The sequence below is a fragment of the Stenotrophomonas sp. NPDC077461 genome, assembly GCF_049545475.1.
GTDB classification, from domain to species: Bacteria; Pseudomonadota; Gammaproteobacteria; order Xanthomonadales; family Xanthomonadaceae; genus Stenotrophomonas; species Stenotrophomonas nematodicola.
Window position 1 is genome coordinate 149,661 of sequence record NZ_JBMWDO010000008.1, and the last position, 55,842, is coordinate 205,502.

Annotated in this window: 52 protein-coding genes and 1 tRNA gene (2 of these 53 running past the window's edge); 22 read left to right on the plus strand and 31 right to left on the minus strand. The window is 68.2% G+C overall.

The window, feature by feature from the left end; genetic code table 11:
- Window positions 1-1,297, minus strand: the 5' portion of a protein-coding gene (hrpA, locus tag ACPEH8_RS14630; protein ID WP_313160028.1) for an ATP-dependent RNA helicase HrpA. 2,810 nt of this gene lie to the left of the window's left edge; the window shows 1,297 of its 4,107 coding nt (coding positions 1-1,297); it begins with the start codon at window positions 1,295-1,297; its stop codon lies off the left edge, out of view.
- 90 nt (window positions 1,298-1,387) lie between these two features.
- Here hrpA and ACPEH8_RS14635 point away from each other — a divergent pair, with 90 nt between their 5' ends.
- The 6 genes from ACPEH8_RS14635 to ACPEH8_RS14660 all read left to right on the plus strand — a co-directional run bounded on the left by ACPEH8_RS14635 (window position 1,388) and on the right by ACPEH8_RS14660 (window position 7,822).
- Window positions 1,388-1,939: a Dps family protein gene (locus ACPEH8_RS14635; protein WP_017356669.1), complete on the plus strand. Its 552-nt coding sequence runs from the start codon at window positions 1,388-1,390 to the stop codon at window positions 1,937-1,939.
- A gap of 134 nt (window positions 1,940-2,073) precedes the next feature.
- The gene (gene recQ, locus ACPEH8_RS14640; RefSeq protein WP_136003051.1) at window positions 2,074-3,879 is read left to right on the plus strand and encodes a DNA helicase RecQ; all 1,806 of its coding nucleotides are present in this window, start codon (window positions 2,074-2,076) and stop codon (window positions 3,877-3,879) included.
- A 94-nt stretch (window positions 3,880-3,973) separates the two neighbouring features.
- A complete protein-coding gene (locus tag ACPEH8_RS14645; protein ID WP_262071823.1) occupies window positions 3,974-4,363 on the plus strand; it encodes a CopL family metal-binding regulatory protein in 390 nt (129 codons plus the stop codon).
- Between the two features lie 104 nt (window positions 4,364-4,467).
- The gene (locus ACPEH8_RS14650) at window positions 4,468-6,246 is read left to right on the plus strand and encodes a copper resistance system multicopper oxidase (RefSeq protein ID WP_166473352.1); all 1,779 of its coding nucleotides are present in this window, start codon (window positions 4,468-4,470) and stop codon (window positions 6,244-6,246) included.
- The gene (locus ACPEH8_RS14655) at window positions 6,243-7,223 is read left to right on the plus strand and encodes a copper resistance protein B (RefSeq protein ID WP_313160030.1); all 981 of its coding nucleotides are present in this window, start codon (window positions 6,243-6,245) and stop codon (window positions 7,221-7,223) included. Before ACPEH8_RS14650 ends, ACPEH8_RS14655 begins: the two co-directional genes overlap by 4 nt.
- An 86-nt stretch (window positions 7,224-7,309) precedes the next feature.
- Window positions 7,310-7,822: a GNAT family N-acetyltransferase gene (locus ACPEH8_RS14660; protein WP_153164671.1), complete on the plus strand. Its 513-nt coding sequence runs from the start codon at window positions 7,310-7,312 to the stop codon at window positions 7,820-7,822.
- 21 nt (window positions 7,823-7,843) lie between these two features.
- On the opposite strand, the gene ACPEH8_RS14665 is transcribed toward ACPEH8_RS14660, so the two are convergent.
- Window positions 7,844-8,137: a zf-TFIIB domain-containing protein gene (locus ACPEH8_RS14665; protein ID WP_153164672.1), complete on the minus strand. Its 294-nt coding sequence runs from the start codon at window positions 8,135-8,137 to the stop codon at window positions 7,844-7,846.
- A gap of 152 nt (window positions 8,138-8,289) precedes the next feature.
- On the opposite strand from ACPEH8_RS14665, the gene ACPEH8_RS14670 reads away from it, so the two are divergent.
- The 3 genes from ACPEH8_RS14670 to ACPEH8_RS14680 all read left to right on the plus strand — a co-directional run bounded on the left by ACPEH8_RS14670 (window position 8,290) and on the right by ACPEH8_RS14680 (window position 10,277).
- Window positions 8,290-9,060 (plus strand): CPBP family intramembrane glutamic endopeptidase, encoded by a 771-nt coding sequence (locus ACPEH8_RS14670; RefSeq protein WP_017356997.1) that lies wholly within the window; start codon window positions 8,290-8,292, stop codon window positions 9,058-9,060.
- A 56-nt stretch (window positions 9,061-9,116) separates the two neighbouring features.
- Complete coding sequence (locus tag ACPEH8_RS14675) at window positions 9,117-9,518, plus strand: response regulator (protein ID WP_017356998.1); 402 nt, start codon at window positions 9,117-9,119, stop codon at window positions 9,516-9,518.
- Window positions 9,519-9,608: 90 nt separating this feature from the next.
- Window positions 9,609-10,277, plus strand: a complete 669-nt coding sequence (locus ACPEH8_RS14680; RefSeq protein ID WP_017356999.1) for a DUF3011 domain-containing protein — start codon at window positions 9,609-9,611, stop codon at window positions 10,275-10,277.
- 12 nt (window positions 10,278-10,289) lie between these two features.
- On the opposite strand, the gene ACPEH8_RS14685 is transcribed toward ACPEH8_RS14680, so the two are convergent.
- Window positions 10,290-10,955, minus strand: coding sequence for an MliC family protein (locus ACPEH8_RS14685; protein ID WP_313273327.1), 666 nt, complete (start codon window positions 10,953-10,955; stop codon window positions 10,290-10,292).
- A gap of 256 nt (window positions 10,956-11,211) precedes the next feature.
- On the opposite strand from ACPEH8_RS14685, the gene ACPEH8_RS14690 reads away from it, so the two are divergent.
- The gene (locus ACPEH8_RS14690) at window positions 11,212-11,535 is read left to right on the plus strand and encodes a hypothetical protein (protein ID WP_136003043.1); all 324 of its coding nucleotides are present in this window, start codon (window positions 11,212-11,214) and stop codon (window positions 11,533-11,535) included.
- Between the two features lie 116 nt (window positions 11,536-11,651).
- The gene (locus ACPEH8_RS14695) at window positions 11,652-11,807 is read left to right on the plus strand and encodes a hypothetical protein (protein ID WP_153164674.1); all 156 of its coding nucleotides are present in this window, start codon (window positions 11,652-11,654) and stop codon (window positions 11,805-11,807) included.
- Window positions 11,808-11,889: 82 nt separating this feature from the next.
- Here the strand turns inward: ACPEH8_RS14695 and ACPEH8_RS14700 are convergent, their stop codons facing one another.
- Window positions 11,890-12,138, minus strand: coding sequence for a hypothetical protein (locus ACPEH8_RS14700; RefSeq protein WP_017357003.1), 249 nt, complete (start codon window positions 12,136-12,138; stop codon window positions 11,890-11,892).
- A 68-nt stretch (window positions 12,139-12,206) separates the two neighbouring features.
- Window positions 12,207-12,677, minus strand: coding sequence for a PA2169 family four-helix-bundle protein (locus ACPEH8_RS14705; RefSeq protein ID WP_287250123.1), 471 nt, complete (start codon window positions 12,675-12,677; stop codon window positions 12,207-12,209).
- Between the two features lie 160 nt (window positions 12,678-12,837).
- Here ACPEH8_RS14705 and ACPEH8_RS14710 point away from each other — a divergent pair, with 160 nt between their 5' ends.
- The gene (locus tag ACPEH8_RS14710; protein ID WP_423667278.1) at window positions 12,838-14,316 is read left to right on the plus strand and encodes a S41 family peptidase; all 1,479 of its coding nucleotides are present in this window, start codon (window positions 12,838-12,840) and stop codon (window positions 14,314-14,316) included.
- A 73-nt stretch (window positions 14,317-14,389) separates the two neighbouring features.
- Here the strand turns inward: ACPEH8_RS14710 and ACPEH8_RS14715 are convergent, their stop codons facing one another.
- From ACPEH8_RS14715 to aspS, 20 genes are all read right to left on the minus strand, one after another.
- Window positions 14,390-15,034: a DUF922 domain-containing Zn-dependent protease gene (locus tag ACPEH8_RS14715; RefSeq protein WP_313241735.1), complete on the minus strand. Its 645-nt coding sequence runs from the start codon at window positions 15,032-15,034 to the stop codon at window positions 14,390-14,392.
- A 111-nt stretch (window positions 15,035-15,145) separates the two neighbouring features.
- Window positions 15,146-15,221: transfer RNA gene (locus ACPEH8_RS14720), tRNA-Lys, on the minus strand.
- 75 nt (window positions 15,222-15,296) lie between these two features.
- On the minus strand, window positions 15,297-15,962 hold the full coding sequence (gene queC, locus ACPEH8_RS14725; RefSeq protein ID WP_017357007.1) for a 7-cyano-7-deazaguanine synthase QueC: 666 nt from the start codon (window positions 15,960-15,962) through the stop codon (window positions 15,297-15,299).
- A 91-nt stretch (window positions 15,963-16,053) separates the two neighbouring features.
- The gene (gene queE / locus ACPEH8_RS14730; protein ID WP_136003038.1) at window positions 16,054-16,752 is read right to left on the minus strand and encodes a 7-carboxy-7-deazaguanine synthase QueE; all 699 of its coding nucleotides are present in this window, start codon (window positions 16,750-16,752) and stop codon (window positions 16,054-16,056) included.
- A 121-nt stretch (window positions 16,753-16,873) separates the two neighbouring features.
- Complete coding sequence (gene ybgF / locus ACPEH8_RS14735; protein WP_136003037.1) at window positions 16,874-17,677, minus strand: tol-pal system protein YbgF; 804 nt, start codon at window positions 17,675-17,677, stop codon at window positions 16,874-16,876.
- Window positions 17,678-17,680: 3 nt separating this feature from the next.
- Window positions 17,681-18,199 (minus strand): peptidoglycan-associated lipoprotein Pal, encoded by a 519-nt coding sequence (gene pal / locus ACPEH8_RS14740; RefSeq protein WP_017357010.1) that lies wholly within the window; start codon window positions 18,197-18,199, stop codon window positions 17,681-17,683.
- A 63-nt stretch (window positions 18,200-18,262) separates the two neighbouring features.
- Window positions 18,263-19,582 (minus strand): Tol-Pal system beta propeller repeat protein TolB, encoded by a 1,320-nt coding sequence (gene tolB / locus ACPEH8_RS14745; protein ID WP_017357011.1) that lies wholly within the window; start codon window positions 19,580-19,582, stop codon window positions 18,263-18,265.
- A 143-nt stretch (window positions 19,583-19,725) separates the two neighbouring features.
- Window positions 19,726-20,784 carry a cell envelope integrity protein TolA gene (tolA, locus tag ACPEH8_RS14750; RefSeq protein WP_423667281.1) on the minus strand — a complete coding sequence of 353 codons (1,059 nt, stop codon included), beginning with the start codon at window positions 20,782-20,784 and terminating at the stop codon, window positions 19,726-19,728.
- Entirely contained in the window at window positions 20,774-21,202 is a 429-nt protein-coding gene (tolR, locus tag ACPEH8_RS14755; protein ID WP_017354679.1) for a protein TolR, read from the minus strand. Before tolR ends, tolA begins: the two co-directional genes overlap by 11 nt.
- A 24-nt stretch (window positions 21,203-21,226) precedes the next feature.
- Complete coding sequence (gene tolQ, locus ACPEH8_RS14760) at window positions 21,227-22,006, minus strand: protein TolQ (RefSeq protein WP_017354678.1); 780 nt, start codon at window positions 22,004-22,006, stop codon at window positions 21,227-21,229.
- A gap of 10 nt (window positions 22,007-22,016) precedes the next feature.
- Entirely contained in the window at window positions 22,017-22,448 is a 432-nt protein-coding gene (gene ybgC, locus ACPEH8_RS14765; RefSeq protein ID WP_017354677.1) for a tol-pal system-associated acyl-CoA thioesterase, read from the minus strand.
- Entirely contained in the window at window positions 22,438-23,478 is a 1,041-nt protein-coding gene (ruvB, locus tag ACPEH8_RS14770) for a Holliday junction branch migration DNA helicase RuvB (protein WP_136003035.1), read from the minus strand. Before ruvB ends, ybgC begins: the two co-directional genes overlap by 11 nt.
- Window positions 23,479-23,589: 111 nt before the next feature.
- Window positions 23,590-25,509 (minus strand): potassium transporter Kup, encoded by a 1,920-nt coding sequence (locus ACPEH8_RS14775; protein ID WP_136003034.1) that lies wholly within the window; start codon window positions 25,507-25,509, stop codon window positions 23,590-23,592.
- Between the two features lie 52 nt (window positions 25,510-25,561).
- Window positions 25,562-26,152: a Holliday junction branch migration protein RuvA gene (ruvA, locus tag ACPEH8_RS14780; protein ID WP_017354674.1), complete on the minus strand. Its 591-nt coding sequence runs from the start codon at window positions 26,150-26,152 to the stop codon at window positions 25,562-25,564.
- Between the two features lie 10 nt (window positions 26,153-26,162).
- Window positions 26,163-26,684 (minus strand): crossover junction endodeoxyribonuclease RuvC, encoded by a 522-nt coding sequence (gene ruvC, locus ACPEH8_RS14785; protein WP_017354673.1) that lies wholly within the window; start codon window positions 26,682-26,684, stop codon window positions 26,163-26,165.
- A gap of 129 nt (window positions 26,685-26,813) precedes the next feature.
- Window positions 26,814-27,545, minus strand: coding sequence for a YebC/PmpR family DNA-binding transcriptional regulator (locus ACPEH8_RS14790; RefSeq protein ID WP_017354672.1), 732 nt, complete (start codon window positions 27,543-27,545; stop codon window positions 26,814-26,816).
- Window positions 27,546-27,639: 94 nt separating this feature from the next.
- A complete protein-coding gene (locus ACPEH8_RS14795; protein WP_017354671.1) occupies window positions 27,640-28,272 on the minus strand; it encodes an esterase/lipase family protein in 633 nt (210 codons plus the stop codon).
- A gap of 122 nt (window positions 28,273-28,394) precedes the next feature.
- The gene (locus tag ACPEH8_RS14800; RefSeq protein WP_153164681.1) at window positions 28,395-28,919 is read right to left on the minus strand and encodes a GNAT family N-acetyltransferase; all 525 of its coding nucleotides are present in this window, start codon (window positions 28,917-28,919) and stop codon (window positions 28,395-28,397) included.
- Between the two features lie 22 nt (window positions 28,920-28,941).
- The gene (locus tag ACPEH8_RS14805; RefSeq protein WP_153164682.1) at window positions 28,942-29,286 is read right to left on the minus strand and encodes a DNA primase; all 345 of its coding nucleotides are present in this window, start codon (window positions 29,284-29,286) and stop codon (window positions 28,942-28,944) included.
- Window positions 29,287-29,529: 243 nt separating this feature from the next.
- Window positions 29,530-31,281, minus strand: a complete 1,752-nt coding sequence (gene aspS / locus ACPEH8_RS14810) for an aspartate--tRNA ligase (protein WP_423667284.1) — start codon at window positions 31,279-31,281, stop codon at window positions 29,530-29,532.
- A 423-nt stretch (window positions 31,282-31,704) separates the two neighbouring features.
- Here aspS and ACPEH8_RS14815 point away from each other — a divergent pair, with 423 nt between their 5' ends.
- Window positions 31,705-32,391 carry a DUF3011 domain-containing protein gene (locus ACPEH8_RS14815; RefSeq protein WP_423667299.1) on the plus strand — a complete coding sequence of 229 codons (687 nt, stop codon included), beginning with the start codon at window positions 31,705-31,707 and terminating at the stop codon, window positions 32,389-32,391.
- A gap of 25 nt (window positions 32,392-32,416) precedes the next feature.
- Here the strand turns inward: ACPEH8_RS14815 and ACPEH8_RS14820 are convergent, their stop codons facing one another.
- Window positions 32,417-33,043 carry a hypothetical protein gene (locus ACPEH8_RS14820; protein ID WP_017354666.1) on the minus strand — a complete coding sequence of 209 codons (627 nt, stop codon included), beginning with the start codon at window positions 33,041-33,043 and terminating at the stop codon, window positions 32,417-32,419.
- A gap of 124 nt (window positions 33,044-33,167) precedes the next feature.
- Here ACPEH8_RS14820 and ACPEH8_RS14825 point away from each other — a divergent pair, with 124 nt between their 5' ends.
- Both ACPEH8_RS14825 and ggpS read left to right on the plus strand, forming a co-directional pair.
- Entirely contained in the window at window positions 33,168-34,433 is a 1,266-nt protein-coding gene (locus ACPEH8_RS14825) for an MFS transporter (RefSeq protein ID WP_423667287.1), read from the plus strand.
- A gap of 62 nt (window positions 34,434-34,495) precedes the next feature.
- On the plus strand, window positions 34,496-36,727 hold the full coding sequence (ggpS, locus tag ACPEH8_RS14830) for a glucosylglycerol-phosphate synthase (protein WP_026070546.1): 2,232 nt from the start codon (window positions 34,496-34,498) through the stop codon (window positions 36,725-36,727).
- A gap of 38 nt (window positions 36,728-36,765) precedes the next feature.
- Here the strand turns inward: ggpS and blaL2 are convergent, their stop codons facing one another.
- Window positions 36,766-37,668: a L2 family extended-spectrum class A beta-lactamase gene (blaL2, locus tag ACPEH8_RS14835; RefSeq protein ID WP_136003029.1), complete on the minus strand. Its 903-nt coding sequence runs from the start codon at window positions 37,666-37,668 to the stop codon at window positions 36,766-36,768.
- A 195-nt stretch (window positions 37,669-37,863) separates the two neighbouring features.
- Between blaL2 and ACPEH8_RS14840 the strand changes: the two genes are divergently transcribed.
- Window positions 37,864-38,739 carry a LysR family transcriptional regulator gene (locus ACPEH8_RS14840; protein WP_136003028.1) on the plus strand — a complete coding sequence of 292 codons (876 nt, stop codon included), beginning with the start codon at window positions 37,864-37,866 and terminating at the stop codon, window positions 38,737-38,739.
- Between the two features lie 37 nt (window positions 38,740-38,776).
- Here ACPEH8_RS14840 and ACPEH8_RS14845 read toward each other — a convergent pair whose 3' ends face one another.
- Window positions 38,777-40,633, minus strand: coding sequence for an ABC-F family ATP-binding cassette domain-containing protein (locus ACPEH8_RS14845; RefSeq protein WP_166473363.1), 1,857 nt, complete (start codon window positions 40,631-40,633; stop codon window positions 38,777-38,779).
- A 344-nt stretch (window positions 40,634-40,977) separates the two neighbouring features.
- On the opposite strand from ACPEH8_RS14845, the gene ACPEH8_RS14850 reads away from it, so the two are divergent.
- Both ACPEH8_RS14850 and ybaL read left to right on the plus strand, forming a co-directional pair.
- Complete coding sequence (locus ACPEH8_RS14850; RefSeq protein ID WP_423667290.1) at window positions 40,978-43,368, plus strand: TonB-dependent receptor plug domain-containing protein; 2,391 nt, start codon at window positions 40,978-40,980, stop codon at window positions 43,366-43,368.
- A gap of 243 nt (window positions 43,369-43,611) precedes the next feature.
- Complete coding sequence (gene ybaL / locus ACPEH8_RS14855; protein WP_136003026.1) at window positions 43,612-45,312, plus strand: YbaL family putative K(+) efflux transporter; 1,701 nt, start codon at window positions 43,612-43,614, stop codon at window positions 45,310-45,312.
- A 12-nt stretch (window positions 45,313-45,324) separates the two neighbouring features.
- Here ybaL and ACPEH8_RS14860 read toward each other — a convergent pair whose 3' ends face one another.
- From ACPEH8_RS14860 to clpB, 3 genes are all read right to left on the minus strand, one after another.
- Window positions 45,325-46,206 carry an AraC family transcriptional regulator gene (locus ACPEH8_RS14860; RefSeq protein WP_166473364.1) on the minus strand — a complete coding sequence of 294 codons (882 nt, stop codon included), beginning with the start codon at window positions 46,204-46,206 and terminating at the stop codon, window positions 45,325-45,327.
- Between the two features lie 186 nt (window positions 46,207-46,392).
- A complete protein-coding gene (locus ACPEH8_RS14865; protein ID WP_017357572.1) occupies window positions 46,393-47,694 on the minus strand; it encodes an O-acetylhomoserine aminocarboxypropyltransferase/cysteine synthase family protein in 1,302 nt (433 codons plus the stop codon).
- Window positions 47,695-47,877: 183 nt separating this feature from the next.
- Window positions 47,878-50,463, minus strand: a complete 2,586-nt coding sequence (gene clpB, locus ACPEH8_RS14870; protein WP_017357573.1) for an ATP-dependent chaperone ClpB — start codon at window positions 50,461-50,463, stop codon at window positions 47,878-47,880.
- A gap of 184 nt (window positions 50,464-50,647) precedes the next feature.
- Here clpB and ACPEH8_RS14875 point away from each other — a divergent pair, with 184 nt between their 5' ends.
- The 4 genes from ACPEH8_RS14875 to ACPEH8_RS14890 all read left to right on the plus strand — a co-directional run.
- A complete protein-coding gene (locus ACPEH8_RS14875; RefSeq protein WP_287250041.1) occupies window positions 50,648-51,142 on the plus strand; it encodes a sigma-70 family RNA polymerase sigma factor in 495 nt (164 codons plus the stop codon).
- Window positions 51,132-52,103, plus strand: coding sequence for a FecR domain-containing protein (locus ACPEH8_RS14880; protein ID WP_153164689.1), 972 nt, complete (start codon window positions 51,132-51,134; stop codon window positions 52,101-52,103). Before ACPEH8_RS14875 ends, ACPEH8_RS14880 begins: the two co-directional genes overlap by 11 nt.
- An 82-nt stretch (window positions 52,104-52,185) precedes the next feature.
- Window positions 52,186-54,948 carry a TonB-dependent receptor gene (locus tag ACPEH8_RS14885; protein ID WP_287250036.1) on the plus strand — a complete coding sequence of 921 codons (2,763 nt, stop codon included), beginning with the start codon at window positions 52,186-52,188 and terminating at the stop codon, window positions 54,946-54,948.
- 17 nt (window positions 54,949-54,965) lie between these two features.
- Window positions 54,966-55,842 carry the 5' portion of a cytochrome-c peroxidase gene (locus tag ACPEH8_RS14890; protein ID WP_287250033.1) on the plus strand. 245 nt of this gene lie beyond the right edge of the window, so only the first 877 of its 1,122 coding nucleotides appear in the window; its start codon is at window positions 54,966-54,968; its stop codon lies beyond the right edge, outside the window.

Below are 55,842 nucleotides of genomic sequence, written 5' to 3' on the forward strand. Positions count from 1 at the left end.
CGGTGAACTCGGCCCGCGACAGGAACTCCGCTTCCGAGTACAGGCGGTAGCAGATGCCCTCCGACACGCGTCCGCAACGGCCCTTGCGCTGGTTGGCGCTGGCCTGCGACACCGCTTCGATATGCAGGCGGTCCAGCTTCTGCCGCGGGCTGTAACGCTTGACCCGGGCCAGGCCAGGATCGACCACATAGCGGATGCGCGGCACGGTCAGCGAGGTTTCGGCCACGTTGGTGGCCAGCACGATGCGCCGTTTGCTGCCCGGGTTGAACACCTGGTCCTGGTCCTTCACCGACAGCCGCGCGTACAGCGGCAGCACCTCGGTTTCGCGGTACTTGCGCCGTTCCAGGGACTGGTGCGCGTCGCGGATCTCGCGTTCGCCGGGGAAGAACAGCAGGATGTCGCCGCGCGGATCGAGCCGGGTGATCTCATCCACCGCCGCCACCACCGCCTCGTTCAGGGTGCGCTCGCCGTCGCGGCCGCCCTCCTCGTCGCCGCCGCCCTCGCCTTCCAGCGGGCGGTAGCGTACTTCCACCGGGAAGGTGCGTCCCTCGACACTGATCACCGGCGCATCGTCGAAATGCTCGGCGAACCGCGACGTGTCGATCGTCGCCGACGTCACGATCAACTTCAGGTCCGGCCGCTTTTTCAACAGCTGCTTGAGGTAGCCCAGCAGGAAGTCGATGTTGAGGCTGCGCTCGTGGGCTTCGTCGACGATGATCGTGTCGTACTGCGAGAGCCAGCGGTCGCTGCTGATTTCCGCCAGCAGGATGCCGTCGGTCATGAACTTGATGCGGGTGTCGTCGCCAACCCGGTCGGTGAAGCGCACCTGGTACCCCACCGTGGTGCCCAGCTCGGACTGGAGTTCCTGGGCCACACGGGTGGCCACCGCACGTGCGGCGATCCGTCGCGGCTGGGTGCAGCCGATCATCCCGGCCACGCCCCGTCCGGCAGCCAGACACAGCTTCGGCAGCTGGGTGGTCTTGCCCGACCCGGTCTCACCGGCAATCACCACGACCTGGTGGTCGCGGATCAGGGCGGTGATCCGTTCAGCTTCACGCGCAATCGGCAGGGTGTCGTCCAGACTGATCGTCGGCCGGTTCCGCGCGCGTGCCTCACGCCGCTGTACCGACGCCTGCAAGGCCTGCTCGAACGCGGCCGCCACCGCCGCATCGGCCGGTTTGGCGCGACAGCGCGAGAGCATCCCCAGCAAGCGACCGCGGTCGCGGCTCATCGCCCCGTCGATCGCGCGCTGTTGCAGGTGCAGAGAGGAAACGGAGGGTTTGTTGATAGCGGTCATCAATCGGATCGTTTTAAAACTTTGATTACATCTGAAAGGTTAGTCTGATCTATTGTGAAGGCCATCCCATCCACAAGGAGGATATCCCCCATGGCGAAAACCAAGACGCCGGCAAAGAAGACCCAGACCGGTAAGCAGAAGCTGGCAACGGCGGCCCCCTCGGCCCCGAACATCGATATCGGGATCAAGGAAGGCGATCGCAAGAAGATTGCCGATGGGCTGGCGGCCTTCCAGGCGGATGCGTTCACGCTCTACCTGAAGACCCACAATTTCCATTGGAATGTCACCGGGTCGATGTTCAACTCGCTGCACACCATGTTCGAGACCCAGTACACCGAGCAGTGGGCAGCCCTGGACGACGTTGCTGAACGTATCCGTGCACTGGGCTTCAACGCCCCCGGCTCCTACCGCGAGTTCGCGGCCCTGACCTCGATCGCCGAGGAACCGGGCCTGACCGACAGCGCGGACTGGCGTGAAATGGTACGCCAGTTGGTCGCCGCCAACGAGGCCGTGTGCCGCACCGCCCGCAAGGTGCTTGATGTGGCCGCCGACGCCGACGACGCCCCGACCGAAGATCTGATGACCCAGCGCCTGCAGACCCACGAGAAGTACGCCTGGATGCTGCGTTCCTTGCTGCAGTAATCCCGCCGGGGCGTTGCCCCTCCTGTCCCCCCTTGGTCTCAAGGGGGGCTTCGTCCCCGGATGGCGCATCGCCGACGTTCAGATCCAGAGTCGACTGACCCTCCTCAGGTCGCTCGGCCCTGTAAACTACGTCGATGTCTTCCCGCCCCGCGCACGACCTGCTCAGCCGCATCTTTGGTTACGACGATTTCCGCGGTCCGCAGCAGGCGATCGTCGAACATGTCGCCGCCGGCAATGACGCGCTCGTATTGATGCCCACGGGCGGCGGCAAGTCGCTGTGCTACCAGGTGCCTTCCCTGCTGCGCGACGGCACCGGCATCGTCATCTCCCCGCTGATCGCCCTCATGCAGGACCAGGTCGACGCCCTGCGCCAGCTGGGCGTGCGCGCCGAGTACCTCAATTCCACGCTGGATGCGGAAACCGCTGCGCGGGTGGAACGGGAGCTGGTGGCCGGTGAACTGGAGCTGCTGTACGTCGCACCGGAGCGGTTGCTCACCGGCCGCTTCCTGTCCCTGCTGGCGCGCAGCCGGATCGCCCTGTTCGCCATCGATGAGGCCCATTGCGTCTCGCAATGGGGCCATGACTTCCGTCCCGAATACCGCCAGCTGACCGTGCTGCACGAGCGCTGGCCGGACGTGCCGCGCATCGCGCTCACCGCCACCGCCGACCCGCCGACCCAGCGTGAAATCGCCGAGCGGCTGGACCTCACCAACGCCCAGCACTTCGTCAGCTCCTTCGACCGCCCCAACATCCGCTACACGGTCGTCCAGAAGGACAACGCCAAGCGCCAGCTGCTGGACTTCCTCAAGGCGCATCGCGACGCAGCCGGCATCGTCTACTGCATGTCGCGGCGAAAGGTCGAGGAGACCGCCGAGTTCCTGTGCCGCGAGGGTATGAACGCACTGCCTTACCACGCCGGCCTGCCCGCCGAAGTGCGCGCCGCCAACCAGCGCCGCTTCCTGCGCGAGGACGGCATCGTGATGTGCGCCACCATCGCCTTCGGCATGGGCATCGACAAACCCGATGTCCGCTTCGTCGCGCATACCGACCTGCCCAAGTCGATGGAAGGCTACTACCAGGAAACCGGGCGCGCCGGGCGCGACGGTGAACCGGCCGAGGCCTGGCTCTGCTACGGCCTGGGCGATGTGGTGCTGCTCAAGCAGATGATCGAGCAGTCCGAGGCCGGCGAAGAGCGGAAAACACTCGAGCGCGCCAAGCTCGACCACCTGCTCGGCTACTGCGAATCCATGCAGTGCCGCCGCCAGGTTCTGCTGGCCGGCTTCGGCGAAACCTACCCGCAGCCCTGCGGCAACTGCGACAACTGCCTGGTCCCCCCCGATGCCTGGGATGCCAGCGTGGCCGCCCAGAAGGCGCTGAGCTGCGTGTACCGCAGCGGCCAGCGCTTCGGCGTCGGCCACCTGATCGACATCCTGCGCGGTGGTGAGAACGAGAAGATCCGCCAGTTCGGGCATACCGAACTGAGCACCTATGGCATCGGCAAGGATCTGGACGCCCGCACCTGGCGCAGCGTGTTCCGCCAGTTGGTGGCCGCCAGCCTGCTCGAAGTGGACAGCGATGCCTACGGCGGCCTGCGCCTCACCGATGCCAGCCGCGACGTGCTCAAGGGCCGGCGCAAGGTGATGATGCGCCGCGAAAGCCCCGCCGCCGGCCGCGAGCGCGACCGCAGCGGCCAGCGCACCGGCCTGTCCGTGCTGCCGCAGGACCTGGCGCTGTTCAACGCCCTGCGCGGCCTGCGCGCCGAGCTGGCGCGGGAACAGAACGTGCCGGCCTTTGTGATCTTCCACGACAGCACCCTGCGCAACATCGCCGAACAGCGGCCCACCAGCGTCGATGCGCTCGCCCGGGTCGGTGGCATCGGCGGCACCAAGCTGTCGCGTTACGGCGCGCGGCTGGTCGAGATCGTGCGTGAGGAAGGCTGATGGGACCGTACGCGCTGACGGAGTGGGCTCCAGAGTTGAATCCCGCGTTCAGCCACGGATGCGCCGTCGCCGCGTTGGCGGTAAGGTGGCGCCCATGACCGCCGGTGGCCTGCTCCTGCGCCTGATCCTGATGCTCAGCCTGTTGCTCAACGGGTTGAACGCCGCCTTGGCCGGGCCGATGGCGTTGGCAATGGCGCACCCGGTGGATGCTGCCGTCACCGCTCCCGCGCCGCCCTGCCACGGCCACGACGCCGTGACCGCGCCGCCGCCGTCGGCGGTGCTCGACCACGCCCAGGCACCGCAGCAGGGCGATCCCTGCAAGATCAAGGATTGCCTGCGCACCTGCGCACAGCAACCCAGCCTGGCCGTACAGATCGCCTGGATCGCCACACCGCCCCCGCCCGCGCAGGCACCGCTGCCGCCGATCCGCGCCGGGCTGCCCAGCCTGCCGCTGGACCGCATCACCCGCCCTCCGATCGCCTGATCCCGCGCTCCCCGCGAGCGCCCGACTGACGCGATGCCCCGCGCTGCGTGCGCGGTTGGCGTATCGGCACCTGCGCGTGCCATTGGATCCGATTCGGAGCTGCAATGTCTTTCCCAACCCAACCCGGCCCGGGCGCGCTGCCCATGCCGTCGCGCCGCCTGTTCGTCCAAGGGCTGGCCGCCGGAGGCGTCGCCGCCGGCCTGGCCGCCACCGGCCTCAGCCCGCGCGCGTTCGCCGCCGCCGGTCCCGCGCTCGCTGCCGCCCCGCAGGTACTCAGCGGCCAGGCGTTCCAGTTGAGCATCGGCGAGTCGCTCGCCAACTTCACCGGCCGTACCCGCCCGGCAATCACCGTCAACGGCAGCCTGCCGGCGCCCATCCTGCGCTGGCGCGAAGGCGATACCGTCACGGTCCGCGTGGCCAATGCGCTGCAGGGCCACCCCACGTCCATCCATTGGCACGGCATCCTGCTGCCAGCCAACATGGACGGTGTGCCAGGCCTGAGCTTCAACGGCATCGCGCCGGGCGAGGCCTACCAGTACCGGTTCACCCTCAAGCAGTCCGGCACGTACTGGTACCACAGCCATTCGATGTTCCAGGAACAGGCCGGCCTGTACGGCGCACTGATCATCGACCCGCTGCAGCCGGCGCCGTACCGCTACGACCGCGAACACGTAATCATGCTCTCGGACTGGACCGACATGGACCCGGGTGCGCTGTTCCGGCGCATGAAGAAGCTCGCCGAGTACGACAACTACTACAAGCGCACCCTGCCCGACTTCCTGCGCGACGTGCGCCGCGACGGCTGGGCCGCGGCCACCGCCGACCGCGGCATGTGGGGCCGGATGCGGATGACCCCCACCGACATCTCCGACATCAACGCGCATACCTATACCTACCTGCTCAACGGCACCACGCCGGCCGGCAACTGGACCGGGCTGTTCCGCAGTGGCGAGAAGGTGCTGCTGCGTTTCATCAACGGCGGCTCGATGACCTACTTCGATGTGCGCATTCCCGGCCTGAAGATGACCGTGGTCGCGGCAGACGGGCAATACATCCATCCGGTCACCATCGATGAATTCCGCATCGCACCAGCGGAAACCTTCGATGTCATCGTCGAACCCGGCGGCCAGGATGCCTACACCCTGTTCTGCCAGGACATGGGCCGCACCGGTTATGCCGCCGGCACGCTGGCAGTACGCCACGGCCTGCAGGCCCCCATTCCCGCGCGCGACCCACGCCCGCTGCTGACCATGTCCGACATGGGCCACGACATGGGCGGCATGGGCCACGACATGAAGGGCATGGAAGGCGGCTGCGGCGCCAGCATGGGCCACGCCGCGCACGGCGGCAACGACAAGGCGCCGCGCCACGCGCCGAGCGAGACGGGCAATCCGCTGATCGACATGCAGAGCATGGCCACCGAGCCCAAGCTCGACGATCCCGGCATCGGATTGCGCGACAACGGCCGCCAGGTGCTTACCTACGGCGCGATGCGCAGCCTGTTCGACGATCCGGATGGGCGCGATCCCGGCCGCGAGGTCGAGCTGCACCTCACCGGGCACATGGAAAAGTTCAGCTGGTCCTTCGACGGCATTCCCTTCGCCAGCGCGGAACCGCTGCGCCTGAACTACGGCGAGCGCATGCGCATCGTGCTGGTCAACGACACGATGATGCAGCACCCCATCCACCTGCACGGCGTGTGGAGCGACCTGGAAAACGCCGACGGCGACTTCCACCTGCGCAAGCACACCATCGACATGCCTCCCGGCACGCGCCGCACCTACCGCGTGCGCGCGGACGCACTGGGCCGCTGGGCGTACCACTGCCATCTGCTCTACCACATGGAAGCGGGCATGATGCGCGAAGTGAGGATTGAAGAATGAGCACGCTCACCGCTCACGCGCCCCGCCTGCTGACGGCGGCGCTGCTGGCCACCCTGTCAGCGCCCGCCTGGGCGCAGTCGCATGCGCATGCCACCGTGGCGGCGGACACGTCGCCACCCGCCACCGCCGGGACGACCTCCAACCCCGACCATGACGGCATGGACCACACCCGGATGGACCATGCAACGATGGACCACGGCAGCATGGACCACAGCCGGATGGACCATGCGGCGATGGGTCACGCAGCACCCGCGCCGCGGGAACCGCTGGAGCCGATTCCCGCCGTCACCGAGGCCGATCGCATCGCCGCGTTTCCGCCGATCGACCACGACGCGATGGAACACGCGCCGGAGATCCACAGCATGGTGCTGATCAACCGCCTGGAGCAGTGGGACGGCAAACACGGCAATGGCCAGGCCTGGGAGGCCAGCGGCTGGATCGGCGGCAACATCAACCGCCTCTGGCTGCGCAGTGAAGGCGAACGCAGCGATGGCCGCACCGGATCGTCGGACCTGGAGCTGCTGTACGGCCGCAGCGTGTCGCCGTGGTGGGACGTCCTGGTCGGGGTGAAGCAGGACATCCGTCCTGCCGATTCGCGCACCTGGGCGGCCATCGGCATCCAGGGCCTGGCGCCGTACAAGTTCGAAACCTCCGCCACCGCCTACGTCGGCGAAGGCGGCCAGGTCGCAGCCACGGTCGAAGTGGAATACGAGCTGCTGCTGACCAACCGGTTGATCCTGCAGCCGCTGGTGGAGGCCACGTTCTCGGCCAAGGATGAACCCGAATACGGCACCGGTGCCGGCCTGAACAAGGTCGAGGCCGGCCTGCGCCTGCGCTACGAGTTCAGCCGCCGCTTCGCCCCGTACATCGGCATCAGTCACGAGCGCCTGTTCGGCGACACCGCCGACTATCACGCGGCCGCCGGCGAAGACGCGCGCGACACCCGCTGGGTCGCCGGCGTGCGGGTCTGGTTCTAGGCCAGCATGCATCCCGGGCGCCGCGTGCGCCCGGGGCATGCCCGGGATGCCGTAAGCTGCCGCACCGTTTCCCCATCCGCGCTCCCATGTCCCTGCATATCCGCCGCGCCACCGTGGCCGATGCCGACGCCCTCTCGGCCATCGCCATCGCGACCTACAACGAAACCTTCGGCGATTCGTATCCGCCGGACGATCTTCACGCGTTCCTGCAGGCGCACTACAGCCCGGCACCGCAGCGCCGCGAGCTGGAGGATCCGCACAGCGCGGTGTGGCTGCTGGAAGAGGACGGGCGCGCGGTGGGCTATCTGGCAGCCGGCCCGAACGGATTGCCCCATGCCGATGCGCGCCCGGGCGATATCGAGCTGAAGCGCCTGTATGTGCTGGCACGCCACCAGAGCGGTGGTCATGGCGCGCGCCTGATGGACGCGTTCCTCACCTGGCTGGACCAGCCCGCACGCCGCACCCTGTGGGTGGGCGTGTGGTCGGAAAACCACGGTGCGCAGCGCTTCTATGCGCGCTACGGCTGCGTGCCGGTCGGCCAGTACGACTTCGTGGTCGGCGACAGCCGCGACCTGGAGTTCATACTGCGCCGGCCCTGAGACCGGCGCAGCCGGTCCGGCTCAGAAGTCGAACAGGTCCGACAGGAAGCTCTCCTTCTTCTTCTTGCGATAGCCCTGCTGGTCGCCGTACTGCTGGCCCAGATGACGCGTATCGCGATGCTGCACCGCCGGAGGCGGCGGAGGCGCGGCCGAACGTACCGGTGCCGGCGCGGCGCCGCCCACCGAGCGTTCGATGATCTTGTCCAGTTCGCCACGGTCCAACCAGACGCCACGGCACTGCGGGCAGTAGTCGATCTCGATGCCCTGGCGCTCGGACATCACCAGCGCCTGGGTCTTGCATACGGGGCATTGCATCGTCGCCACTCCATCGATCAAACCCCGACTCTACCCTGCCGTGGCTGAGTCCGGCGCAACGCCGCATGACCAACGGCCCCCCGACCTCTGCCCCATGATTGCGCGTTGCCAGCGCCGCACACTGCGCGCACCACACGCCAAGGAATCCGGCCATGTCCGCCCCCCACCCCGGTCCCCGCTGGCTCAGCGCCAGCCTGATCGTCATCACCCTGCTGGTGTCGATCAACCTGCGTGATCTTGCCGGCTGGGCCGGCGTGCCGATTCCCGGCCTGCCCATTCCCTTCGGCGGCGCCATCGTCGACAACGGACTGGGCGTGCTGCTGGTCCTTGCCGTTGCGGCCTGGCTGCGTCCCGGCCTGCCCCTCCGGCATGCCCTGGGGCTGGGCGGCAGCGGCTGGCAGGGTCCGGCCATCGTGCTGCTGGCCACCTTGCCGTGCTGGCTTGGCCTGTGGTGGCTGGGCGGCATCAGCGCAGAGGCGAGCCTGCTGCCGCTGGTGATGCTCGCACTGCTGTTTCCACTGGCCGAGGAGATCATCTTCCGCGGCTTCGGCTTCCTGTTCGCCCACCGCCATCAGGGCTGGCCCTGGTGGCCAGCGGCTCTGGTACAGGCGGTCATCTTCGGCGCCATCCACTGGTGGTCCTTTGGTGGTGGCGGCGGCATGGCACTACGCGTGTTTGCAATGACGGGCATCGGCGGCGTCGTGTTCGCCGTGCTGTGCCGCCTGGACCGCAACACGCTGTGGAGCGCCGTGGTGCTGCACGTGTCGCTGAACATGGCCTGGAACGTCATGCAGGTAAACGATGCCACCGCCATCGGCTGGCAGGGCAACAGCCTGCGGCTGTCGGCCGCGCTGCTGGCCGTCGCCGGCGTGTATCTGCTGCATCGGCATCGCACCCGCCGGGCCGCCTGCACGACCCGCTAACCTTCGCCGCCCCATACTTGCGCGCCGTTTCCGGCCGACCCCAGGAATTCCGCGTCATGTTGCTGTCCAAGCGCCACGTCATCCCGCGCGTACTGCTGATCGAAGACACCGAAGATACCCGCGAGCTCAGCCGGCTCGCGCTGGAGAGCCAGGCCTGCGAGGTGACGGCGGTGAGCACGGCCGAGGCAGCGCTGGGATTGCTGCGCGCGGGTGAGCGGTTCGACCTGGTGTTTACCGACGTGTGCCTGGGCGAGCTCAACGGGATCGACGCCGCCCACTGCATCCGTACCCATCACCCGGGTCTGCCGGTTCTGGTCACCTCCGGACTCGACCCGGCCGAGGTGACCGGGCGCCTGCGCGAGGGCATCCATTTCCTGCCCAAGCCGTACTCGATGAGCGAGCTGCTCGATGCCATCCGCACCTGTTTCGGTGTCATGGAAACCGGCCGCGCGGCCTGAGCGGCGCAGGCACGCGCCTTCATCCATTTTTCATCCGCGACTGGCATCGTTCGATCCACAGGGCCCGCCCGTGGGCCACGGACACGTGCCATGCAGACCCGTCTTCTCTGGAGTGCCCCCCTGCTGCTGCTCGCCGGCCTCGCCGATGCGCGGGCCGATGATGTCGTCACCTGCGAAAGCCGCGACAACCGGTATCACGCCTGCTCCCTGCCGTACGCCGGCCATGTCAGCCTGGACCGGCAGCTGTCCGGCGCGGACTGCCGCCAAGGCCGCAGCTGGGACTACGACCGCCGCGAGGTGTGGGTGGACGACGGCTGCCGGGCCACCTTCCGCGTGCAGGGAAGCGGCTCGCGCCACGACCGGGACAACGATGACAACCACGACGCCAAGGTGGCCGCCGGCGTGCTGATCGGCGCGGCCATCCTGGGCGCGATGGTCCACAACGCCAACAAGACATCCGACGACCGCTACGACGACACCCGCTACCAGGGCGCCCGGCACACATCGTATGTGCCGTCCTGGATGATCGGGGAGTTCGAGGGCTACAACGCCATGTACGGTACCGATATCCGCATGCGCATCGACGGCGACGGCCGCATGTCCGCGCAGGCGCGCGGCCAGACCCTGTCCGGCTGGGTCAACGGCGGCCGGCTGAATGTCGGCGACAGCGTGTTCGACATCAGCCAGAGCCGCGACGGCTTTGTCACTACGGAGGTGGGCGATCGCCAGAACGAGGTGCGCTACCGACGCGTACGCTGATCCTCGACGCCGTCAGCGGTCCGCCGTGCAGCGCAACGCGGTGCCGTAGAAGTCCAGCGTCGCCTCGCCCTGGTGTTCCCAGAACGCCACGCCTTCGCGGCCGTAGCGGCTGCCGCTGGCGCTTTCGATCGGGAACACGATGGCCTGGTCGGTGCCCAGGGTCACGATCGCCGCTGCCGGGTCGATGTCGTTGTAGAACACGACCTTCAGCGGTTTGTCGGCATCGTCGCAGCGATAGGTGCCCGTTGCGCTCGCGGGGACGCCGCCGCCGCTGACGGTCAGCTCCACAAGACGCGTCTGGTAGGCCTCGCGCAGACATTGGCGCGGGTCCACGGCGCGGGTGCACGCATCGCGCCCCTTGATCCAGCCCCGCTGCTCGGCCGCGATATCCACTTCGTCCGGCGCGGTCTGCGCGCGCTTGTACCGTGCAGCCAACTGACGGTCCAGTGCGGCCAGTCCTTCGTCGGTACACACCCACTTTTCCGCATCGGACGTGGCCTTGGCGCAGTCGAACGAGGGCGTGGCGGTGGCCGTATCCGACGGCGCTGCAGGCAGTGCGACGGGGGCGGTGCGCGCTGCAGGCGCCGCTGCGGGGGATGCAGGGTCGGCCGGCTCGGGACTGCGCGAGCAGCCCGCCACAACCAGCGCCACGGCAACGGAAAGGACGATACGGTTCATGCAACCTCCAGCGGTACGACAACGGACAGGCACGTATTCTGCGCGCACCGGCGCGCAACGGGTATCGCCCGCAGTATCGCCACCTCCGCGTTGAGGGCAGGTGCACGCCGCTGCGCGTACGGCGCGCGGACGGTAGGATGTAGCCCTCTTGCAAGAAGGACCCTGCATGTCGACCGCCAGCACTTCCCCCGCGCCTTCCTCTGCGTCCGCCTCCGCGTCTTCTGCCAGGACACCGCCGCCAAGCCGGCGCGCGCGCGTGGCATGGCTGGTCCTGCTGCTGTCATGGCTGAGTTTCCTGCTGCCGTGGGGCTGGGCCGGGTTGTTGCTGGGGATCGCGCTCGGCCTTTGCGGCGGCGTGCTCGCCATCGCGACGATGTTCAAGGGCGGCGTGCTGCTCGGGCTGTTCCAGCTGCTGCTGTCGCTGCTGGCATCGCCGGTGGTACTGCTTGTCGGCATGGTGTACTTCAGCGGCCTGATCGACGATGAGCAGCTCGACGCGCGCGACCAGCACCACTACGAGCGCCAGCACGAGCACGACAGCACTGACACGCTGATTGACGTGATCGACCTGTTCATCTGAATGGTTCCACGCACGGGAACGGGCACTAACCCTATCCTCATGTGCGTGCGACCGCTGCGTAACGGCACCCGGTCCAGTATGGCTCCTGCGACATCACGTCGTATTGGAGTAACACCATGTCCACCATGCAGAACAACGAAAACAACGTCCAGAAGAATGCCGCTGCCCAGACCGACCAGCAGAAGGAGCAGGAGCGCAAGGACGCGTTGGCCAAGCAGCAGAAGCAGCAGCAGGACAACAAAGACAGCACCCGTTCGCCGCAGCAGAAGTAACAGCGGCGGCGTTGCATAGATTCGGTGGGGCTGCGCGTCCGCGCAGCCTCACGGGTGTAAGGGGTTGCAACGGCGCGGGGACTCAGCTCGATACATGCAGCGTTTCCCAGCGCAATGGCCGGGCGGCCAGGTTGCCTTCCTGTTCCATCGACAACCACGCGCTGCCGGCGACCGACGCGTTGATCACGTCAAGCACGCCGGGCGCCAGGCGGAGGCCATCGCCAACCGCCACCAGCATCGTGCGACGGTGGAACAGTACGCCGTCTTCCAGCAGACACCCCTCGCCCAGACGCAGGCGCCTGCCCGTCGAATCCTTCAGTACGATCATCATTGACCCACTCCGTGGCGGGCACGCCTTGCGTGCCGCTGGTACTGTTGCATGAGATGTCCGACGCTTCCTCAGGGATCGCGCGCGCGCATGGTGTCCAGCCGCCCGCGCATGTCGTCGTGGTACAGGCGTGTGTCGCGCAGCATCGCGTCCAGCGTCCCGTACGTCTCCTCACCAAGGTCACCGTGGCGTACCGCCGCTTCCATGACCCGGATCAGCCGGGCCTCGCTGGCTTGGCCTTCGCTCAGATACTGGATGCCGGCATCGCCCAGCACCGTACCCAGCCACCCGAAATACCCGCGCACATGGCCGATGATCGTGCCGTGTCGGACTGGCCGGCCGCCTTCCCTGCGTACCAGTCCACTCACGCGGTCCACTACCCTGGCGCTCGACTCCGCCATGCGCATCAGCAGCGCGCTCAGGTCCGGGTCACTGTCCTGCATGTCCGCTACGCCGCGCGCATACAGGTCATGCCCGTCGCGGGCCACGCCGATGATCTGGTTGAGCGCGCGGACGCGCGGGCCGGTGTTGATGGTCTTCATGGCACCGCTCCGTGGGATCGTCGATCCCGACTTCAGGGGTACGGCCTGATCATGCGCGCGGTTGCGGAACGGGGGTGTGAGGGCGCTGTTGTTTGCTAGCATCGTGCAGGTTCCATGCAGACACCGGCGCAACGGCGCGCCGCACCCGCGGAGATCACGGATGACACCACGCACGCTACGGATGGCGCTCACCGGCGCACTGCTCGGGGTGCTGGCAACGGCACCTGTCCACGCCGCCACCGAGGTGGACCGCGCCGCCTGGCGCGCCGATCTGGCCGCGCTGACGCAGACGCTGCAGGACGACTACGCCCACCTGGCCTGGATGGCGTCGCCGCAGAGCGGTGTGGACCTGCCGGCCCTGGCACGTGCCGCCACCCGCGCACTGGACGAGGCGCACGACGATGCCGAAGCGGAACAGGCACTGCGCACGTTCCTGGCCGGTTTCCATGATGGGCATCTGGCCCTGCTCGACCGCCAATCAACCGATGCACCCGGGCCGATGCCCACCGCGGTGGACCCGCGCGCCCTCGACGCGGCCACCGGCTGCGCGGTGCTGGGCGTGATCGAAGAAGGCCGCCAGGACTACAGCCTGCCGCTGCAGACGCTGCCGGCGTACCACGCCGACGGCGGCAGCGCCGACCCGGCCCTGCGCAGCGGCGTCATCACCCTTGCCCACGGAGGCCGCGTCGGCCTGCTGCGCCTGCACGAGTTCGATGCGCTGCGCTATCCCGGCCTGTGCCATCGGCTGTGGCCGCAGCTGCGCCACGCCGATGGGGTGCGCACGATGCGGGCCACGCTGCAGGAGGCCTGGGTCGCGGAGATCGCCGCCACGCTGCGTCGTTTCCGGCAGCAGGCGGTGGACGCGGTGCTGGTGGACGTCGGCACCAACCCCGGTGGCGACGACAGCGGCGATACCCTCGCCCGCCTGTTCACCGATCAGCCGGTGCGCTCGGCCACGTTGCAGATGAGCGCGTCCGGCACCGGCGTCGACTATCTGCAGGAACAGTTCGAGCGACTCGACGACGCGCTGACCCGCCACCACCCCGATGCCCGCGCCCGCCCGATGCTGACGCAGCAGCGCACGGCGTTTGCGGCCGCGCTGCGTGCCGCACAGTCCCCTGCCTGCGACCTGTCGTGGGTATGGCAGACCCAACAGGACTGGTCGGCGCAGCGCTGCCGGCGCCTGGTCGCGGCAGGGACGTCCGGCGGCCCGTTGGCCGACCCGGCCGTGGATCGGCTCGACGACTTCCTCATCGCCCACCGCCTGGACTGGGCGCAGGACGTGCGTGCGCACCGCGGTGCCTGGCACGGCCCGGTCTATCTGCTGATCGACGGCAAAACCTCGTCCTCGGCGGAGATGTTCGCGGCCCGCTTGCAGGACAACGGCATCGCGCGTGTTGTCGGCACCCGCAGCGGCGGCTACGGCTGCGGGTTCATGAGCGCGGAGTCACCCGCCGAACTGCCCAACAGCCATCTGCGCGTGCGCATTCCCAACTGTGTGCGGCTGCGTGCCGATGGCAGCGACGAGGTTGCCGGCATCGTGCCGGATCTTGCGGTGGGCGCGCGTGCCGGGGAGTCGGCACGCGCCCGTGCGCAACGGGTGCTCGACGTGATCGATCTCGATCTGGCGCGATACTGACGGGATCGCGGTCACGCCGGCTGATCGCGGTGTGACCGGCGGTCGCGTTGAGCGGGAGCTCATCGCGTGTTCTTCAGATCTGCGCGTCCTGCGTGGCGCCATGCCCGGTCGTCGCGTCGTACTCGACATCGCGCGCCTTGAATTCCTGGATCACGGCCTTGCCGATCTCATCCAGCGTGGCGGTCAGTGCCGCGCAGGTGGGACTGCGCTTGACCGCCGCCGTACGACGTTCGATCTCGGCCGCCGCCAGCGCACCGGTCTCCACGTGGCCATCCTCATGCAGGCGCAGCGCGCGGCTGTACCGCTCCCAATCACTGCGCAGCGCCGGTGACACGCGATCCACATCCACCCAGCGCGGCAACTGCATGGTGGTGCTGCGCTGGACGGTGAATCCGGTCAGCCGGCAGCCACCGCGATCGGTGCTGTAGTTGTAGCGCCACTGCAGGTTCCAGCGCACCTGGCCGTGGTGGCGTTCGCCATCGTCATCCACCGGTCCGAGGGTGCGCAGCGACTCGCGCAGTTGCTCGAGCGTGGTTCCCTGCACGTCGTAGTACTCGATCGTCAGACCGGCGTCCGGCGCTGCCTGCACGGTTGCGATGCCCAGCGCGGCAAGCAGCAGAGCGCCCCCGGCTGCGCGGCGCCACCCGGGCGCGATCCCGCTGCGTGCAGCAGCTGCTCCGTTGGTTGCCGCCGCCGTGGTGTGCGTTCCCTGCATCATGCGCTGTCCCTGCCTTCAATGAAGCAGAAAGAGTGCGTGAAATGCTGGCGGGCCGCAACGTGGCGCAACGAAAAAAGGCGCCCTCGCAGGCGCCTTCGTTCATCGATGCAGTGGTGGGCCGTGATGGATTCGAACCATCGACCAAAAGATTAAAAGTCTTCTGCTCTACCGACTGAGCTAACGGCCCATTGCATGCCCCGACATCGCTGCCGGGGGTGCGCATTCTAACCTATCTTGGCGCGCAGGCGTACCCGTGTGGCGATCAGGCGTAACGGGTGGGATCGGCCACGCCCGCATCGGCGAAGCCCTGCGCGCGCAGGCGGCAGGCATCGCAGTGGCCACAGGCCGCGCCGCTGTCGTCGGCGTTGTAGCAGGACACGGTCAGGCCGAAGTCCACGCCCAGGCGCACGCCTTCACGCACGATGTCGGCCTTGCTCAGGAACTGCAGCGGGGCGTGGACCTGGATGCCCGCCCCTTCCACGCCGGCCTTGGTGGCCAGGTTGGCCAGAGTCTGGAAGGCCGCGATGAATTCGGGGCGGCAGTCCGGGTAGCCGGAGTAGTCCACGGCGTTGACGCCGCAGAAGATGTCGTTGGCGCCCAGCACTTCGGCCCAGCCCAGGGCGACGGACAGCATGATGGTGTTGCGCGCCGGCACGTAGGTGACGGGGATGCCCTCGCCGCCCGCCTCGGGCACGTCGATATCGTCGGTCAGCGCCGAACCGCCGATGCTGCGCAGGTCGACGTTGACGGTCTTGTGGGCGACGGCGCCGAGCGCCGTGGCCACCGCGGCGGCGGCATCGAGTTCGGAGGTGTGGCGCTGGCCGTAGCGCACGCTCAGCGCATGGACGGCGAAACCCTGCTCACGGGCGATGGCGACGACGGCGGCCGAATCCATGCCGCCGGACAGGAGGACAACTGCATTCTTCATGGGGGTGTTTCCGGTAGGTTGCGGGAAAGCCAGCACGCTGTCCCGCGCCGGAATGAATCAGTAAGAGCGGCCGGGCCCGCCCGGCAGCCGGTCATCGCCCGGGCGCGTCGTCCCAGAGGAGCTTGTGAAGCTGCATCTGGAAGCGCACCGGCAGGCGGTCCTCGACGATCCAGTCGGCCAGTTCGCGCGGGCTCAGCTGGCTCTTGCTCGGCGAGAACAGCACCATGCTGCGCTCGTTGAGCCGGTGCCCGGCGACCATGTCGCGTGCCCACTCGTAGTCCTCGCGGCTGCACAGCACGAACTTGATCTGGTCGCGGCGGGTCAGCAGCGGCAGGTTCTCCAGCCGGTTGCGGGCCATTTCACCCGAGCCGGGGGTCTTGAGGTCAACCACGCGCGAGACGCGCGGGTCCACCGCGCTGACGTCCAGCGCACCGGAGGTTTCCAGCGAGACATCCAGGCCGGCATCGCAGAGCTTTTCAAGCAGCACCAGGCAGCGCTTCTGCGCCAGCGGCTCGCCGCCGGTCACGCAGACGTGGTGGACGCCCTGCGCCACCACCTCGGCCACGATCGCATCGATGTCCCACCAGGTGCCGCCGTGGAAGGCGTATGCGGTGTCGCAGTAGGTGCACCTGAGCGGGCAACCGGTCAGCCGGACGAACACGGTCGGCCAGCCGGCAGTATCGGCTTCGCCCTGCAACGAGGTGAAGATCTCGGTGATCTTCAGGCGCGGCAGGGGCGATTGCACGATCTCGCTGGGGAGCGCGGCGGCGGCGGACAGGGATGCGGTCATGAGGTGTTCTGGGACTACGGCTGCGGAAACGACGACGGCCGGGCATGGCCCGGCCCTACAGGTGACGACCGCGCTGGTGGTCGCCCAACAGCCAAGTATACCGGCCTGGGCCGGCGGGGTCTCAGCGGATCTGCTGGCCCAGCCGGATCGACTGCAGGCGGTCCTGCGCGGTGCGCGCGGCATCCGAGCCCGGGTAGGTGCTGACGACCTGCTCCAGGGTGGCCTGGGCGGCGTCGGTTTTGCCTTCGCCATACTGCGACAGGCCGATCTTGAGCATGCCACCGGACGCCTTGTCGTGGGTCGGGTAGCGCGAGACGAGGTCGCGGAACTGCGCCTCAGCCAGCGGGAAATTGCGGGTGGCGTAGTAGCTCTCGCCCAGCCAGTACAAGGCATTGGGGGTATACACGCCGTTGGGGTACAGCTCCAGGAAGCTCAGGAAGAGCTGCGCGGAATCGTCGTACTTGCCAGCCTTGAGGGCGTCGAAGGCGACGTTGTAGGCGGTGCGTTCGTCGCCGCTGGCCGACAGGCTGCCAGGATCGCCGTGCACGGAAGGCGGCCGCTCGGAAGCGGCCGTTGCCGGTTTCGGGGGGGCCACGGGGGCCTTCGCAGCAGGCGCGGCAGGCAGGGCCGGCGGAGTGCCGCCTTCCAGCCGGTTCAGCCGCCCGTCCAGATCCAGATACTGGTCCTGGCTGGTCTGCTTGAGCTGGGCGTTCTCGTGCTGCAACTGCTCCACCTGCGACTGCAGCGCCTGCACCTGCGTGCGGAGCTGATTGAGCTGGTTGAGCATGTCCGTGTTGGACTGGTTGTTGAGCACCTGCTGCTCAAGCGACCCCACGCGGTCGGCCAGACTCTGACGTTGCGCGTAGGCCGGTGCGGCAGCCACGAGGGCTGCCGCAACGATCATCGATATGAATCGAAGGCGCATCTATTACTGAGCGGTGTAGACGATTTCGACGCGACGGTTCTGCGACCAGCAGGACTCGTTGGTCTCGGTGCAGACCGGACGCTCTTCACCGTAGGACACGACGGTCAGCTGCGACGCCGAGCCACCGTTGGCCTGCAGCGCCGAGGAGACGCCATTGCCACGACGCTCGCCCAGGGCCTGGTTGTAGGCACGCGAACCGCGCTCGTCGGCGTGGCCCTGCAGGGTGATGCGCGAGGACGGACGGTCACGCAGGTACTTGGCGTGGCAGGCCATGATGGCCTGGAACTCCGGCTTCAGGCTGTCCTGGTCCAGATCGAAGTACACCACGCGCTGGCGCAGGCAGGAATCGGTATCCAGATCGCCCGGACCGTACAGGCCCGAGGTCGACGGACCGGTCGGCTGGGTGGTCGAGGTGCCGGTATCGACCGGAGCTTCCGGCGCTTCCTTCACCTTCTTGGAGCAACCGGCCAGGACGGCCACGGACAACAGGGAGACAAGCAGAACACGGGTGGACTTGTTCATGGCGATACCTTTGAGGCTCCTAAAGCCGGATGAGGGATGAATACGGCGAATCTTAACACTCTGTTAGCGCTTTGTACGGTATGGCGACCACGACGGCTCGCGGACGTCACCGTCGGCCAGAACCAGCCGCTGGCGCACGCGCGCATCGGCCGACACGGCATACAACACACCTCGGCCACCCTCACGGGCGGCATACAACACCATGCTTGCGTTGGGCGCAAAGCTCGGCGATTCGTCCAGCGACCCCGGCGACAGCGTGCTCCAGCGCGCCGAGCCCAGGCTGCTGTCCATCAGCGCGATCTTGTAGGTATTGCCGCTGCCCTGGGCCACCACCAGCTTCTTGCCGTCGTAGGACAGGCTCGGGGTGGCGTTGTAGTTGCCCTGGAAGGTCACGCGCGAGGCGCTGCCGCCACTGGCCGGGACCTGGTAGATCTGCGGGCGGCCGCCACGGTCGGAGGTGAAGTAGACGCTGCTGCCATCCGGGCTCCAGGTCGGCTCGGTGTCGATGGCGAAGTGGTTGGTCAACTGGGTCAGCTGCTTGCTGCCCAGGTCCATCACGTAGATTTCCGGGTTGCCGCTGCGCGACAGCGACAGGGCCAGGCGACGCCCGTCCGGGGAGAACGAGGGGGCGCTGTTGATGCCGCGGAAGCTGGTGACCAGTTCACGGGCGCCGGTGGCGATGTTCTGGATGTAGATGGCCGAATTGCCGCGCTCGAAGCTGACATAGGCCAGCCGGCTGCCATCCGGGCTCCAGGTCGGCGAGAGCAGCGGCTCGGCCGAACGCACGATCGTCTGCGGGTTGAAGCCGTCCGAGTCGGCCACCATCAGGGCGTAACGCATGGCATCGCCCTTGCCGCTGGCGGTGACATAGGCGATGCGGGTCCAGAAGGCGCCGCGGACACCGGTGATCTTCTCGTAGATGGCATCGGCCATCTGGTGGGCGACATCGCGCATGGCGGTGCCGCGGGCGGTCATCGCCAGGCCGAGCAGGCGCTCGCCCTTGGGCACGTCATACAGCTCGTACTCGACGCGGTAGGCGCCGGCGCCGGCGTCCATGACGCGGCCGACCACGATGTAGTTCTGCTTCAGCGCGCGCCAAGTGGGGAACTGGATCTCGCTGCCGCGGGTCGGCTTCTCGACGATCTGCGCGTCAGGCAGGGTGCTGAACTGGCCGGAACGGTCCAGGTCGGCGCGGACCACGGCAGCGACATCGGTGGCCGGTGCGGCGGCGGAGCCCTGGTAGGGCATCGGCACCACCGTGATCGGCGTGGCCGAGACACGGCCGCCGATGATGTCGATTTCAAGGCCCTTCTGCTGCGCCAGGGCAGCAAACGGGAGCAACAGGGCCGCGCACGCGACCAGTAAACGAGACATCATCTTCATGGAATGCTCAGTCGGGAAACCACAACGAGGGATAACAGAACCGGGTTGAACGGTTTCGCAATCATGAACCAACCACACGTGAAATCCGAGTGTCGAACCGGGGCGCTCTCACATCGCGTTAACGATACGGGCGCCCCAGGCACTCATTCCGGCCGGAAGTTCAGGGTGAGTTCGCGCGCGAAAACGGTTTCGAAGCCGCGGTAGGGCAACGGCTGGGCGTTCAACACGGCCGCCTCCAGCGAGCGTTTGGCGCCGTCATCGTACGGGCATGGCGGCACCACGGTCGCCGACATCACCCGGCCACCCGGCAACTGCACGATCGCGATACGGCAGCCCTGCCCCGGCGACACGCTCGGCGGACGGATCCAGGTCTCGGTGACCTTGGCCTGGATGGCGGCGGCGTATTTGGCCCGCAGGTCGTCACTGGTACCACCCGCACCGGCTGCCGGCTGGGCAGCCCCGGTAGCGCCGGCGGTCGAGGCGGCCGCGCTGGCCGCGCGCGCGGCGGTGACCTGGCGCAGCTTCTGCTCGGCCAGCTTGGCTTCCTTCTCGGCCTGCGCACGCTTGGCGCGGATCTCGGCCAGCTTCCTGTCGCGCTCGGCGTCGGCCTTGGCGTCATTGGCCTTCTGCTCCTGCTCGGCCAGCTTCTTCTTCCGGTCGGCCTCTTCCTGCTGCTTTGCCAGCCGCAGCTTCTGCTCGGCCTGCTCCTGCCGCTTGCGCTCGGTCAGGTCGATCTGTTCCTGGCGGCGCTTGGCCTCCTGCTCCTGCCTGGCCTTCTCGGCCGACTCCGCCAGGGCGTTGACCGCTTCCTGGTCGATCTTGTCCGGCTGGGCCACGCGCTCTTGGGCCTGTTGCTGCTGCGGGGTCGGCGCGTCCTGCGGACGCGGCTCGGGCAGCGGCTGCGGCGGCGGCACGGTGTCTTCGGGAATGGGCTCGGGCTGGGCAACCGGCTCGGGGAGCGCAGGCAGCGATTCGGAGGCGCGCAGCGCCTGCCGTGCAGCGGAGGCCTCGGCGGCCGACAACTGCAGGCTGGCCTCGATCGCCGGGTCGCCGGCGGCAGCCTCGGTGCTGCGCTGGGGCGACCACAGCCAGGCGGCGATGAACACCAGCGCCAGCAGCAGGTGCACGGCCAACGCCAGCGCGATCGGCAGACCCCACTTTTCCTCGGGCTGGCGCTGCGGTGGCAGGGCTTCAGCGTGCATCGGTCGCCAGACCCACCTTTTCGACATTGGCGCGCTTGATCACGTCCATCGCCGCAACGACCTTTTCATAGGCCACGGCGCGGTCGGCGGCGACGATGACGCGCAGGTTTTTGTCCTGCGCCGACAGGGCGCCGAGGCGCGCCTGCAGTTCGGCCGCCTCCATCACGGCCGGCTCCTTGGCGTCAGGCAGCTTCAGCGTGAGCTGGCCGTCCAGGCGCACCGAGACCACGACCGGGTCCTGCTTGCTCTCCAGGGCCTTGGCCTGGGAGTTGGGCAGGTCCACATCGAAGCTCAGGGTGAGCAGCGGCGCGGTGACCATGAAGATGATGAGCAGCACCAGCATCACGTCGATGTAGGGCACGACGTTGATTTCGGATTTGAGCTTTCGGCGCTTGCGGCGGCCAATGGCAGCGGTCATGGCAGGGTCCTTGGTGCTGGGCGCTTACTCGTCGCCCGCGGTCTGGCGCTGCAGGATCGAGCTGAACTCTTCTGCGAAGGTTTCGAAGCGGACCGACAGGCGCTCCACGCGGGTGGTGAAGCGGTTGTAGGCCCACACTGCCGGGATCGCCACGAACAGGCCGATGGCCGTGGCGAACAGGGCTTCGGAAATGCCCGGCGCGACCGAGGCGATACCGGCCTGCTCGCCACTGTTGATCATGTCGTGCATGGTCACCATGATGCCGAACACCGTACCGACCAGGCCCACGTACGGGGCGGTGGACCCGATGTTGGCGAGCAGCTCCAGGCTGCGCTCCATCTGGTCCACTTCACGGGTGTAGGTGGTCCGCATGGCGCGCTGGGCGCCTTCGAGCTGGGCGCGGCCGTCCAGCCGGCGCTTGTCGCGCAGGCGGGTGAACTCGCGGAAGCCGGCTTCGAAGATGGCCTCCAGACCCCCCACCTTGCGGTTGCGGTCGGTGGCAGCGCTGTACAGCTTGCCCAGGTCAGCACCGGACCAGAAACGGCTTTCGAACTCATCGGCTTCGCGGTTGGCGGCGTTGAACACGCGCGCCTTGCGGAAGATGATCACCCAGCTGATGAACGAGCCGGCCAGCAGCAGCAGCACGATGATCTTCACCGGGATGCTGGCCTTGACCATCAGGTCCAGGTAATTGATGCCACCGCCATGCGCGGCTTGCGCGACGGTCTGCGACGCGGCGCTGGTGACTTCCTGCGGCAGCGCCTCGACCACCGTGGCCTGCAGGGCCAGGAGCATTGCGATCATCCGTTGTTCCTCAGTGTGCGGATTCTGGAAATTCGTGGTGTTTCAGCACCGCATGGAATGCATCGTCCATGCCGCGCGGTTTGAATGTGGTGGCATCCAGTGCCGCAATCTTCACCTGCGCGGTCAGCAGCGTTTCATCGCCGCGACACACCGCCTGGTGGAACACCAGGCTGGCGCGCTTGCACTGCACCAGCGTGGCGGTCACGGCCAGCGCATCGTCCAGTCGCGCCGGCCTCAGGAAATCCATGCTCATCGAGCGGACCGCGAACACCAGCCCGTGGTCGGTGCGCGTACGCTCCTGCCCAAAGCCCAGTGCCCGCATCCATTCAGTGCGCGCCCTCTCCATGAAGGCGACATAGCGGGCGTGGTAGACCACACCGCCAGCATCGGTATCTTCCCAGTAAATGCGTGTCGGCCAACTGAACCCGGGGCTAACCGACATCAGGCACCTCCGCGAACAGGTCGGCGGGGGGGTTCTTCGGCTTCAGGCCCATGTGCCGGTAAGCCTTGTGCGTGCACATGCGGCCGCGCGCGGTACGGATCAGGAAGCCCTGCTGGATCAGGTAGGGCTCGACCACGTCTTCCAGGGTGCCACGCTCTTCGGACAGGGCCGCTGCCAGCGACTCGATGCCCACCGGACCACCGTCGAAGTAGTCGACCATCGTCCTGAGCAGGCGCCGGTCGAGGTCGTCGAACCCTTCCGGGTCCACTTTCAGCATCTGCATGGCGGCCTGGGCCACGGCCTGGTCGATATGGCCGGCGGCCTTGACCTGGGCGTAGTCGCGCACCCGCCGCAACAGCCGGTTGGCGATGCGCGGGGTGCCGCGCGAACGCCGCGCGATCTCGGCTGCGCCTTCGGCGGTGCAGTCGATGTTGAGGATGGCGGCCGAGCGGCGCACGATCCGGGTCAGTTCCTCAGGCGTGTAGAACTCCAGCCGGTGGACGATGCCGAAGCGGTCGCGCAGCGGCGCGGTCAGCAGGCCGGCCCGCGTGGTGGCCCCGATCAGGGTGAACGGTGGCAGGTCGATCTTGATCGAGCGGGCCGCAGGGCCTTCACCGATCATGATGTCGATCTGGAAATCCTCCATCGCCGGGTACAGCACTTCCTCGACCACGGGCGACAGGCGGTGGATCTCGTCGATGAACAGCACATCGTGCGGCTGCAGGTTGGTCAGCAGCGCCGCCAGATCACCGGCCTTTTCGATCACCGGCCCCGACGTCACCCGCAGCGCCACGCCCAGTTCGTTGGCGATCACGTGGCTCAGGGTGGTCTTGCCCAGCCCGGGCGGGCCGAAGATCAGCACGTGGTCGAGCGCATCGCCACGCCCCTTGGCCGCGTCGATGTAGATCGACAGCTGCTCGCGCACAGGCGCCTGGCCGAGGTAGTCGGCCATGCGCTTGGGGCGGATGCTGGCGTCGGTGGTGTCATCCTCGCGGGTGGCACCGGCACCGATGATGCGGTCGTCAGTCATGGTGCAATTATGCGGCAAAAGGAGCGCGATCCGCGCCCGGGCAATGCCGGCCGCGGGCCGGCTCCTGACCGGGCCGGCACTCCCCGGGGCAGCGGGTTGCGCGCTGCCGCGTCAGATCTCCACCTGGGCGCCCAGTTCGACCAGCCGGTTGCCCGGAATCCGGAAGAACCCGGTCGCGGGCGCGGCGTTGCGATGCATCAGCGCGAACAGCTTGTCGCGCCAGATCGGCATGCCGCGGTTGGCCGTGGCCACGATGGTTTCGCGGCTGGCAAAGAAGGTGGTGTCCATCGGATCGAAGTAGATCCCGCCGTGGTCGCACGAGCGCATCAGCGCCAGCGGCACGTCCGGGGTCTCCATGAAGCCGAAGCGCACGTAGATGCGGTAGAACTCGTCACCCACCGACTCGATCTTCAGACGCTGGCCTTCCGGCGCGTACGGCACCGGCAGGGTGACCACGTGCAGGAACACGTTGCGCTCGTGCAGCACCTTGTTGTGCTTGAGGTTGTGCATCAGCGCATGCGGCGCCACCGACGGGTCGGCGGTCAGGAACACGGCCGTGCCCGGCACGCGTACCGGCGGGGCCAGCATCAGCCCGGGCAGGAAGGTGTCGATGCGGATGCCGTCCTTGCGGATCTCATCGCGCAGCAGCTCGCGGCCACGCCGCCAGGTGCGCATCATCGTGAACAGCACGATGCCGAGCACCACCGGGAACCAAGCGCCCTGCAGCAGCTTGGCGCCGTTGGCGATCACAAAGCCGAGGTCGATGATGAAGAACACCGCGCACAGCGGGATGATCCAGTAGCGCGAGGTCGGCCACAGCGCGCGGGCGACCAGCGCCAGCAGCAGCGTATCGATGAGCATCGTGGCCGACACCGAGATGCCGTAGGCCACGGCCAGGTTGGAGGAGCTGCGGAACGCCAGCACCAGGCCGATCACCATCACCGCGATGCCCCAGTTGATGCCCGGGATGTAGATCTGGCCGATGGTGTCGTGCGAGGTATGGGTAATGCGCATGCGCGGGATGTACCCCAGCTGCATGGCCTGGCGCGAGACCGAGAACGCACCGGTGATCACCGACTGCGAGGCGATCACCGCCGCCATCGTGGCCAGGATGATCATCGGGTACAGCGCCCACTCCGGCACGGCCTCGAAGAAGGGGTTTTTCACCGCTTCGGGGTTGTTGAGCACCAGCGCGCCCTGTCCCAGGTAGTTCAGCACCAGGCACGGCAGCACGAAGAAGTACCACGCATGGCGGATCGGCTTGGCGCCGAAGTGCCCCATGTCGGCGTACAGCGCCTCGCCACCGGTCACCGCCAGCACCACCGCGCCGAGGATGAACACCCCATGCCAGCCGTGCTCCATGAAGAAGCGCAGCGCCCACATCGGGTTGAAGGCCTTGAGCACTTCCGGGGAATCGATGATGTTCCAGATGCCGATCGCGGCCAGCGAGATGAACCAGATCGAGGTGATCGGCCCGAACAGTTTGCCGATCCGCGCGGTACCGAAACGCTGCACCCCGAACACGGCAAGCAGCACCACCACGGTGATCGGGACGATGAAGGCATGCAGGCCGGGCGCGGCCACCTCCAGGCCTTCGACCGCACCGAGCACGGAAATGGCCGGGGTGATCACGCCATCGCCGAAGAACAGCGAAGCGCCGAAGATGCCGAGGATGCCCACCACGTAGGCCGAGCGTGAACCGTGGCGCAGGGTGCGCTGGGTCAACGCCATCAGGGCCATGATGCCGCCCTCGCCGTCGTTGTCGGCCCGCATGATGATGGTCACGTACTTGAGCGTGACCACGATATTGAGCGCCCAGAACGCCAGCGACAGCACACCCAGCACGGTGTCATGGTCGCTGTTGAGCCCGTAGTGCGGCGAGAACGCTTCTTTCAGCGTGTACAGCGGGCTGGTGCCGATGTCGCCGAACACCACGCCGATGGCGCCGATCATCAGGGCCAGGCCGCCGGCCGCCGGCGCGTGGCCGTGCGGGGCCTGGCCGTTGCTGTGCTGGGGGGTGGTCGTGGACATGGGGCTCCGGTGCGGACGTCAGGCGTTCAGGATCGGGGAAGCAGGCGGCTGCTCAGCGCAGCGCGGCCTGCAGGGCCTTGCGGATGACCGTGGCGACGTCATCGCCGTCGGCATTGGCGTCGCGCGCCATGCGCGCCGCCTCGGTGGGTTTGTACCCCAGTTGCTGCAGGGCCACGGTGGCTTCGGAGACCGGATCGGTGGCCGGTGCGGCCCCGGCGATCGGCGCCCCGCCCCCGCCGAAGGTGGCGGCGCGGTCGCGCAGCTCGAGCACCATGCGCTCGGCGGTCTTCTTGCCGATGCCCGGGATGCGGGTCAGCGCGGTGATGTCACCGGCCTGCACCATGCGTGCGAACTCGTCCACGCTGACGCCGGAAAGGACCGCCAGCGCGATCCTGGCGCCGATGCCGCTGACCTTCTGCACGTCGCGGAACAGGCGGCGCTCGCCCTCGCGCAGGAATCCGTACAGCGAAACGCTGTCTTCCTTCTGCGCGTAATGGGTAAACAGGGTGACCTCGCGGCCCAGCTCGGGCAGGTCGTAGAAGGTGCTCATCGGGGCTTCCAGCTCATAGCCGACGCCGTTGACATCCACCAGCAGCCACGGCGGCGCCTTGTAGGCCACGATCCCGCGCAGACGACCAATCATGCAGTGTTCCTCATTTCCGGCTCCAGGCCATGCGTGCATTGACGCCCAGCCGCTGCGCCGTCGCCCGTACATGGGCATGGGTGATGGCCACCGCCAACGCATCGGCGGCGTCGGCCTGCAGCTTGGTTTTCAGGTTGAGCATAAGCCCGACCATGTGTTGGACCTGTTGCTTTTCCGCGCCACCGCGGCCGACCACGGCCAGCTTGATCTCGGTGGCGGCGTATTCGCTGACCGGCAGGTCGCGCATGACCACGGCCGAGATCGCCGCGCCGCGTGCCTGGCCGAGCTTCAGCGCCGAGTCCGGGTTGCGGGCCATGAACACCTTCTCGATGGCGACCTCGTCCGGGCGGTATTCCTCCACCAGGGCGGTCAGCCCGACCACCAGCAGCTTCATCCGCTGCGGGAAGTCGTCGGCGCCCAGCAGCACCAGCGGCAGGTGGTGCACATGCACGACCTTGCCGGTGGCGTCCACATCAATGATGCCCACCCCGGTGCGCTGCGAACCGGGGTCGATGCCGAGAATGCGGGTCATGCGACACGCACACGGCCGCCTGCGGCCCGGAACGGACGGCTGCGGCGGCGATAACAGGGAACGGCAGGAGTCATCATGGTCCGCATTGTCCGCTCACCGGTCGCGCAAAGCGACCGGTGAGGCGCACGGTCAGGCGTAGGCGTCCGCGCCGAGATCGGCGTTGGAGAACACGTCCTGCACGTCGTCCAGGTCTTCGAGCATGTCCAGCAGCTTCTTGACCTGCAGGGCGGTGTCGCCCTCGACCTTGATGTCGTTGTCGGCGCGGAAGGTGAGCTCGGCATGGTCCGGGGTATGCCCGGCCGCCGTCATTGCGTCCTTGACCGCGTGGTAGCTGTCGGCGGCGGTGAGCACGTCGATCGCACCATCTTCGGGATAGACCACGATGTCGTCCGCGCCGGCCTCGATGGCCGCCTCGGTGACGGCCTCTTCATTGGCGCCGGCAGCGAAGTGGAGCACGCCCACGCGCTTGAACATGAAGGACACCGAGCCTTCGGTGCCCATGTTGCCGCCACACTTGCTGAACGCATGGCGGACATCGGCCACGGTACGCACGCGGTTGTCGGTCAGGCAGTCCACGATCACGGCCACGCCACCGGGGGCATAGCCCTCGTAGCGGATCTCCTCGTACTCCACGCCTTCCAGCTCACCGGTGGCCTTCTTGATGGCGCGTTCGATCACGTCCTTGGACATGTTCGAGGCCAGGCCCTTGTCCATCGCCACGCGCAGCCGCGGGTTGTTGTTGGGGTCGCCTCCACCGCCGCGCGCGGCAACGCCGATCTCACGGATGATCTTGGTGAAAATCTTGCCGCGCTTCGCGTCGGACGCGTTTTTGCGGTTCTCGATGGAGGGGCCTCTACCCATGAGTATTTCCGTGCTTGCGTGAGGAACAGGGCGCGGATTCTACCTGATCGCCCGGCGCGACCGTGTTAGTCGCCCCCCGGGGGCCCGCCGGGACTCAGGCCGCGTGGGCGGCGTGGTCGTGGCGGAAGCGGCCATCGCGCAGGAACGCGGCGGTCTGGCGCGCGGCGTCCGGGGAGAACACCAGCCCGCTGTGGCTGGCCGGCACCACGCAATGGTCGGTCAGGCCGGGCAACTGGGTCTCATCCAGTGCCACGGTGCCGTCGGAGGCCTCGCCCATCGCGCCGAGCAGGCTGCCCAGGCCGTGCGGGACCGAGCCGGCGATCAGGCCGACCTGCGCCCTGCCCTCCCAGGCCGGCAGGCCGTCCAGCAGCAGGTCGCTGCTGCGCCCCAGCGCCAGCGACCAGCCGTGATCGGCCAGCGACCGGGCGGTACCGCTGCCGCGCAGCGGCGAGCCCAGGCAGACCACCCGCGAAACCGGCAGATCGGGTTGCCGGCGCAGCGCCTCCAGCGCGACCAGCCCACCCAGGCTGTGCCCGACCAGGGACACCGGACCACTGTCGCGGAGCCGCTCCAGCAGTTGCGGCACGGCCACATCCGGGCCGCCGAACACGCTGGCGTAGCCAAAGGTGTCCACGGTGAACCCCCGGGCGCGCAGGCGCCAGGCCAAGGGGCCAACCCAGGCGCGGGCGTTCCAGATGCCGTGCAGCAGTAAAACGGGGGGAGTCATGCACTCAGCCTGGCCATGCGGCCTTGGAACCTGCGGGAGGAAACGCCCCCATTAGACGAAGGGCGGCCGCAACGGCGGGTGAAGCCGGTGCAGCCGGGGCGTCAGCAGGGAATGGGGAGGGATCAGCGCGCCGGCGTCGGCGGACGCCGCAGGATGAACTCCAGATCACGCACCGTGCCAACCGGGAATTCGTAGGTGCCCACCTTGCTGAAGCCATAGCGGGCGTAGAAGCGCTGGGCGCCGAAGTTCTCCGACCAGACCCCCAGCCACAGCGTGCGCGGTCCGTCGCGTTCGAGCCAGTCCAGCGCCGTTTCCAGCAGCCGGCTGCCCCAGCCGCAGCTCTGCTCGTCCTTGATCAGGTACAGCCGCTTGAGCTCGCCGTCGCCCGGCGCGACCTCCGGGTGCGGCAACCCGCACGGGCCGGCGGCGGCATGCCCCACCGCGACGCCGTCGCGCTCCAGCAGCCACACCGCGTAGTCCGGGTGGGCCAGGATCACGCGCTGGCGTGCAGCCGGATAGGCCTCATCGAGGAAGGCCTGCAGATCCTCGGCCGGGTACAGGGGGCCGAAGGTTTCAACGAAGGTGCGCGTGGCCAGCGCCGACAGGATGTCGGCGTCGGCCTCGGTGGCGCGTCGGATGGCGTACATGACGGGTGCCGGGAGGCAGGCGTTACGCCCGCGCTCCGCCGGTGGCGTCGGCGTCGTCACCTTCCGCGTCGTCCTCTTCCTCTTCCTCTTCGTCTTCGTACTCCTCGTCCTCGTCGCCCTCTTCCTCTTCCTCGTCCTCGAATTCTTCTTCGTCGTCTTCGTCTTCTTCGTAGTCCTCCACGCCGAAGTCCTCGCCATCCCAACGGCCTTCACCGTCGGCGACGAAGGTCAGGGCCATCGCGGCGGGATTGGTCCCCACGCGCACCAGCCAGCCGCCGAAGACGCGGGCGCGTTCGGTGACCAGGGCGGCGTCGGCGCCCTCATTGCCCAGTTTTTCCCACTCCAGCGAAAATGCGAATTCGGTCATTGCCTGGCTCTCCTGGACGATGATGGATGTGGTGCAGCCGGGCAGAGCCCGGCTCTACGGAACGATGATGGATCTGGTGCAGCCGGGCAGAGCCCGGCTCTACGGAACGATGATGGATCTGGTGCAGCCGGGCAGAGCCCGGCTCTACGGAACGATGATGGATCTGGTGCAGCCGGGCAGAGCCCGGCTCTACGGAACGACGATGGATCTGGTGCAGCCGGGCGCGGCAGCGCCCGGCGCAGGTTACTGCTTTGCCGGGCGGACCTGGACGTGCACTTCGGCCAGCTGCTCGTCCGGGATCGGCGACGGGGCGCCGGTCATCAGGCACTGCGCGCCGGTGGTCTTGGGGAACGGAATCACGTCGCGGATCGATTCGGTACCGGCCATGAGGGCAGCGATACGGTCGATGCCGAAGGCGATGCCACCGTGCGGCGGCGCGCCGAAACGCAGCGCGTCGAGCAGGAAGCCGAACTTGCCCTCGGCCTCTTCGGCACCGATGCCGAGCAGTTCGAACACCGCGCTCTGCATGTCCGAGCGGTGGATACGGATCGAACCGCCGCCGATCTCGTTGCCGTTGAGCACCATGTCGTAGCCGCGCGACACGGCCGTCTTCGCATTGGCACGCAGGTCGGCGATATCGTCCACTGCCGGGGCGGTGAAGGGGTGATGCAGGGCGACGTAGCGCTGGGCTTCGTCGTCGTATTCGAACATCGGGAAGTCGGTGACCCACAGCGGCGCCCAACCGGCCGCGACCAGATCGAAGTCCTTGCCGGCCTTCAGGCGCAGCGCGCCCATGAAGTCGGACACCTTGTTGTAGCCACCTGCACCGAAGAACACGATGTCGCCGTTGCCGGCCCCGACGTGCGCAACCAGGGCGGCGAAGGCCTCCTCGCTGAAGAACTTGGCGATCGGCGAGCTGACTTCGCCGTTCTCGGCGATCTTGATGTAGGCCAGGCCCTTGGCGCCGTACTTGGCGGCATGCGCGGCGTACTCGTCGATCTGCTTGCGCGACAGGCTGGCACCGCCCGGGATGCGAAGCGCGGCGACACGGCCGTCGGCATCGTTGGCCGCGGAGGTGAACACCGGGAACTCACTGGTCTTGACCAGCTCGGCGACGTCCACCAGCTCCAGCGCGATGCGCAGGTCCGGCTTGTCCGAGCCATACCGGCGCATCGCCTCGGCCCAGGTCATGCGCGGGAAGCTGGCATCCAGCTCCACGTCGACCACTTCCTTGAAGATGGCGCGGATCATGGTTTCTACGAAATCCTGCACGTCGCGCTCGCGCACGAAGGCGAATTCCATGTCCAGCTGGGTGAACTCCAGCTGGCGGTCGGCACGCAGGGCCTCATCGCGGAAGCAGCGGGCGATCTGGTAGTAGCGGTCGAAGCCGGCCACCATCAGGATCTGCTTGAACAGCTGCGGGCTCTGCGGCAACGCGTAGAACTCGCCCGGATGCATGCGCGCCGGCACCAGGAAGTCGCGCGCGCCCTCGGGGGTGGCCTTGGTCAGGATCGGGGTTTCGATGTCCTGGAAGCCGGTCGCGTCAAGGTGGCGGCGCAGCGCCTGCACCAGCTTGATGCGGGTGCGCTGCATACGCTGCATTTCCGGGCGGCGCAGGTCCAGGTAGCGGTACTTCAGGCGGGTTTCCTCGCCCGGGTTCTCGTGGGCGTGGAACGGCAGCGGCTCGGCCTTGTTGAGGATGGTGATGGCCGTGGCGATCACCTCCACGTTGCCGGTGCGGAGCTTGTCGTTGACCGCATGGCGGGCACGCACCACACCCTCCACCTGCAGCACGTCCTCATAGCCAAGGCTGGCGGCCACGGCGAACACGGCCGCGTTGTCGACTTCCACCGTCACCTGCACGATGCCCTCATGATCGCGCAGATCGATGAAGCACACGCCGCCCTGATTGCGGGCAACGTCGGTCCAGCCGGCAAGGGTAACGGTTTGGCCAATCAGGGTCTCGTCGACCAGGCCACAGAAGTGGGTACGCATGGGGGTAAAGCTCCGCAGGAGAGTGCCGGCACCAAGCTGCGCCGGAAAGCCCGTTATTCTGCGGCCGTCGGCGCGGCGGGGCAAATCGGGCCTCGCCGGCCCGGCATCACGCGTTGTGAACCGGGGGCCTTCCTATAGTCCGCCCACCAACGACCGCAAGGGGATGTCGCCATGAACCGCCGCCTGACCGTCGCCTGCCTGACCGCCGTGCTCGCCCTGGCCGCCCCCGCGGCGCAGGCCCAGATCAGTTCACGTGCCTACGCCCCGGAGAATCTGTCGCAGCTGTCCTCCTCGGACCGCAGCCGGGTCATCAGCCAGGAGTACGCCGACCAGTCCAATGGCCGGCGCATCCCCGATGACCAGCTGCGGTTCTACCTGGCCCAGGTCAATTCGGGCTGGGGTTTCTCGCGGATCAAACAGGATATCGCCACCTCGCTGCGCGGCAGCGGCAATGGTGGGGGCTGGAACGGTGGCGGCGGCAACAACGGGACCGTGCGCTGCGAAAGCCAGGACAACCGCGAGCGGGTCTGCAATACCGGCTGGCGCAGCGCGCGCCTGTCCCGGCAGATCTCCGGCACGACCTGCGTGGAAGGCCGCAACTGGGGCTCGCGCAACGGCACGGTGTGGGTCAGCGGTGGCTGCCGTGCCGAGTTCGTTGAAGGGCGGGGCAACGGCGGCGGCTGGGGCGGCGGCAATGGCAGCGGCGGCACCATCCGCTGCGAAAGCCAGGACAACCGCGAGCGCACCTGCAACACCGGATGGCGCAATGCGACCCTGGTCCGGCAGATCTCCGGCTCGGCCTGTGTGGAGGGCCAGACCTGGGGCGCGCGCAACGGCAGTGTATGGGTCAACCGCGGCTGCCGGGGGGAGTTTGCCGAGGCCCGTGGCAACAGTGGCGGCGGCTGGGGCGGCGGCGACAGCAACTACAGCGTGACCTGCAGCAGCAACAACAACCGCCAGCAGACCTGCGCCTGGGATGCCCGCCAGGGACGCCCGGCATTGATCCAGCAATTGTCGGGCACCGCCTGTGTGGAAGGCCGCAGCTGGGGCTACAGCAACGGCAGCCTGTGGGTGAACGGCGGGTGCCGGGCGCGCTTCGGCGTCCGCTGACCGACCCCAGGGGCAGCGGCCTGCGTCAGGGGGCGCTGCCCCACGGCGGGGGCGGCAGCGCCACCGGCCTGGCAAGGTCGAAGGCGACCTGGAAGCGGCGGCCGCCGGGCCTGGTCAGCTCATAGATGAAGCGCTGGTCCGGATCGACCTCCATCGCCCAGGTGTTGTGCACGGAGGGCAGCATGTCGGCCTTTCGGAACATCGCCACCGAGTCGGCATCCACCGGGAATTCCTGACGCTGCGCGGTGCCCGGTGGCTTGCTGTCGCCGCCGTAGAGGCTGATCGCATCGGGGCTGCCGTCTGCATGGCGATGATCGTGCTTGAGACGCAGGCCGTGGGAGGTGCGGGTCAGCACCCACGTCCGCGAATGGTCGTCGCCGACATGGAAGGGAATGCGCAGCTCGTGGGCCGGGTCGTCGCACCCGCGCACATGCATGACCAGCCGCTTGCCTTCGAACGGATCGGGTGCATCGGTACGCGGCTCGTTGGCCACGATGCGGCCTTCAAACGCCTTGCCGCAATGGGCGGCCACCGCTGCCATGAAGGCGTCCGACGGCGCCAGCGAGATGTCGTGGGCGAGTGGATCGCGTTCGCCACTACAGGCGGCAAGCCCCAGTGCGGCGGCCAGGGGCACGAGCTTCAGTACGTTCATGGACCCACCCTAACGGCCACGGCCGGGCAGCGCAAACGCCTCCCGCATCGCGAAGGGCTTCATCCCCGCTGTGTTAAGGTCGTGGCGTGACCGGTTCGCCTTCTTCCCCACGAAGGTCGCACGCGTGTTGCGGCTGACCGCCCTGCTCACGGGAGTAGCGCTGCTCCTGACGGGCAGCGGGCTTCTGGGTACCTTGCTGGCGGTGCGCGGTGGGCAGGCCGGCTTTGGTGCCGGCACCCTGGGTCTGGTGATGTCCGGCTATTTCGCCGGGTTCTTCATCGGCACCTTCTTCGCCCCCTCGCTGATCGGCCGCATCGGACATATCCGTGCGTTCGCCTTCTTCGCCGCGCTCGCCGCAATCGCGGTGCTGCTGCATCCCCTGTGGCTCAACCCCTGGGGCTGGGGCGTGCTGCGCATCGCCACCGGCATCGCCCTGGTCGGCCTGTACACCGTGATCGAAAGCTGGCTCAACGCCGAGCCGGATCCGGCCCAACGCAGCCGCGCATTCTCGCTGTACATGGTGGTCAATCTGTCCGCGCTTGCGCTGGGCCAACTGCTGTTGATGCTCGGCGACGCCAGCGCAACGGCCATGTTCATGCTCACCGCGATCCTGGTCTGTGCCGCCGTGCTGCCGGTGACCGCGACCCGCCTGCGCCAGCCGGACGTGCCGGTGATGAGCCGGTTGAGCCTGCGGCGTCTGTACGCGATGGCGCCGGTGGCGACCGTGGCGGCAGGCCTGTCGGGTCTGGCGATGGGTGCGTTCTGGGGGCTGTTGCCGGTGTATGCCGGCGAGGTCGGCCTGGAGGACACTGGCGTGGCTCTGTTCATGCTCGTGGCGATCATCGGCGGCGCGGTGCTGCAGTGGCCGCTGGGCCAGCTCAGCAACGGCCACGACCGGCGCAGCGCGCTGGTGGTGCTGAGCCTGATCGCCGCGGGCATCGCGCTGGTGGCGTCGCTGCCGATGATCCAGCTCCAGACCCACCTGCTGTTCGGCCTGTTCTTCTTCTACGGCGGCCTGGCCTTCGCGCTGTATCCGTCCGCCGTGGCGCACATGCTCGACTACCTGCCGCGCGAGCACCTGCTTGCGGGCTGCTCCAGCCTGCTGCTGGTCCACGGCGTGGGTGCCGCGTTCGGCCCGGCCCTGGCCGGTGCCGGCATGCAGCGCTTCGGCCCGGCCGCGCTGCCGCTGTATTTCGCGGTGGTGCTGCTGGCACTGGCACTGTTCACCACCGCCCGTCTGCTGCGTTTCCAGCGCCTGCGCACCCATCCGGTCGGCTTCCGCCTGATGCTGCGGACCACACCCGGCGCGCTGGAACTGATGCCCGAAACCGACCAGCAGGCCCCCCAGGACCCCCCTTACCCCGCCGACTCCGAAAAGGAAGTGCATTGACTGTATCGACACCCACCGTCCCCACCTCACCCCGTACCCTGCCGGCCACGCCGGCCGCGCAACTGATCCTCGCCACCGATCTGGATGGCACCTTCCTCGCCGGCGATGCCGCCGCGCGCCACCGCCTGTACCGGCTGGTCGACCAGCACCCCGGTATCCGCCTGATCTTCATCACCGGCCGCGGGCTCGAAGCGGTGATGCCCCTGCTCTCCGATCCGGCCATCCCGCGCCCGGATGTCGTGGTCTGCGATGTCGGCGCGACCGTGGTCGACGGGCATACGCTGCAGCCGCTGCAGCCCCTGCAATCGATGATCGACGCGCACTGGCCCGGCGAGCAGGTGGTGGCGGCGGCGATGCGCCCGTTCGCCGCGCTGCAGCGCCAGGATGTACCGCAGGAGCGCCGCTGCTCCTACTTCTGCGATCCAGACACGCTGGCGCCGCTGCGCGGACAGATCCAGGCCGCCGCGCAGGCGCTGGGCTGCGATGTGCTCTATTCGGCCGACCGCTATCTGGACATCCTGCCGCCGGACACGGACAAGGGCCGCACGCTGTCCGCGTTGGCGCGCCTGCTCGAACTGCCGCGCGAGCGCATCCTGGTCGCCGGCGACACGCTCAACGATCTTTCCATGTACACCGCCGGTTTCCGCGGCGTGTGCGTCGGCGATTCGGAGCCGGCCCTGACCGCAGCCACGGCTACGCTCGGCCACACCTTCCACGCCGAGGCGCCCGGCTGCGGCGGCATCCTGGAGGCGATCGAACACTTCGGCCTGCTCGCCAGCGATGACCCGTTCCTGCATCCGCCGGCGCAGGCGCGCGCCGATGGCGCCGAACTGGTGATGGTCTACCACCGCCTGCCGTTCGATGAGGTCATGCAGGACGGCGTGCTCGTCCAGCGCCCGCCTCGCTCGCCCAACGGCATCATTCCGTCGCTGCTGAGCTTCTTCGACGGCGGGCAGAAGGGTTCGTGGGTGGCGTGGGGAATCGACGATCCCAAGCGCGGTCCGTTCCAGACCCACCTGGCGGTGGATGCCGAACGCTATCCGACCCTGACCGCCGCGCGCGTGCCGCTGAGCAAGCAGGAAGTGGACATCTTCTACAAGCGCTTCTCCAAGGAAGCGTTCTGGCCGATGCTGCACGTGTTCTGGGAGCGCGCGCGCTTCCGCGAGGACGACTGGCAGGTATTCCTGCAGGTGAACCGCAAGTTCGCCGAATCCACCGCCGCCGAAGCCGCGCACGGCGCCACGGTCTGGATCCACGACTACAACCTGTGGATGGTGCCGGGCACGCTGCGCGAGCTGCGTCCGGACCTGAAGATCGCCTTCTTCCACCACACCTACTTCCCCTCCGCCGACGTCTTCAACGTGGTGCCCTGGCGGCGCGAAATCATCGGCAGCCTGCTCAGCTGCGACTACATCGGCTTCCACATTCCGCGCCAGGTGGAGAATTTCGTGGACGTGGTGCGCGGGGCGATGCCGGCCGAGCGGCTGGCGTGGGAGAGCTGCGCACCGCGCTTTCTGACCTATGGCTGCGCGGTGGGCCTGGACACCATGACCACGCGGTTGCGCGTGGGTGATCGGGAGATCGCGCTGGGCGCGCATCCGGTCGGCACCGATCTGCGCCGCATCCACGCCGTGCTGGCGCGCGGCGACGTGCGCAACGACATCTTCAAGCTGCGCCGCGAGATCGGCGCGCGCAAGCTGGTGCTGTCGGTGGAACGGCTGGACTACACCAAGGGCACGCTGGCCAAACTGGAGGCATTCGAGCGGCTGCTCGAGCAGCATCCGGACCGCTTGGGCAAGGTCACCCTGCTGATGATCTGCGTGCCGGCCGCGCGCGAGATGACGGTGTACCGGACCCTGCAGAACCAGATCGAGCAGGCAGTGGGGCGCATCAACGGGCGCTTCTCGCGGCTGGACTGGACGCCGGTGCGCTTCTTCGCCCAGGCACTGCCGTTCGAGGAGGTGGTGGCGCACTACGCCGCCGCGCAGGTGATGTGGATCACCCCGCTGCGCGACGGACTCAACCTGGTGGCCAAGGAATTCGTCGCCACCCAGGGTATCGAAGGCAGCAGCGGCGTGCTGGTGCTCAGCGAATTCGCCGGCGCCGCCGCCGAGCTGAAGGGCGCGGTGCTGACCAACCCGCATGATCCGGCCGACCTCACCGCCGGGCTGCTGCAGGCATTGTCGATGCCCGATGATGAAGCCACCGGGCGCATGCGACAGCTGTTCGACAGTGTGGAGTACTACGACGTGGACCGCTGGGGACGCGAGTTCCTGGAGGCGGTGCGCGGCTGATACGGCGATGCAGCCGGGCAAGCGCCCGGCTGCTGACCTCAGGCGCCGCGCATCATGCCTTCGGCCAGCACGGCGACCTGGCGCAGCACGTCATTGCGTCCGGCATCGTCCACCGTGGCGCCCTGCAGATAGCTGGTGAGCACCCACGGGGTGCCTCCGGCCATCGGCCACAGCATCGCGATGTCGTTGGTGGTGTCCTTGCCGTTGCTGCCGGTCTTGTCGCCCACCCGCCACGTGCTGCCCAGCCCCGCGCGCAGGCGCTCGTCGCCGGTTTCGTTGTCGATCAGCCAGTCGGCCAGCTGCTGGCGCGACGCGGGCGCCAGCACCTGGCCGAGCAGGAAGCGCTGCAGGCTGGCGGCCATCGCCGCCGGGCTGGTGGTATCGCGCGGGTCGCCCGGCGCAAACCGGTTCATCTCCGGCTCGAGACGGTCGTTGCGGGTCACCGCATCGCCGTGCTCACGCAGGAAGCGCGTGACGGCAGGCGGGCCGCCCACCACCCCCAGCAGCAGGTTCGCGGCAGGGTTGTCGCTGGTGATCATCGTGGCCCGGCACAGATCGCGCACGGTGAGGTCCTTGCCGATGTGCCGCCGGGTGACCGGCGCGTGGTCGATCAGATCCTCCGCGCGCATCGGCACGCGCTTGTCCAGGTCGAGCCGGCCGGCATCGACCTGGCGAAGCACCGCCGCACACAGGACGAACTTGAAGGTGCTGCACATCGGGAAGCGCTCGTCCTGGCGGTGGCCGATGCGCCGGCCGGACGCGGTGTCCAGCAGGGTGACCCCGAGCCGGCCACCGCTGGCCGCTTCCAGCGCGGCGAAGTCGGGGGCGGCGGCCAGCGCCGGGGCCGTGGTGCGCGGCGGCGTTTTCGCCAGTGCGGTGGCGGTCAGCGCGGAGGCGGCGGCCACCCCGGTCCAGTGCAGGAACTGTCGTCGAGCAAGCATGCGGATTCTCCTGGTGAGGCGGAGAGTATTGAAGCCGTGGCGGCGCGGCACCAGCGAGCATTTTCAGCGGAAGCCATTCGCCTTTCTTATGCCTCGGCGGATTTCCGGGGCGGATTTCAGGATCTGCCGGCCCACGATCGGCACTTCGAGGGTAACGGTGCGATGATCCATCGATCTTCCTCACGGCTCGCGCCCATGCTCCGCCCCCAGTTGCCGCTCAATGCGCTGCGCGCTTTCGAGGCCGCCGCCCGGCATCAGAACTTCACCCGCGCCGCCTTGGAACTGTGTGTCAGCCAGGCCGCGCTGAGCCACCAGATCCGCGCACTGGAGAATCGGCTCGGGGTGTCGCTGTTCCATCGGCTGCCGCGTGGCGTGGCGCTCACCGACGAAGGCGCGCGGCTGTACCCGGTGCTCAACGAGGCCTTCGACCGGATCGCGGTGAGCCTGGACCGTTTCGTGGGCGGGCACTTCCGCGAGGTGCTGCGTGTGGGCGTGGTCGGCACCTTCGCCACGGGCTGGCTGCTGCCGCGCCTGGCGGACTTCCATGCCCGCCATCCGCAGATCGACCTGCGTCTGCAGACCCACAACAACCGCATCGACCTGGCCGGCGAAGGGCTGGATCTGGCGATCCGCTTCGGCGAGGGCGACTGGCAGGGGCAGGTCAGTGATGCGGTGCTGGACGCGCCGTTTGCCCCGCTGTGCGCGCCCGCCCTGGCCCGCCTGCTGCACCAGCCGCGCGACCTGGCGAACGTGGCGTTGCTGCGGTCCTACCGCACCGACGAATGGCCGCGCTGGCTGCAGGCGGCCGGGGTGGCGGAGCTGGAAGCGCGTGGACCGGTGTTCGATTCGTCGCTGACCCTGGCCAGCGCGGCGGCGGCAGGCAATGGCGTGGCCCTGCTGCCGCTGAAGATGTTCGGGCAGGACCTGGCGCAGGGGCGCCTGATCCAGCCGTTCGCGCCGGTGCTGGACCTGGGCCGCTACTGGCTGACGCGCCTGCGTTCACGCCCCGAGAGCGACGCGGCGCGGCTGTTCCGCCAGTGGCTGCAGGCGCAGGGAGAGGTCACGGGCTGACGGGTGCCGACCGCGGTCGGCACATCGCCCCCGACGTTCAACCTTCCAGCAGTTCCATCCAGCTCTGCTCCGCCTTGGCCAGCAGCGCCGCCGTCGCTTCGCGGTCGCGGCCGAGCACGGCCATGCGGGTTGCGTCGGCGTAGTTGGACGGATCGGCCAGCTGGCGGTCCAGCTCGGCCAGCGTGCCCTCCAGCTCGCCCACTTTGGCTTCGGCGGCTGCCAGCTTGTGCGGATTGACCGGCTTGCGCGGCGGCAGCGGCGGGGTCGGCGGCATCGGCTCCGGTGCGGCGGCGGCCATCTTCTGCTTGGTGCCCTGCGCCGCCGGACGCGACCGCAGCCACGCCGCGTAGGCGTCCAGATCGCCGTCGAACGGCTCCACCACCCCATCGGCCACACGCCAGAAGGTGTCGCAGACCAGACCAATCAGGTGGCGGTCGTGCGAGACCATCACGATGGCACCCTCGAAATCGGCCAACGCTTCCGCCAGCGCTTCGCGCATTTCCAGGTCGAGATGGTTGGTCGGTTCGTCGAGCAGCAGCACGTTCGGCTGCTGCCAGGCGATCAGCGCCAGCGCCAGGCGCGCGCGCTCGCCACCGGAGAACCCGTCCACCGGTTCAAAGGCACGGTCGCCGGCGAAGTTCCACTTGCCGAGGAAATCGCGGAAAGCCTGGTTGGGCGCATCCGGGGCCAGATCGCGGAAATGCTCCATCGGCGACTGGCCTTCGTGCAGCGATTCCACTGTGTGCTGGGCGAAGTAGCCGATGCGCAGGTCCGGGTGGGCCGCGCGCTCGCCGGTCAACGGCGCCAGCTCGCCGACCAGGGTCTTGACCAGCGTGGTCTTGCCGGCGCCGTTGGGGCCGAGCAGACCGATGCGCTGGCCCGCCTCCAGGCCGAAACCCACCTCGTGCAGGATCACGGCGTCCGGGCCATAGCCGGCATCGACGTGGTTCAGGCGGATCAGCGAGAACGGCAGCTTGGCCGGCGGGGCGAATTCGATACGGAATTCACGCTCGGCACGCACCGCCTCGGTGCCGGCCAGCTTGGCCAGGCGCTTCATGCGGCTCTGCGCCTGTGCGGCCTTGCTGGCCTGCGCCTTGAAGCGATCGATGAAGCTCTGCAGGTGGGCGCGCTCGGCCTGTTCCTTCTCGTGCGCGATCTGCTGCTGACGCAGCTGTTCGGCGCGCTGGCGCTCGAAATCGGTGTAGCCGCCCGGATACAGCTTGGCGCCACCGCCATGCAGGTGCAGGGTATGGGTGGCGACGTTGTCGAGGAACTCGCGGTCATGCGAGATCAGCAGCAGCGTGCCGGGGTACTTGAGCAGCCACTGTTCCAGCCAGAACACCGCGTCCAGGTCGAGGTGGTTGGTCGGTTCGTCGAGCAGCAGCAGATCGCTGGGCATCATCAGCGCGCGGGCCAGGTTGAGGCGCACGCGCCAGCCACCGGAGAACGACGACACCGCCCGGGAATGCGTCTCGGCCGGGAAGCCCAGGCCATGCAGCAGCTTGCCGGCCCGCGCTTCGGCGTCGTAGGCGCCGATTTCAGCCATCTTCTGGTGCGCGGTGGCCACCGCCTCCCAGTCTTCCCGGGCCGCCGCGTCGGCCTCGGCGCGCAGCACCGCGGCCACCTCGGTGTCGCCTTCGAGCACGAACTGCAGCGCCGGGTCCGGCAGCGAGGGGGTTTCCTGGGCCACCGATGCGATGCGGACCTTGCCAGGCAGATCGACGTCGCCCTTGTCGGCTTCCAGCTCGCCCTTCACGGCGGCAAACAGGCTGGACTTGCCGGCGCCATTGCGGCCGACCACGCCAACGCGGTACCCCGCGTGCAGAGTCAGGTCGACGTTGGACAACAGCAGCCGCTCGCCACGGCGCAAGGCGAAGTTACGAAGGGAAATCATCTTGGGGGTCCATATAACGGAATGGAATGTGCTCGTGAGCACCTTTCCTGCGACGTAATTCTAGCGTTAACGAATACTTGACGCGCCCCGGGATGCGCGGCAGGGCTCGTCTCTCTCTCCCACGACCCTGCCCGCGCGTCCTCGGGACCCCTCCGTCGAAACCCGGGCATCACGTAAATGGTTGCTGCTGCAACGTTTTTTGCGGATGCACCCGGGAATTGACAGGCGATGAATATCCCGTTAATTCCTTTGTTGCGCACCGCAACAACCGCCTTCGCAGACCCGCTCCCCGCAGTCGTGATGTCGCCACGGTGCCGCACCGTCCCTACCGGAGCCACATCCTGATGAACCGCAAGACCAGTACGCTCGCCGCCGCCGTAGCTGTCGCGCTCGGTGTCTCCAGTTTCGCCGTCTCCGCCCAGCAGGCCCCGCCTGCCGCCGCGAACACCCTGGACACCATCATCGTCACCGGTACCCGGGTCGCCGACCGCACCGTGGCCGAGTCGCAGTCGCCGATCGACATCATCACCCCCGAGGCGCTGCAGTCCACCGGTACCACCGAGCTGGCCACCGCGCTGTCGCGCGCCCTGCCCTCGCTGAACTTTCCGCGCCCGGCGCTGACCGACGGCACCAGCGGCATCCGCCCGGCGCAGCTGCGGGGCCTGTCGCCCGACCAGGTGCTGGTGCTGGTCAACGGCAAGCGCCGCCACACCTCGGCGCAGATCAACGTCAACGGCAGCATCGGCCGCGGCTCCTCGGCGGTGGACATCAACGCCATTCCGATCGCCGCGATCGAGCGGGTCGAAGTGCTGCGCGACGGCGCGTCGGCCCAGTACGGCTCCGATGCGATCGCCGGGGTGGTCAACATCGTGCTCAAGGGATCCTCCGCCGGCGGCAGCCTGGTCCTGGATGCCGGCCAGTACTCGGCCGGCGACGGCAACAAGTACCAGCTCTCCGGCGATACCGGCGTTGGCTTCGCCGACGGCCGCGGCAGCGTGCACGTGGCCGGGCAGATCACCCAGCAGGACGAGAGCAACCGCGCCGGCCCGTACCAGGGCACCACGCCCAACACCGGCAACTTCCCCAACATCGGCCAGACCACCTTTGTGGTGGGCGACCCGCAGGTGGATGCCACCGCCGCCTCGGCCAATGCCAGCTTCCAGTTCACCGACCACGTCTCGGCCTATGCCACGGCGATGGCCAGCAACCGCGACATCACCTCGTTCGCGTTCTACCGCTCGCGCAACAACAGCAACCAGGGCCCGCTGCTGGCACAGGTGTACCCGGACGGCTTCGTGCCGCAGATCAATCAGTACTCCAAGGACCGCTCGATCGTGGCCGGCGTCAAGGGCGGCACCGACAGCGGCTGGAACTGGGACGTCAGCTACAACCACGGCTACAACAAGATCGACTTCCACACCCGCAACAGCATCAACTACAGCCTCGGCGTGAACAGCCCGCGTTCGTTCTACGACGGCGCGCTGGAGTACACCCAGGACATCGTCAACGCCGATGGGACCAAGACCCTGGACTGGGGCCTGGCGTATCCGGTGACGCTGTCCTTCGGTGGCGAGTACCGCCGCGAAACGTGGGAGCAGTCGCCGGGCGAACCCAACTCGTACACCGGCAGCGGCGCCCAGGGCTTCGGCGGTTTCACCCCGATCAATGCGGTGGACGCCGACCGCAACAACTACGCGGTGTATGCCGGCCTGGAAGCGGACTTCACCGACAAGTTCTCCGCCGGCGCGACCGGCCGCTATGAGGACTACTCGGACTTCGGCGACAAGTTCTCCGGCAAGCTGTCCGCGCGCTATGCCTTCACCGACAAGGTCGCCCTGCGCGCCACCGCCTCCAGCGGGTTCCGCGCGCCGTCGCTGGCCCAGCAGAGCTACCAGGCGGTGACCAGCACGATCGTCAACGGCGTGTTCGTCGAACGCGGCACCTTCCCCACCACCAGCGCTGCCGCGCAGGCGCTGGGTGCCAGCCCGCTGAAGGCCGAAAGCTCCACCTCCTACAGCCTGGGCCTGGTGCTGCAGCCGGTGGACCGCCTGTACCTGACCGTGGATGCGTACCAGATCGACATCGACGACCGCATCGTGCTGTCCACCAACATCACCACCAACGCCGCCACCAACGCGCTGCTCGGTGGGCTGGGGCTGCCGCAGGTCACCGCGTTCTCGTACTTCACCAACGGCGTGGACACCCGCACCCGTGGTGTGGACGCGGTGTCCAGCTACACCCTTCCCTTCGCCGCCAGCTCGCTGGAGCTGACCGCCGCGTACAGCTACAACGAAACCGAGGTGAAGAAGTTCATCGCCTCGCCGGCGGTGTTCCAGAGCCTGGGCCTGACCCAGTCGCTGATCGGGCGTGACGAGATCGGCCGCATCGAAGACAGCTACCCGCGCGACAAGGCCATCCTCAGCGGCACCTGGCGTTCGGACCACTGGGACCTCAATCTGGCGGCCACCCGCTATGGCAGCTTCACCGTGCGCAACTCGGCCACCGCGCTGCGCGACCAGACCTACGGTGCGTCATGGGTGCTCGATGCCTCGGTGAGCTACAAGCCCAGCGCGAACTGGGCGCTTACCCTGGGCGCGGACAACCTGCTGGACGAGTACCCGGACCGTACCGTGGACCTGCAGAACTCGACCTGGGGCATGCTGCCGTACAGCAACTACTCGCCGTACGGCTTCAACGGCGCGTACGTCTACGGCCGCGTAACGTACAAATGGTAATCCCCGGCAGTGCCGGCCACTGGCCGGCCACCATGCGATGACTGCCGCTGCCCCGGTCCGCCGGGGCAGCGTCGTTGTGGACGGGCAACAACAGCGTTCCGCGCATTCATCGCCCACACCGGCCGATGTCCCGGACAACACACGCCCTGACCACGGGAACAGGCACGCGCCGCATGCGTCAGTGTTTGCCGGATCTGGCCGCATCGGTGAAAATCGGGGCATCCCCCCTTTCTGCGAGCCCCGATGCACCATGACACCGACCTGATCAACATCGTCGCCGTTGGCCTCGGGCTCGCCTTCATCTTCGGCGCGCTGGCCAACAAGCTGCGCTTGTCTCCGCTGGTCGGTTATCTGGTTGCTGGCATCTGCGTAGGACCGTTCACCCCCGGCTTCGTCGCCGACCAGGCACTGGCCAACCAGCTCGCCGAGATCGGCGTGATGCTGCTGATGTTCGGCGTGGGCCTGCACTTTTCGCTCAAAGACCTCATGGCGGTCAAAGCGATCGCCATTCCGGGCGCCATCGGCCAGATTCTGGTGGCCACGCTGCTGGGCTGGGGACTGGCGTCGTTGATGGGCTGGCCGGTGATCCACGGCGTGGTGTTCGGCTTCTCGCTGGCCACCGCCAGCACGGTGGTGCTGCTGCGTGCGATGGAAGAGCGCCGCCTGCTGGAAACCCAGCGCGGCAAGATCGCGGTGGGCTGGCTGATCGTGGAAGACCTCGCGTGCGTGCTGGCACTGGTGATGATGCCGGTGCTGGCCGGCGTGTTCGGGCCGGATGCCGCCAACGAAACGCACACCCTCGGCAGCGTGCTGGCCAGCATCGGCTGGACCTTCGTGCAGCTGGGCCTGTTCGTGGCGGTGATGCTCGTGGTCGGCCGCCGGTTGATTCCGTGGATTCTCGAACGCATCGCCGGCACCGGCTCGCGCGAGCTGTTCACGCTGTCGGTGCTGGCCATCGCGCTCGGCGTGGCGTTCGGCTCGGCGATGCTGTTCGGCGTTTCGTTCGCGCTCGGCGCGTTCTTCGCCGGCATGCTGCTCAACGAGTCCGAACTCAGCCACAAGGCCGCCAATGACTCCCTGCCGCTGCGCGACGCCTTTGCGGTGCTGTTCTTCGTCTCGGTCGGCATGCTGTTCAACCCGGCCATCCTGATCGAGCACCCGTGGCAGGTGCTGGCCACCGCGGCCATCATCATGTTCGGCAAGTCCGCAGCTGCCTTCGTGATCGTGCGTGCGTTCGGCCATCCCACCGGCACCGCGTTGACCATCTCGGCCAGCCTGGCGCAGATCGGCGAGTTCGCCTTCATCATCGCCGGCCTCGGCGTCGCCCTGAAGATCCTGCCGCCCACCGGGCAGGCGCTGGTGCTGGCCGGCGCGCTGATCTCGATCATGCTCAACCCGCTGGTATTCGGCCTGCTCGACCGCTGGCTGCTCAAGCACCAGGAGGCGACCCCGACCGCCGTGGAAACCGAACTGCCGCCGGGGCCGTCGCTGGACCTGCACGACCATGCCATCGTGATCGGCTACGGACGGGTGGGCAGCGCGCTGGCGCAGGTGCTGCGCGATCGCGGCGTGCCGGTGATGATCATCGACGACAACAAGGAACACGTGGCCGAGGCGCATGCCGCCGGGCTGCCCGGCATCCGCGGCAGCGCGGCCTCGGACCGGGTGCTGGCAGAAGCCCATCCGGAACGCGCCAAGATCGCGGTGCTGGCCATTCCGCAGCCCCTGGAAGCGGGCGAAACGCTGGCCAAACTGCGGGCGCTCAACCCGGACCTGACCCTGCTGGCGCGGGCGCACAGCGATGCCGAGGTCAAGCATCTGCTGGATCACGGCGCCGACGGCACCGTGATGGCCGAACGCGAGCTGGCCTACTCGCTGGCCGAGATGGTGATGTCCACCCCGCCATACCGCAGCCTGGGCAAGCACAGCATCCCGGTGGTGTAGCCGCCCGCAGGGCTAGCGCAGCGGCACGCAGATGTCCGCGCGCAGGATCGCCTCGGGCACGTCTTCCGGGTCGTCCAGGTAGTGGTAGTAGAGGGGCGCGTCGCGCAGCGCGCGCCCGCTGTCGGGCAGCCACTGGCGCAGCAGCGCGTCGGTGGCCGCCTCCAGCCCCGCATAGCTGCCCACGTGGCGCAGCACTGCATGGTCGCCGCCGCCCAGCGTCAGCGCACGCAGCGGCGCGGGCAGCCCTTCCGGCGCGTGCCCGAAGCCCATGCCGCAGTCGAACAGGCAGGCGCGGGCAGGAACGTCGCGATGGTCGTTGAGCGCGACCCCCACCAGCTGTTGCAGCTGCGTGGCCAGCCCCTGCTCCGCCGCCCAGGCGTAGATCGCGCCGAAGGCCTGGTCCAGATCATCGAACGCACCCTGCGTGCGCAGTGCCACCACGTCGAATGGCTCCAGCGTGGTCACCGTGACCTGCAGCGGCACGGCCTCCGCCGCATGGTCGCCGGCAGGCAGCAGCAGCGCGTTCTGCCAACGTTCGCGCAGGGCGGTGTCATCACGCAGCGCGCTCGGCGTGGCGTCCAACGCCTGGCGGCAGGCCCGGGCCAGTGCCTGCGGGCTTTCAAAGCCGACGGCGAGGGCGACGGCCGTCACCCGGCTGTCGGCCTGGCCCAGCAGCTGCAGCGCACGCAGCAACCGCAATCGGGCCACGGTGCGCCCGGGCGTTTCCCCGGTCAGCGCACGGTACAGACGGTGGAAGTGGAACGGAGACTGGTGCGCGATCGCGGCGAGCGCGTCCAGATCGGGAAGTGGCTCACCGGCGCGCAGACACGCCTGCAGATGGGCGATGACGCGGTCGATACCGTGGTGCTGGCGTACCTGGGCGATGCGGCTCATGGCGGGCTCCATGTCGGGGTGGCGCTCAGCATGCGTCGTGTCCTGCCCCTGCGCGTGGCCGATCTTGCGCAATGGGTGGAGGGCCGCCAGAGCGTAGCGCCCGCGTGCGGTCGAGACCAGCCACGCAGACGGGCCGGGCAAAACCCCACGGCGACCGGCCCGCACCGGTCGCCGTGGGTGCCACCTCTACGCGGTTGCCAACGCCTGCCGCAGGTCGGCCAGCAGGTCGTCGATGTGTTCGATGCCGATGGACAGGCGCACGGTGTCCTCGCTGACCCCGGCCTGGCGCAGTTCGGCCGCGTCCAGCTGGCGGTGCGTGGTCGATGCCGGGTGGGTTGCCAGCGACTTTGCATCGCCCAGGTTCACCAGCCGGGTGAACAGCTGCAGGGCGTCCAGGAAGCGCGCGCCCGCCACGCGGCCGCCGGGCAGGCCAAAGGTCAGCACGCCGGACCCGTGGCCACGCAGGTACTTCCGTACCCGGGCGTGGTCGGGATGATCGGGCAGCGCGGCGTAGTTCACCCAGTCGACCTTGGGGTGGTCGCGCAGGAACTCCGCGACGGCCAGCGCATTGGCATTGATGCGATCCATGCGCAGCGCCAGCGTCTCGATGCCCTGCAGGATCAGGAAGGCGTTGAACGGCGAGAGCGACGCACCGGTGTTGCGCAGTGGCACCACGCGGGCGCGGCCGATGTAGGCGGCCGGACCGAGGGCCTCGGTATAGACCACGCCGTGGTAACTGACATCCGGTTCATTCAGCCGCCGGAAGCGCTGCGCGTGCTCGGCCCACGGGAACCGGCCCGAATCGACGATCGCACCGCCCAGGCTGGTGCCGTGGCCGCCGAGGTACTTGGTCAGCGAATGCACCACAATGTCCGCGCCGAAATCGAACGAACGCTGCAGGTACGGCGTGGCCACCGTGTTGTCCACGATCAGTGGCACGCCGTGCGCATGGGCCACCGCCGCAATCGCTTCGATGTCGGTGATGTTGCCGCGGGGGTTGCCGATGGACTCCACGAACACCGCTTTGGTGCGCTCGTCGATCAGCGCGCCGAACGAGGCCGGATCGTCCGGATCGGCGAAGCGCGTCTGGATGCCGTACTGCGGCAGCGTATGCGCGAACAGGTTGTAGGTGCCGCCATACAGCGTGCTGGACGAGACGATGTTGTCACCGGCCTCGGCAATGGTCTGGATCGCATAAGTGATCGCCGCCTGGCCCGAGGCCAGCGCCAGCGCGCCCACGCCGCCTTCCAGCGCCGCGATGCGCTGTTCCAGCACATCGGTGGTGGGGTTCATGATGCGGGTGTAGATGTTGCCCGGCACCTTCAGGTCGAACAGGTCGGCCCCGTGCTGGGTGTCGTCGAAGGCATACGCCACGGTCTGATAGATCGGCACCGCCACCGCACGGGTGGTCGGGTCGGGCCGGTAGCCGCCGTGCACGGCGATGGTTTCCGCTTTCCATTGCGGGTCGGGACTGCCGTGCTCGCTCATCGTGCCTCCTCCGGTTGAACCCGGACGATACCCGAGCGCCGGCACGCCCAGGCACACGTGCTCATGCCGATCACGCATGCGCTTAGGCGCTGCGGTGATATGCGACACGTGGGCCGCGCACCGCCACACGCGGCACCGGCCCGGTAGCAGACGCCACCGGGCCGGTGCGCGGGGCGTGCCGGCTCAGCCCTTGGTGAAGACCAGCTTGCCCTCGGCGGCATCGACCCGGATCGTGTCGCCCCCCAGGAACTCGCCGGACAGGATCTTCTGCGCCAGCGGATTTTCCAGCTGCGCCTGGATCGCACGCTTCAGCGGACGGGCGCCATACACCGGATCGAAGCCGACGTTGCCCAGCAACTGGAACGCCGCGTCGCTGACCTCGATGCGCAGCCCACGCTCGGCCAAGCGCTTCTCCAGACCAACCATCTGGATCTTGGCGATCTGCTTGATCTGCGCCTTGTCCAGCGGGTGGAACACCACGATGTCATCCAGCCGGTTGATGAACTCCGGACGGAAGTGCGCCTGCACCACGCCCATCACCGCCGCCTTCATCTGCGTGTACGCCTCCGGGCTGTCGTCGCCGCTCATGTCCTGGATCTGGTGCGAGCCCAGGTTGGAGGTCATCACAATGACGGTGTTGCGGAAGTCCACGGTGCGGCCCTGTCCATCGGTCAGGCGACCATCGTCGAGGACCTGCAGCAGGATGTTGAACACATCGGTATGCGCCTTCTCCACCTCATCGAGCAGGATCAGCGAGTACGGACGGCGGCGCACCGCCTCGGTCAGGTAACCGCCCTCCTCATAGCCCACATAGCCCGGGGGCGCACCGATCAGGCGTGCCACGCTGTGCTTCTCCATGAACTCGCTCATGTCGATGCGGATCATCGCGTCGCTGCTGTCGAACAGGAACTCGGCCAGCGCCTTGCACAGCTCGGTCTTGCCCACGCCGGTCGGCCCCAGGAACAGGAACGAGCCGCTGGGCCGGTCCGGATCGGACAGGCCCGCGCGCGAACGGCGCACGGCATCGGAGACGACCTTGATCGCCTCTTCCTGGCCCACCACGCGCTCATGCAGCACATCTTCCATGCGCAGCAGCTTGTCGCGCTCGCCTTCGAGCATGCGGTTGACCGGGATGCCGGTCCAGCGCGAGACCACCTCGGCAATCTCTTCGGCGGTGACCCGGTCCTGCACCAGCTTGAACTCGGTGTTCTCCGCTTCCTGCGCGGCCGCCAGCTGCTTCTCCAGCTGCGGCAATTGGCCGTACTGGATCTCGCTCATGCGGCCGAAATCCTGGCGGCGCTGCGCCGATTCCAGCTCCAGCTTGGCCTGCTCGATCTGCTCCTTTATCTTCGTCGCGCCCTGCAACGCAGCCTTCTCCGACTTCCAGATCTCGTTGAGATCGGAGAACTCGCGCTCCAGCGTATCGATGTCGCTCTCCAGATCAGCCAGACGCTGGCGCGATGCCTCGTCCTTTTCCTTCTTGAGCATTTCGCGCTGGATCTTCAGCTGGATCAGCCGACGCTCCAGACGGTCCAGCTCCTCCGGCTTGGAGTCGATCTCCATGCGGATGCGCGAGGCGGCCTCGTCCATCAGGTCGATGGCCTTGTCGGGCAACTGGCGGTCGGCGATGTAGCGGTGCGACAGCGTCGCGGCCGCCACGATCGCCGGGTCGGTGATTTCCACGCCGTGATGCACCGCGTACTTTTCCTTCAGCCCGCGCAGGATCGCAATGGTGTCCTCGACACTGGGTTCGCCAACGAACACCTTCTGGAAACGGCGCTCCAGCGCGGCGTCCTTCTCGATGTACTTGCGGTACTCGTCCAGCGTGGTCGCGCCGACGCAGTGCAGTTCGCCACGTGCCAGCGCCGGCTTGAGCATGTTGCCGGCGTCCATCGCGCCATCGGCCTTGCCCGCGCCGACCATCGTGTGCAGCTCGTCGATGAACAGGATCACCTGCCCTTCGCTCTTGGCCAGGTCGTTGAGCACGCCCTTCAGGCGTTCCTCGAATTCGCCACGGAACTTGGCGCCGGCGATCAGCGCACCCATGTCGAGCGACAGCACGCGCTTGCCGCGCAGGCCCTCGGGCACTTCGTCGTTGATGATGCGCTGGGCCAGTCCTTCGACGATGGCGGTCTTGCCGACACCGGGTTCGCCGATCAGCACCGGGTTGTTCTTGGTGCGGCGCTGCAGGACCTGGATGGTGCGCCGGATTTCTTCATCGCGGCCGATCACCGGGTCCAGCTTGCCGCTCTCGGCACGCGCGGTCAGGTCGATGGTGTACTTCTCCAGCGCCTGGCGCTGGTCTTCGGCGTTCTCCGACTGCACGCTCTCGCCGCCACGGATCTTGTCGATGGCCGCGTCGATGCGGGCCTTGTCGGCGCCGGCTGCGCGCAGCGCCATGCCCAGCGTGCCACCATCATCCACGGCAGCCAGCACGAACCATTCGCTGGCAATGAACGCATCGCCATGCTGCTGGGCCAGCTTGTCGGTGTTGTTGAGCAGCCGGTTGAGGTCATTGCCGATCGACAGGTTGCCTTCCTGCCCGGATACCTTGGGCAGCGCATCCATCGCCTCGTTGAGGCGTTCGCGCAGCACCGGCACGTTGACGCCGGCCTGCGACAGCAACGGGCGCGTGCTGCCGCCCTGCTGGTCCAGCAGTGCCGAGAACACGTGCACCGGTTCGATGATGTTGTGGTCGCGGCCCACGGCCAGCGACTGCGCGTCGGCCAGCGCCTGCTGGAAACGCGAGGTGAGCTTGTCCATCCGCATGGGGAGATCCTCTCTGGTGAAATGGCCAGCGTGGCTGGCAGATGTACCGGATATGCGGTTGTCGCGCAGTGATTCAAGACAATCCGGGGCTGGCAATACAGCCACCATACTGCGATACTTGCGAATCGTTCTCATTCCCATTGGTTCCCGAGCCCTGTCCGGGCCACACCACCGGCGCCCTTCGATGCAGGCACAACGTGAGTTCCTAGGCGTCCTCTACCGGGACCATCGCTGCTGGCTGCAGGGCTGGCTGAGCGGCCGCGTGGGATGCCGCGAGACCGCCGCCGACCTGACCCAGGACACCTTTGCGCGGCTGCTGCAGGATCGCGACCTCGCCGCGCTGCGCGAGCCGCGCGCGTTCCTCACCACGGTAGCGCGCGGCCTGGCCGCCAACTGGTTCCGTCGCCAGTCGCTGGAGCGCGCGTGGCTGGAGCATCTCGCCGCGCTGCCCGAAGCGGTGGTGCCGTCGCTGGAGGACCAGTGGGTGGTCCGCGAGGCCCTGCAGCAGATCGATGCCATGCTCGACGGTCTGCCCACCGCAGTACGCCAGGTGTTCCTGCTGGCGCAGTTCGACGGGCTGCGCTACGACGCCATCGCGGTACGCATGGGGTTGTCGCTGAGCACAGTGAAGCGGCACATGAAACGCGCCCTCGTCGGCTGCCTCGCGCATGCCCTCTGAGCCTGCCGGCGGCGACGCAGCGATCGCCCCGGAAATCCTCGGCCAGGCGGCGGAGTGGCTGCTGCGCCTGCATGACAACGACAGTGCCGGCGTGCGCCGCGCCTGCGACCAGTGGTGCGCGCAGCATCCCGAGCACGCCCGTGCGTGGCAGCGCGCGCAGCGCCTGCAGGCCCTGCTCGGGCAGGTGCCGGCTGCCGCGGCGCTGCCCGTGCTCGGGCGGCCGCACGGCGCGCGGCGGCGCACCGCGATCAAACACCTCGGCGCGTGGCTCGCGCTGGCGCCGGGCGCGTGGCTGGCCTGGCACCTGCTGCACCCTGCCGCGGACAGCCCCACGCTGCGTACCGCCATCGGCGAACGCCGCCAGGCACGCCTGCCCGATGGCAGCAGGATCGTGCTCGATGCCGGCACCCGTCTCTCGCTGCACCTCGATGCACGCCAGCGCACGCTGGACCTCCACCAGGGCCAGGTCCTGGTGGAGACCACCACGGACACCCACATGCCGCCCCGCCCCTTCGCGGTGCAGACGTCGCAGGGCCGGATCACCGCGCTCGGCACCCGCTTCAACGTGCGCGTGGACACCGGATACACCCATGCTGCCCTGCTGGAAGGCGCACTGGCGATCCAGGCGGGCACCGGCCCCGCCTGGCGGATGGTGGCCGGTGAACAGGCACGGTTCGATGGGCACGGCAACCACCTCCTCGAGGCGCTGGACGACACCGTCACCAGCTGGACGACCGGCATGCGGGTCGCCGATGCGATGCCGCTGGCCGCGCTGCTGGCGCACCTGGGCCGCTACCGCCACGGACGCCTGCGCTGCGACCCGGCGATCGCCACGCTCCCGGTGTCCGGCGCCTTTCCGCTGGACGACACCGAGCGCAGTCTGGCGATGCTGGAGGCGACCTACCCCGTGCGGGTGCGACGCGCACCCGGCGGTTGGTGGGTGCTGATCGAGCCGCGCTGACCGATGGGCCCGACAGGCCGGTGACACTTTTCGCGCGTTCGCGGGGCAAGGACAGGAACCCCGCATTCCAACCGAATCCACCATGACCCGATCCCCGCGTTTTCTCACCACCAGCGCGCTGACCCTCGCCCTGCTCGCCACCCCGTTGTTCGTGGCCGCCGCCCCGGAAGAAACGCAGCTGCAGCCAGCCGCGGTGCCGCTCGGGCGGGCGCTGTCCAGCTTCGCCGGCCAGCACGGCGTGGCGCTGTCCTTCGATCCCGCGCTCGCCGCCGGGCGCAGCGCACCGCCGGTGGCCGACGGGCTGTCGGTGGAAGCCGGCTTCAGTCAGTTGCTGAGCGGCAGCGGCCTGCGTGCGCGCCGCCGGGCCGATGGCAGCTATACGGTGGAACGCGCCTCCGGCAGAGCGCCCATGCCGGCGTTGCGGGTGGAGGCCAGCGCCGGCTCGACCTACCTGCCCTCGCAGCTTCCCTACGGCCAGGGCACGCGCCTGGACGAACACGCGCTGCAGGCCCAGGTGAAAGGCAACGGTGACATCGCCACCGCGCTGCGCGGCAACCCCGCCGTGCAGTTCAGCGACCGCTCGCGCACCACCCGCAACATGGGCGAGATCCGCCCGGACGATTTCTCCATCAACGGTGCGCCGTACTACCAGAACCTGTTCCTGCTCGACGGTGCCAGCTTCAACAACGATCTCGACCCGGTGGCCACCGCGGTGGGCACGACCGAGAACACCAATCACAACTCCGATGTTCCCAGCGCCGCGCAGGGCATCGCCGTGGACGTGGACCTGCTGGAATCGCTCACGGTCTACGACGCCAACGTGCCGGCGCCCTACGGCGGCTTCACCGGCGGCGTGGTCGATGCGCGCACACGCGTCGCCAGCGACGCGTTCGCCGGCAAAGTGTGGATGCGGATGGCGCGCTCGGCGTGGGACCAGATCATCACCAACCCGGCCCAGGACACCACCTACGAAGAATCGGCAACGCTGGCCTACCAGCCCGCCTACGACAAGTACCGCGTGGGCGCGCGGCTGGAGGGCCGCACGCAGGGCGGGTTGGGCATCATCGGCACCGTGGTGCGCAGCCGCTCGGAGATTCCGCTGCGGGCCTACACGGCCGGCCGCTCAACCACCGGCAACGACGTCAACCAGCGCACCCAGACCCGTGAAAACACCGCCGCCACGATCGCCCTGGACTGGAGCAGCGACACCCTGGACCTGCGCCTGGGGCTGGGCTACGCGCCCACCGATGACCGCTACTTCATCGCCAACACCAAAAACTCCTGGTTCGACCTGAAATCCGGCGGTCCCACTGCCAACCTGAGTGCGGTCTGGCGGCACGGTGCCTGGACACTGTCGCAGCGGCTGAGCTACAGCGACCTGGAGTCGTCGCGGCGCAGCGAGGAGACCACCATGCGCCATTGGCGCCCTTCCCAGGCGTTCGACTGGGGCGTGGCCGCGGTGAGCAGCGAGGGCAGCTGGGGCAGCGTGGACCAGCACGACCGCAAGCTCGGCTACACCCTGTCCGTCGCCCATGACACCGTGACCGTGGGCCGCACCGCGCACGACGTCCAGGGCGGGCTGAGCGTGCAGCGCCGCGATGCCAACTACAAGCGCCTCAACGACCAGTACGTGTACCAGAACGCGGTGGCCACGCGCAGCTGCACGCTCAGCGACGGCCGCGTGGACAGCGTGAGCTGCTCGCTGTCGCCGCTGCTCGATGGAAGCGGCAACGGGCAGTACCTGAGCATGCTGCAGCTCTTCCACGCCGGCGAATTTTCGGTGAGTGGCGAGGAATACGCGGCCTGGCTGCAGGACGATATCCGCATCGGCAACTGGAGCGTGCGGCCGGGCCTGCGCCTGGACCGCGACAACGTGTTCAACCAGACCAACCTGTCGCCGCGTCTGGCGGTGAGCTGGGATGTGTTCGGTGATGAGGACACCCGCATCAACGCCGGCGTGAACCGCTATTACGGCCGCAGCTTCTTCGCCTACCTGCTGCGCGATGGGCGCGAGCGCCTGCGCGAGAGCAGGACCCGGCGCAGCGCCAGCACCGCCTGGGAGGATGTGGTGGGGACCTGGAACGCGGCCACCAACCGCCTGCGCGATCTCGATTCGCCCTATGCCGACGAATGGTCGCTGGGCCTGGACCAGCGCGTGGCCGGGCTGCGCATCAGCGCGAAATATGTCGACCGCCGCAGCCGGCGCGACGTGCTCCGCCGCCGGATCGGTGAGCCGCTGGATGCCACGCTCTACAACCGCAACACCTTCGAATACACCAACGACGGCCGCAGCGATGCCGGCATCGCCACCCTCACCGTCGCCTCGCGGGAACCGTGGACGTTCCTCGGCACGCGCAACAGCTGGCAGCTGGCGGCCGACCACACCGACGTCAAGCGCAACTACAACAGTTACGAAGACACGCTGCTGATGGATGAGCTGGTGCGCTACGAAGGCAAGCTGATGTACCGCCACCAGCTGCCGGCCACCGACTACCTGCGTCCGTGGAGCGCACGGCTGGGCACGCGCACCGAGCTGCCCGCGCTCGGGCTGACCTGGAACAACAGTTTCAGCTACCGCGCCGGCTACCAGGGCATTGCCACCGGACGCCCCGAGACCATCGACGGTGTGTCGGTGCCCAACCTGACGCGGCAGCAGTTCTCCGGCACCTGGACCTGGGACGCGTCAGTCGAGTACCGGCGTGCGCTGCTGCGTGACCAGGAGGCGTATGTGCGGGTGGAGGCGCAGAACGTGCTCAACCGCAGCAACCTGACCAGCGGCGTTGCCGGCACGGCGTACTACGAGCCGGGCCGCAGCTTCTGGCTGGAACTGGGCTGCTCGTTCTGAGCCCGGGCCGGCACCTGTTGCTCGCCACGCTGCTGGGCGCCGCGCTGCTGGGCGGCAGCCGCGCCGCGTCGATCGCGTTGCCGGCGGTGGATCCCGACTGCCGTCGGCAGCTCGCCACCGCCGGCACGCTGCCGGCACCGGCGTGCCTGCGCCAGGCGTATGCCCAGCCGAGCACGCGCTGGCCGGCGCCCCAGGTGGACGCCGGCGTGGCCTGGCAGGAGCTGGGACCGCTGCCCGGCCTGGTGGCGCCGCCGGACAATCCCACCACCCCGGCCAAGGTGGCGCTGGGCCAGCGCCTGTTCAACGACCCGCAGTTGTCGCGCTCGGGGCAGATCGCCTGCGCCAGTTGCCACGAACGCGATCTTGCGTTTGCCGATGGCCGCCGCGTGTCGTTCGGGCACGACCGCCAGGCCGGTCGTCGCAACGCGCCCAGCGTGGCCATGAGCGGCCATCTGCAGCGGCTGTTCTGGGATGGCCGTGCCGCCACGCTTGAAGATCAGGCGCTGCTGCCGATCGCCGATCCGAAGGAAATGGCCTTCAGCGCCGACGCGGCCGCCGCCCGCCTGCGCGGCGATGCCACCTACCGCCGTGCGTTCGCCGCCGTGTTCGGCAATGACCGCATCGAGACCCGCCAGCTCGCCCAGGCCATTGCCGCGTTCGAGCGCAGTCTGGCACCGCCGCCCTCGCGCCTGGACCGGTTCATTTCCGGTCGCCACGACCAGCTCGACGATCAGCAGCTGCAGGGCCTGCACCTGTTCCGCACGCGGGCCCGCTGCATGAACTGCCACAGCGGACCCGCACTGACCGACCACGGGTTCCACAATCTGGGCCTGCACTTCCACGGCGGCAGGCACCAGGACCTGGGCCGCTACGAGGTCACCGGCGATCCAGCCG

Excerpts from the sequence above, each read along its gene's own strand:
- ybaL (WP_136003026.1), top strand. The coding sequence starts at position 43,612 with ATGCACCATGACACCGACCTGATCAACATCGTCGCCGTTGGCCTCGGG.
- ACPEH8_RS14680 (WP_017356999.1), top strand. The coding sequence starts at position 9,609 with ATGCAGACCCGTCTTCTCTGGAGTGCCCCCCTGCTGCTGCTCGCCGGC.
- ACPEH8_RS14660 (WP_153164671.1), top strand. The coding sequence starts at position 7,310 with ATGTCCCTGCATATCCGCCGCGCCACCGTGGCCGATGCCGACGCCCTC.
- queE (WP_136003038.1), bottom strand. The coding sequence starts at position 16,752 with ATGACCGCATCCCTGTCCGCCGCCGCCGCGCTCCCCAGCGAGATCGTG.
- ACPEH8_RS14635 (WP_017356669.1), top strand. The coding sequence starts at position 1,388 with ATGGCGAAAACCAAGACGCCGGCAAAGAAGACCCAGACCGGTAAGCAG.
- ACPEH8_RS14865 (WP_017357572.1), bottom strand. The coding sequence starts at position 47,694 with ATGAGCGAGCACGGCAGTCCCGACCCGCAATGGAAAGCGGAAACCATC.
- aspS (WP_423667284.1), bottom strand. The coding sequence starts at position 31,281 with ATGCGTACCCACTTCTGTGGCCTGGTCGACGAGACCCTGATTGGCCAA.
- ruvB (WP_136003035.1), bottom strand. The coding sequence starts at position 23,478 with ATGACTGACGACCGCATCATCGGTGCCGGTGCCACCCGCGAGGATGAC.
- ACPEH8_RS14850 (WP_423667290.1), top strand. The coding sequence starts at position 40,978 with ATGAACCGCAAGACCAGTACGCTCGCCGCCGCCGTAGCTGTCGCGCTC.
- ACPEH8_RS14845 (WP_166473363.1), bottom strand. The coding sequence starts at position 40,633 with ATGATTTCCCTTCGTAACTTCGCCTTGCGCCGTGGCGAGCGGCTGCTG.
- ACPEH8_RS14860 (WP_166473364.1), bottom strand. The coding sequence starts at position 46,206 with ATGAGCCGCATCGCCCAGGTACGCCAGCACCACGGTATCGACCGCGTC.
- ACPEH8_RS14800 (WP_153164681.1), bottom strand. The coding sequence starts at position 28,919 with ATGTACGCCATCCGACGCGCCACCGAGGCCGACGCCGACATCCTGTCG.
- ruvA (WP_017354674.1), bottom strand. The coding sequence starts at position 26,152 with ATGATTGGTCGTCTGCGCGGGATCGTGGCCTACAAGGCGCCGCCGTGG.
- ACPEH8_RS14775 (WP_136003034.1), bottom strand. The coding sequence starts at position 25,509 with ATGTCCACGACCACCCCCCAGCACAGCAACGGCCAGGCCCCGCACGGC.
- ybgC (WP_017354677.1), bottom strand. The coding sequence starts at position 22,448 with ATGTCGGTTAGCCCCGGGTTCAGTTGGCCGACACGCATTTACTGGGAA.
- ACPEH8_RS14650 (WP_166473352.1), top strand. The coding sequence starts at position 4,468 with ATGTCTTTCCCAACCCAACCCGGCCCGGGCGCGCTGCCCATGCCGTCG.
- ACPEH8_RS14805 (WP_153164682.1), bottom strand. The coding sequence starts at position 29,286 with ATGACCGAATTCGCATTTTCGCTGGAGTGGGAAAAACTGGGCAATGAG.
- ACPEH8_RS14885 (WP_287250036.1), top strand. The coding sequence starts at position 52,186 with ATGACCCGATCCCCGCGTTTTCTCACCACCAGCGCGCTGACCCTCGCC.
- ACPEH8_RS14710 (WP_423667278.1), top strand. The coding sequence starts at position 12,838 with ATGACACCACGCACGCTACGGATGGCGCTCACCGGCGCACTGCTCGGG.
- ACPEH8_RS14670 (WP_017356997.1), top strand. The coding sequence starts at position 8,290 with ATGTCCGCCCCCCACCCCGGTCCCCGCTGGCTCAGCGCCAGCCTGATC.
- ACPEH8_RS14665 (WP_153164672.1), bottom strand. The coding sequence starts at position 8,137 with ATGCAATGCCCCGTATGCAAGACCCAGGCGCTGGTGATGTCCGAGCGC.
- ACPEH8_RS14695 (WP_153164674.1), top strand. The coding sequence starts at position 11,652 with ATGTCCACCATGCAGAACAACGAAAACAACGTCCAGAAGAATGCCGCT.
- ACPEH8_RS14705 (WP_287250123.1), bottom strand. The coding sequence starts at position 12,677 with ATGAAGACCATCAACACCGGCCCGCGCGTCCGCGCGCTCAACCAGATC.
- pal (WP_017357010.1), bottom strand. The coding sequence starts at position 18,199 with ATGAACAAGTCCACCCGTGTTCTGCTTGTCTCCCTGTTGTCCGTGGCC.
- tolA (WP_423667281.1), bottom strand. The coding sequence starts at position 20,784 with ATGCACGCTGAAGCCCTGCCACCGCAGCGCCAGCCCGAGGAAAAGTGG.
- ruvC (WP_017354673.1), bottom strand. The coding sequence starts at position 26,684 with ATGACCCGCATTCTCGGCATCGACCCCGGTTCGCAGCGCACCGGGGTG.
- ACPEH8_RS14875 (WP_287250041.1), top strand. The coding sequence starts at position 50,648 with ATGCAGGCACAACGTGAGTTCCTAGGCGTCCTCTACCGGGACCATCGC.
- clpB (WP_017357573.1), bottom strand. The coding sequence starts at position 50,463 with ATGCGGATGGACAAGCTCACCTCGCGTTTCCAGCAGGCGCTGGCCGAC.
- tolB (WP_017357011.1), bottom strand. The coding sequence starts at position 19,582 with ATGAAGATGATGTCTCGTTTACTGGTCGCGTGCGCGGCCCTGTTGCTC.
- blaL2 (WP_136003029.1), bottom strand. The coding sequence starts at position 37,668 with ATGCTTGCTCGACGACAGTTCCTGCACTGGACCGGGGTGGCCGCCGCC.
- ACPEH8_RS14715 (WP_313241735.1), bottom strand. The coding sequence starts at position 15,034 with ATGATGCAGGGAACGCACACCACGGCGGCGGCAACCAACGGAGCAGCT.
- ACPEH8_RS14880 (WP_153164689.1), top strand. The coding sequence starts at position 51,132 with ATGCCCTCTGAGCCTGCCGGCGGCGACGCAGCGATCGCCCCGGAAATC.
- ACPEH8_RS14655 (WP_313160030.1), top strand. The coding sequence starts at position 6,243 with ATGAGCACGCTCACCGCTCACGCGCCCCGCCTGCTGACGGCGGCGCTG.
- queC (WP_017357007.1), bottom strand. The coding sequence starts at position 15,962 with ATGAAGAATGCAGTTGTCCTCCTGTCCGGCGGCATGGATTCGGCCGCC.
- tolR (WP_017354679.1), bottom strand. The coding sequence starts at position 21,202 with ATGACCGCTGCCATTGGCCGCCGCAAGCGCCGAAAGCTCAAATCCGAA.
- ACPEH8_RS14675 (WP_017356998.1), top strand. The coding sequence starts at position 9,117 with ATGTTGCTGTCCAAGCGCCACGTCATCCCGCGCGTACTGCTGATCGAA.
- ACPEH8_RS14685 (WP_313273327.1), bottom strand. The coding sequence starts at position 10,955 with ATGAACCGTATCGTCCTTTCCGTTGCCGTGGCGCTGGTTGTGGCGGGC.
- tolQ (WP_017354678.1), bottom strand. The coding sequence starts at position 22,006 with ATGATCGCAATGCTCCTGGCCCTGCAGGCCACGGTGGTCGAGGCGCTG.
- ACPEH8_RS14645 (WP_262071823.1), top strand. The coding sequence starts at position 3,974 with ATGACCGCCGGTGGCCTGCTCCTGCGCCTGATCCTGATGCTCAGCCTG.
- ACPEH8_RS14795 (WP_017354671.1), bottom strand. The coding sequence starts at position 28,272 with ATGACTCCCCCCGTTTTACTGCTGCACGGCATCTGGAACGCCCGCGCC.
- recQ (WP_136003051.1), top strand. The coding sequence starts at position 2,074 with ATGTCTTCCCGCCCCGCGCACGACCTGCTCAGCCGCATCTTTGGTTAC.
- ACPEH8_RS14840 (WP_136003028.1), top strand. The coding sequence starts at position 37,864 with ATGCTCCGCCCCCAGTTGCCGCTCAATGCGCTGCGCGCTTTCGAGGCC.
- ACPEH8_RS14790 (WP_017354672.1), bottom strand. The coding sequence starts at position 27,545 with ATGGGTAGAGGCCCCTCCATCGAGAACCGCAAAAACGCGTCCGACGCG.
- ybgF (WP_136003037.1), bottom strand. The coding sequence starts at position 17,677 with ATGCGCCTTCGATTCATATCGATGATCGTTGCGGCAGCCCTCGTGGCT.
- ACPEH8_RS14820 (WP_017354666.1), bottom strand. The coding sequence starts at position 33,043 with ATGAACGTACTGAAGCTCGTGCCCCTGGCCGCCGCACTGGGGCTTGCC.
- ACPEH8_RS14700 (WP_017357003.1), bottom strand. The coding sequence starts at position 12,138 with ATGATGATCGTACTGAAGGATTCGACGGGCAGGCGCCTGCGTCTGGGC.